Source organism: Nostoc sp., from assembly GCF_036917235.1.
In the GTDB taxonomy this organism is placed as follows: domain Bacteria; phylum Cyanobacteriota; class Cyanobacteriia; order Cyanobacteriales; family Nostocaceae; genus Nostoc.
Genome location: NZ_JBALDU010000057.1, coordinates 1 through 43,306, shown reverse-complemented (window position 1 = coordinate 43,306; position 43,306 = coordinate 1). Strand labels below are relative to the sequence as shown.

Sequence of the window (43,306 nt, the reverse complement as noted above, 5' to 3'; positions counted from 1 at the left end):
CACAAGCCGCAGTTGTTCAATCAGAGAACTACCCATAATTTTCCTCCCCTCAACACTTGCAATTTTACCTGTTTTAGGGAATGAATCAGCCCTGCAATTTATCGGGGGATTTAGGGGGATCTGTTTTATACAAAGATGTGTGTACACCGTAGCCTAAAAAAGGGGGGAACCGGAATCAAAGTCCCCAATTTATCGGGGAATCTAGGGGGATCTAAAACGTTTTTTTACCGACTAAAGAACTTTTAAAACATCCTCTAAATAAACTAATAAATAAAATTAGAATTATAAACAAATTTCTCGGTATGTCTGTCTTGTTATTAGATATAGCTTTCATCTTCTTCATCTCCAAGATTTTTACGGAGATTTTTGGTAAAAACTATAGCACTAAGTGAAAACGGTAGAAGACGCCCAAATAACTAATATGCTGCGATCGCTTAACCCAATTGCGGCCAATGTGCCGGTGCTTCGATATAATCAGGTAGGCGAGTGGTGCGATCGCCAAGTGCCTCTCTAATCTGCTCTAACTCTAAGTTTTTTGCTCCTGTCAAAATAGTCCCTTCCAGTTTGACATCATTGAGGTTAGCTTGTGAAAAGTTAGCTCCCATGAGGTTTGCCTGAGTCAGGTTAGCTTGATAAAAGGTTGCCCTATAAAGGTTTGCTCCAATCAGATTAGCCTGATATAGGTCAGCTTCCGTTAAGCTAGCTTCTGAGAGATTGGCAAAATAGACTTCTGTTTGGTGGAGTTTGGCTGCATTCAAATTAGCCTCAGAAAGGTTAGCTCCATTTAAGTTCGCTCCACAGAGATTAGCACCAATTAAACCCGTTTGGTGCAGGTTGGCTTTACCCAATTTTGCTCCTTGCAAGTTAGCTAAAAACAACTTTGCTCCAGAGAGGTTAGCCATTTTTAAGGTCGCTTGTTGCAAGTTAGCTTTATAAAGGTTCGCCCCTTGTAAATTAGCTGCACGCAGACTTGCACCAGAGAGGTTGGCAGAACGCAGGTTTGCTCCAGAGAGGTTAGTACGATTCAGGTTAGCCCAACAAAGCTTGGCTCCACATAAACTAGCTTTTAGTAATTTGGTTTCATAAAGAATCGACCTAATAAGTTTAGCGCCACTAAGGTCACATCCACTCAGGTCAGCCCCACGTAGGTCAGCCCCACTCAAGTCAGCCCCACGCAGGTCTGCTTGTTGCAGGTTAGTTTTTAGTAGGTCTGCTTGTCTAATATCGGTGTTACGTAAATCAAGTTTTTGATCTTTTGGGTCTTCGAGTAAATTACGCCTACCAATAACAGTCAGGGCTGCTTGAATATCGGTGCGTATTTTGGGGAATTCTTCATGGAGATTTTGCTCCAACTGCGGTGTCGGACGCGACCCACCTCGACGCCGACTTGAGTAAATTGCTCCTTGATATTCCGGCTGTTGTTGCTCGCCTTTTACGTGCTGAATGGGTGCATTCTCTCGCACAAAGGCAGTGAGGATTTCCATAATTGTCCAGTGTTCTTGAGGAAAATCCTGAGCAACCCTTTCTAAAGCATAAATTGCGCCTGTCCGGGTTTCAACCTTTTCATGGCCTAGCTGGGCAATTGCGCCCATAAAGCGCTCTGCAATCAATCTGTCTTGATTGAGTTTGGCATTTTGCAAGCCAATTTCTAAGTTTTTCTCAGATGCGATCGCACTCTTCTGCATCGCTTGGGCACGTCTTGCTGCATAATAAGTATTAAACATTGCTGCCGATGCCAGAAAAACTATTGCAGTAGTTGTTAAAGCTTGGTTTCTATACTGGATTTTTTCTTTAATTGACAATTCTTTAATATTGGACAAGACAAAGAAAATTACAGTCAACGAGCAGCCAAATATAGCTGTTAAAGTTATCAACCAATTCAAAAGAGCGTCTGTCTTTTTAGAAGACATGGTAAAAATTTTCCTTACAACCTAGAATTATTACTTAGATGTTGAGGAAAAATAGTATAGCATTTAGCAGAAAATTATAATAGGTGTCCAAACACTCATTGAACTAAGCAATGATATCGAATATACTTTTACATCACGACACCAAGAAACGCTTGCGGTAAAAGAATTACGAATTACGCTGAGAATAGGGAGTAGGGAGTAGGAGTAGAGAAAAAATTTTCATCAAGCGGATATGATATTACTCAGAAAATTTGGTTTCTCTGAGGTTTGCCCCATCAAGTATGGTATCATTAATAATTACTCCATACAAGCTAGCTAGATATAAACTAGCACGATGCAGGTTAGCTCCAGAAAGGTTAGCTTTCTCTAGATTAGCTGCACTGAGGATTGCTCCTTCTAAGTTCGCTAGATACAAATTAGCTCCTTCTAAATTAGCTGCACTAAGTATTGCCCCCGCTAGATTAGCTTCTCTAAGATTAGCCCCAGCGAAATTAGCTTGATAGAGATTTGTCTGTTGTAGATTCGCCCCTTTCAAGTTTGCTCCTCTCATATCCGTGAAGCTCAAATCAAGTTGCTCATTTACTGGGTCTTTGTTTGCATCTCTTCTGGCAATAACAGTCAGCGCGGCTTGAATATCTACACGAATTTTTGTTGACAGGTTACTTGTTACTTCCTCTTGGGGCATATAAGGAGCATTCTTTCGTACAAAAGTAGTAAGAATATCTACGATCGTCCAGTGATACTGTGGATAAGTATAGGCAATTTGTTCTAAATCATTAATTACAGCTAAACTGATTTCTATATTGTTATTTCCTAGCTGTTCGCTTGCTCTTATTAAGCGTCGTTTTAGCGACTGATGCTGATTTTGTTTAACTTGTTCCTGGAAAACTGGTATCCGCAGGAATATTTTTGATAGCTGGATGGTAGTTTTTATTAAAATATTTTTCATGGCATTAATAATTGATTTAAATAAATTTAAATACGTACTTGTTATTGAATATTTTATTAGTATCTGCTATTGTTTCATCCATAGCCAATACTGGAATATTCTAATGTAACTAACAAAATGTAAATATAAATTTTGAGTAAGTAAACATAAGCATACATACTCTTGCCATTCCCAATCATTGTTTGTGTTCACTAGTCTTTAGTCTTCACTGACAATTAACTCTCATCATGATATTTTTGATTTACTTATAATCATTGATGAACTAAAGATGACTATTAAAACTCAGCAAAATATACAACCAATAGTTAAAAATCTGGTGTTAATTGGTGGCGGTCACAGCCATGCTATTCTTATAAAGATGTTCGGTATCAAACCGTTAACAGGAGTACGTTTGATACTGATTACCACAGCATCAGAGACAGCCTACTCTGGGATGTTACCAGGACATATTGCCGGATTTTACAGCCACAATGAATGCCATATTGACTTACGACCCTTGGCGAACTTTGCTCAAGTACAATTGTATATTGACACGGTAGTTGCCCTTGACTTAAAAAACAACAAAGTTCTTTGTGCTAACGGACTTGCGGTAGATTTTGATGTGCTGTCTATTGATATTGGCAGCACTCCAGCCATACTGTCTGTATCAGGTGCGTCAGAATATGCGATCGCAGCTAAACCAGTATCGCAGCTATTAGAGCATTGGCATCAACTAATTGAAGCTGTAGGTAACAACCCTCAAGAACCAATTAGGATTGCGATCGTAGGCGGTGGCGCGGGCGGTGTAGAATTAGCGCTATCGATGCAATCTCGTTTACATCGGATTTTGGATGAAACTCAACAACCTATTCAAAACCTAGAAATTCATTTATTCCAACGCGGACAAGAACTGATGCCCAATTATCATCAATCAGTGCGGCATCAACTTCAGCAAATTTTAACTGATCGAGGTATTAAGCTACATCTGGGAGAATCTGTGTGTAAAATTGCACCTAAAACCCAGAATGAAGCTAAAAAAGTATTTGAAATTAAATGTGAATCTGGTTTGACAGTAGAGTGCAACAAAATTTTTTGGGTAACACAAGCATCAGCACCCGAATGGTTAAAAAACGCTGGACTAGGAACTGATGAGCCAGGTTTTATTCTAGTAGAAGATACGTTGCAATCTCAAACGCATCCGCAGGTATTTGCATCTGGTGACATTGCCACAATGGTAAATCATCCACGTCCGAAAGCTGGGGTATTTGCTGTTAGGCAAGGTAAACCCTTGTTTGAGAATTTACAGCGAATTTTATTAGGCAAGCCGCTCAAACCTTATAAACCACAGAAACAATATTTGAGTTTAATTGGTACGGGAGATGGACGAGCTATTGCAACAAAAGGCATCTTCACTTTACCACCCGACAAACTCTTCTGGCATTACAAAGATTGGATTGACCGCCGCTTTATGAAACGGTTTTGCTTTGAATAATATCATATGTGGATAATTTAGTTGCGATTCCCAGAGTCATTGCACCGCACTCTTTAATCCCCTCCCCGCTTGCGGCTACAGTGTACACACAAGTCTTTGAGAGTTGCCTCACAGCGTTTAGATCCCCCCTAACCCCCCTTAAAAAAGGGGGAACCGGAGTCAAAGTCCCCCTTTTTAAGGGGGATTTAGGGGGATCTTCAAGGATTTTCGTTTTATACAAAGATGTGTGTACACCGTAGCCGCAAGCGGGGAGGGGAGACAAAGCACAGCTTTGGCGGGGTGGGGTTCTTCAAAGCTGTTCAATTAGCTCAATAATTTGTTGGTAATACTGGATATTCCCTTCTTGGTAATACAAGTCTGCGGATTTCTGAAAATCGGTAATTGCTCGTTGAGAGTCTCCTAGATTTCTGTAGACATCAGCTCGAAGGATGTAAGCAGAAGCCCAATTAGGCTGACGCTGTAAGGCTTGGTTTAAGTCTGCAAGTGCTCCTTGTAAGTCTCCCAACAGAGAACGACTACGCCCCCGATTGTACCAGTCTTCGGCAAAGCTGGGGTCGATCGCGATCGCTCGACTGTAATCTTCTATTGCACCTTGATAATCTTCTAGGGCATAGCGAGCATTGGCGCGATCGCTGTAAAATGCAGCAGATTGAGGATTAATTTGCAATGCTTGGGTGTAATCTGCGATCGCACTTTCATATTCTTCTAAAGCATAGTGGGTAGAACCTCGATTGTAATATGCTTCAATTAAATCAGGATTAATTTTTAATGCTTGATTATAATCTGTAAGCGCTCCCTGTTCATCTCCTAAAAGACGACGCGCATTTCCCCGATTGCAATAAGCTTGAGAAAAATCAGGAACAAGCTCTATGGCTTGAGTATTATCATCAATTGCCCCTTGTAAATCTTGCAGAGCTTCACGGGCAATACTCCGACCATAATAAGCTGCGGCTAAGTTATCATTAATTTGCAATGCTCGATCGTAATCTTTAATTGCACCTTTATGATCTCCTACAGAACGACGAGCCGCCGCGCGATCGCAATATCCTTCTGCTAAATTAGGATTGAGTTGTAAAAGGCGATTGCTATCTTCAATTGCACCTTGATAATCTCCCAATCGGCGAAGAGCATTAGCCCGAAACCCGTATACTAAAGCTAGAGTCGGATTTTCTTGTAACGCTTGGTCATAATCTGCGATCGCACCCTGATAGTCTTCAAGAGTACTACGAACCAGACCACGCTCACAATAGGCTTGTACATCATCAGGATTCAGCTTTAATGCTTCGTTAAAGTCTTTAATTGCTTCATGATAGTTTTTGAGGTGAGCAAGGACAAGACCCCGATTATAGTACGCTCCGGCAAAGCTGGGGTTGATTTTTAAGGCGTGGTTGTAATCTCTGATCGCACTTTGATAATCTGCTAAAGCGTAGTGAGCATTACCTCGGTTATGATAAGCCTCTGCCAAGTTAGGATCTAATTGTAATGCTTGGTTATGGTCAGCGATCGCTTCCTGATAATTACCTAAAATATGGTGAATATTGCCGCGATTGCTGTAAGCTGCGGCAAAATGGGGATGCCATTGTAAAGCTTGCTGAAAATCTGCGATCGCTCCTTGATGATCGCTCTTCTCAAAACGAGTTACGCCCCGATTATGATAAGCATTGGCAATATCAATATTGATGTTATCAGCTAATTGGGTACTCATTTCGATTGTTTGGATATAATCTGCGATCGCTTTGTCATAGTTTTCCGAAGCAAAGTACGCATTTCCTCGGCTGTGGTAAAATTGCGCTAAATTAGGATCTATTTGTAAAGCTTGGTTATGGTCTGCGATCGCTCCTTCATAATCGGCTAAAAAGTAACGAGCATTAGCCCGGTTGTAATAGGCTGTGGCAAAATTGGGATTGATTTCGATGGCGCGATTGAAGTTAGCGATCGCACTGCGATAATCTTTGAGTTGACCAGTTAAAATCAGTCCGCGATTATGGTAAGCTTCGGCATAGTCAGGGTTTAGCTTGATTGCTTGGGTGTAAGCTGCGATCGCTGCTTGATACTCTTTTTGCAAATTTTGGTTTAATCCTTGGTTAAAAAAATCTTCAGCATTCATATAATTTTTTTGCCTTTTGACATTCTCTAGCCTAAAGCATCGGGATTGTTAACGATATATTTTGAAAATTATTCCAATTAGGCAAAGAGTAATGCCCAAAACCCAGTTGTAGAGACGCGATTTATCGCGTCTTGAAAGACCAATCATCTACACTACACTGTGCAGTTATCACAAATCATTCAGGATTGCTATATAGTTGATAACGGAAGAGTAGGCATAGACACCATCTGGTTCGCTTTTTCAGACTTCGTTTGCATAATTTCAAACTTCCAGTCTGAAGAATAATCAGGCAACTCATAACCAACACTCTTAACATGAGCCAACATCACCTCATCTCGCTGATGCCAAACAGCAAATATTTTCTCCCTACCATCATATAGAGTTTCTAAATCAATTTGATAAACCTGATTCACTCGTTTTAGCTTCAAACCAAATAAATTTAGCAATCGACCAAGTATTTTTATTGCCGAAACCTGCTCTTTCTCTCCAACTAAGTTAATACCAAGCGCTCGTTTAATATGTTTACTATGCTGGAAAGCAATATTTTTCAGCAAGATCAAATCTGTGTCGTTCTCATTAAATTCGCGTTTTTCTTCAAGAAACTGAAGCATCCCTAAAGCTCTCATAGCTTCAACCTTGAGCGTATAAGTTTTTAAATCTGGGAGAAAAACTTTCCCTTCGCCCCAAGATAATTGCTGATGCCATTCTTGCTCATCTCTAACGTGAAAATACTCGCTTTCGTGAGTTAAATAGTAGTGAATTAACAGTTGACGATAATATCCTTGTTCATCCTGTAATTTTAGCCAAGGAGTAATTTCTACACCATATCTTTGTCTAAGAACATATTTATTAATTTGGTTGCGTTCTCTATCTGTTATGGAATGCTTAACTAATAACTGCTCATACTCCACATAATCGATATCTTTGGAATTGGCTACAGCAGATGCTACCGATAGTTGATTTTGCTGCTTAATATCTTTAATTTTACGTTTAATTTCTTTAGCTTTTTGACGACTTTGTGCCCAATCTTTTTGAACTTTAACAATTTCTAAAATTAACCTTTTGCGGGTAGTTAAATCATCGGCATCAGTTGCCAAAAATGCCAGACGTAAATCTCGAATAATATTATTGTGAACCGCATTACTCCGTACCTGAATTTGATGCCCATCAGCAATCAAACCATCTTGCATCGATTGTCGGTAAAGGCGAATAGAAGCATTCACCCTTGCAGATAATTTTGCCCAAGTTCGCAAATGAATTGGGTCATAAACTAAGGGTAAATCCACATCTATTTTATGTAAGGGACTCAGCAAAGCTAAATTTTCTTTTTGATTTTTCTGATACCAATCAGATAACAAGCGATAATTTGTACTCCCACTACCAATTAAACCAATACCTCGTTTCGCGCACCAGACAACACGCGGTACATCATCCCTGACTCTTGCTAACGCTTGTCTTGCTTCCGAGTCAGGAATTACCCCTTGAAAAATGCCATAAACCCGATCGAAATGTTGGACATCAATACTAATTCCTGTACCAAGACTAGGGGTAACAAAAACGCCGTCATATTCAGATATTTTTTGATTAATCGCTGCAATAAAATCAACTGCTGCGTGACCAGGTGTATTTGTAGTATGACTACTAACTACCAGAGTTTTAGGAAATTGTCGTCGTAATTTTTGTAGCCGTTCTTTCAGATAACGTTCAATTGTTTCACAACTATAACGCCCAGCCCGACTATCGGTAGTAACATAACATTTACGTCCCGCAAGCAAATCCAATTCCAGTTGGTGAATTAGCGGTGTTGGATTCGGTGAATCATAAAAAGTTACGTCCCAACCATGCTGAGGTTTCCACTGGTTAAGAACTACCCAAGGTGTTAATTTAATTCCTGCCAATCCCTGTAAATATTCAAGTGAAACATCTGATAAATCAGCATCTTGAGCAATTACTAACCCCCCACTTGTTAAAACTGTTGCAATGAGTTGCTGGAATAACTTTAATATTTTTACCCGCTTGTGCTTACAAGTATTACTATTTAACAGATGCCATAAAGATTGCTCCACTTCATCTAAAATTACTATTGCTCCCCGCCAATTTTCTGGGTTAAGTTTCCAAATTGAATCAACACACAAGCCGAGGGATTGCTGAGGAAAGAGAGAGCGCAGTATGGGAGGAGCGGGGGTAAGTGTTTTATTAATCCTTTTCTCCCCATCTTCTTTATGTGTTCCCCATTGAATACCAATTTTTTCACACAAGAATCGTCCAAGTAGAATTCTGTGAGTAATTAACAAAACTGGTTGATTTCGACTTTTTGCTTGTTGAACAACGCCTTGCAATGCCGTAGTTTTTCCCGTTCCTTTCGCTGATTTGACTCCTACTAATCCAGAGTTGGGAAAAGGTATTTCACCTATATAAGGACGGTTAAAGGTGAGTGCAGCAGGAATACTTAACTCGGTGTGGGGTTTAGTTTGAGCAAGATAAATTTCTAAATCAACACTTTGGCGATAAACTTTATCGAAACTACTTGCACCTTTAGCAACAATAAACTCATCAACCCCTTTTTCTATTCCTGGAAGTTCGATGACTTTCACAGGACAATTTTTTTGCTGAAATAAACAGCCAAGTTGAGAAATAGCATTATTTACAGCAGCAATTGTCTTGGGTTGAGTTTCAAAATCAAAGCAAATGTAAAAGCTGCGCTTTGTAATCGCAAACGCTGCTAAATCGGGAATTAGCTGACGACGGGTAACTTTGCCAAATTCATCTTTCACAACCCGATAACCACTGGTAATTCCGGGAATGGCAATGGCTACATATCCTTGCGTCAACAACGTAGCTGCTTTCTTTACACCCTCGCAGATGATGAGGGGAATGTTCTGTTGCATCACCCATTGCCAAAAGCCTCCAGCTTCGCCATCAGGAGTAACGGTGATATTTTCAGGCATGACCAGATTGTAACGCCCAGCGACTTGCTGCCACACTTGCAACGTTACCCGCAAACAAAACACTCGCGTTGGTGTACTGGGGGGATGCTCGTACTTGATGGACTTGCCATTGTGGTTTTGTCGGGGTTGGTTTGGCTTAAAGCATCCCCATTCCATCATTTGCCAATTATTCAGAGGGTCTAGTCCCGAACACCACCAACCACCTTCTGTGATGTGAGCGTAACGCTGCAACCAACTACTTTTCACCATTCCGGTATTGGTGCGGGGGAGTAGCTCAGAAATCAACAGGTACTCATAAGCTGTTACACCTTGAAGCGACCTAAAATTGAGATGCACTAAGTGTAAGTCTATACCACTACTCTTGACTAATTCTTCAAGGTGTTGGGGGTGTAAATAGTGCAGAGGCATAGGGAAAGGCGCGAAGGGAAGACAATGAGATTAAAACAGTAACACGCATCTGCTTTTTTTTAATACGCGAGATTGCGAGGCTTTTATGATGCTTTTTTTACTTCGTTGCCGGAGACACATCGGTTAAAGCTGTAGTAGGTTATTCTGCCTATTAGATCCCCGAAGTAATAATTTTGTATTGTGATATTTGTTAGCTTTTAATTTTTATTTATCAGTAAATTTCTGCGTTAAGGAATGCGATCGCTACATAACATCGCTATAAGGTAATATCTTCATATACTCCAGCAAAGGCTTTACACTGGGCATCCACTCTGTAGTACTCCTGTAACCTATATGAATGAATAAAGACAAAAACGCTCACTGCTCCAAAGGTTTGAGATAGCCTTGAGTGTTAATTTTTGTTTGCGATCCCAGCTAATACAGATAACTTGACGTAAAACTTTTACCCCAGTAGCACGGTAACTTCTCAAGCTAATTGGAGGTAAAATAAACAACAACTTTTAAAATAAGTTCAATCTGCTTTATAAACCCTTTGCTTTTAGTTGCGAATGTAGGAAATATGGCTTTGTACTTTTTAATTTTTCCGTGTGTTTGTTTCATCACTGGCTATTTTTTATTCAAAAATAGCCAGTGATGAAATCTCACATTTAGTGACTGTATTTGCAGCTATCAGCCTAATTTTGGGTTTAATGTTAGCTCCTTGGCAGATTTTACTTCTACTATTAATTCTTATACTTATCAGTACAAGCTACGAGTATTATACAAGCAAAGTAGTTAACAGAGAAACACAATATACACAACAACCAGTTCCCAAATCGGAACCAGATTATCACTTAATCTACCGTGGGGCTTGCTATCGTCACGATCTCAATAGCAAATTAGATGAGGAAACCACACCATCAGTAACCCATAAGTTGAGCTTTCGCGGATGTACTTATTTTGTTGGCGTCGATCCTAATACCCAATCGGCTGGAATCATTACACCACAAGCAACTCATAAGTTGAGCTTTCGGGGAAGCACCTATTCTATAAATAGAACTACACACAGAGATATTAAAGAGCAAGGCAGTTAGAAACTTGGTACAAGTCTCTGAAAGTTTACATTTTATTGGCTCATACCTTCCAAATCCAAGAGGCGATGTCTACAATAGACTATGAGGTACTAGTGCTATTTATGCCAAATTCTGCTGTAGCACCTGCAATTTAATGTAATTATAGACTTGATGCCCAGCAATATGCGATACCAGTGGAGAGCCTGGCAGCGATCGCACATCCTCGACTATTGCCTACTGAACTCAATGCTGCTTGATTATGCGATCGCTATAAATCATAACCATTTTAAGAAATACCTAATATATCTACTTTGAGAAATGGTATTAATATATGGCTTTGTCAAGATTCCTAAACGGACAAATAATGTTAAAAAAGAAGAACATATTCTGGAAAATACTGTTGACAAAGTTTATTTTTTATATGAGTAGAGTGGAACTTCCTTGCTAAAAGAGATATCTAGTTAGTTTGATTCTTAACTATTCACTCCTTGGGGAGGCGGTTAGTTTCCAGAAATAGACAACATATTTTTAACCTGTAAAATTATGTGGAAATCAAAGTTAATATTTAGATTTATACTGTCGGCTGCGGCGATCGCCACTAGCGTACAGCTAAATTCAGCGAGTGACTATGCTATTGCTGAAAGTGCATCTTCCAATCCACCTGTTGAATCTGGGCAACAAAATCAAGCTTTAGAAGATGGCAAGGTTGCGATGGCAGGAGTTGGCATAGGAGCGATCGCAGGCTTACTCATTTCTGGTTTATGGTATCAGAAACGTCGTTACCACAAAATCCAGTCACGTGCCAAAATAAACCGCTTTCGTGAAGAGTTTCTCTGCGGCTCTTTAGCAGATTATTACTTATCTAATTCTAAAGCAAATTCTTCACCTACAAATTCTCGGAAAACTTTACCAACACCCACAAAAGAAGAATCTCCTACTTCTGAGGAAACTTTCGTAACGCCAACTAAAGAAGAAATATCCGATCCCTCTACTTCTGAAGCAAATAATCTAGCAGCAGAACCTACGCCAGCCGTACTATCTGATTTCTTATCTGACTGCTACCACAAGTTAATCGAGGAAATTGTTAATATCGCCCTCAAAGGTCAAATCAGTTCTAAAGACTATATATATCGTCAATTAGTAGAAAATGTGAGCAGTGATAATGGTGAAATCTTTGAACGCTGTTTGAGCGATCGCTTGCATTCTACCCAATCTGAACTACATAAAGTAATAAATTCTCCGACTTTATTCCAAAAAGAGACTCCTGAGTTAAAGAAAGTCCGTTTAAATTGCACCTTGAAGACATTACAAAGTATTCAAGGAGAATGGGAAAAAATCCGTAAGTTGAAATAATGCTTTAAAGTGAGGAGCATTTTTGACTCCTCACTTTAAAGCAATATAAACTAAATCCCTAACCTACGCGCCTACAGCTTCCTTCGCAGCATATAACACCTCAGCGTTGATTTGCTTGAAACCGCGATCGCAGGCAAATTTCTTGATGCTTCAATAGATTTATATTCTGTTAACTGAAGTTATTACTGAATCCTTACGTAAAACCTATAATTCACATTTTACAAATAGTTGCGATTATTTCCAACCTAGACAAAGACTTTCTTGTACTTGCTATATCTGCATATAATGGGATTATTGAACATACGTAACTGGTGAATGAAATGGCTAAAACATTAACAATACAATTGTCAGATGACTTAGAAAGTAAATTAACTGCTCAGGCGCAAAAGCTGAATCTATCTTTAGAAGATTTAATTCTGCAATTGTTATCTCAATCAGATAAACAGGAAAATATCTCCGAATTTGACCCAATTTCACCTTTACTAGGTACATTGAAATTTGATAATTTTAATGTAGCAGAAAACCACGATAAATATCTCCAGCAAACTTTGCAGCAGTATTTGAAAATTGGCTAATAAAGTCTTAGTAGATATATCGGGATAGACTAATTTATTTATTCCAGTGTTAACCGAAGATTTTCTGAGGTAATTCGTCGCTCTAAAACATACGATCTAAGTGTGAGTTTAGAGGGTGTTGCAATGCAAGGCAGAATTGATGGAATTAGTTCTAATTATCTGAGTGGCGGTTATGGTGATGATTTATCAGAGCTTATAGATAATTCATATTATGATCCCTCACCTTCTGATGGACTTGATTTTATAGATGAAGATGAATGTGATGAATCAATAAATGTAGTTAATAAAAAAGAGGTTGATAAATTTTCACAACAAGAGAGTCCGTGTCAGCAAAATACTGCTATTAAAACATTTGTTAATTACTTTAACTTAGGTGTTGACCGTCGTCAACGAGGAGATATGCAAGGAGCAATTACCGCTTGGAATGAAGCATTAAGTCTTAATCCTAATAATGCCCATACTTATTACTATAGAGGAATAACTAAAGCTGAAATAGGCAATTATGATGGTGCCGTTGAAGACTTAAAACAGGCTATCTATATAACTCCTAAGTATTTAAATGCTAAACGCCAGCTAGAAAAAATCCGTCAAGATTTATTAGGAAGCGATAGTACAGTATTACAACTGAAATCCAATAACCCTACTCAGCATTATCAGCGTGGAAAAATTCGTTTACACTTTGGAGAGTATCAAGAAGCAATTAATGAATTTAATCAAGCATTACAAATTAATCCTAACTTAGTCGCAGCATACTACAGTCGAGGAAAGAGTTACTATAAATTAAAAAAAAAGGAAGAAGCTATTAAAGATTTTCAAACATCTGCAAAACTTTTTTGTGAAAATAACCAACCTGACAAACTGGCTAAATGGACTCCATTTGAGTTAGGTGAATCAAATCGAGAAGAAGCAATTTCCTATCTTATTCCATATCTTTCTAAAAAAAGCTCCTATGACGAGAAAAGATTAGCTGCTTCAGCTATACACAAACTTGCCAAGAGTTACAAAAATATATGCGCTTTAGTTATTCGTCTTTTATTAGATAATCTAACTTACCCTGCACCACAGGTTAGGCAATACGCTTTAAAGGCTCTTTCTCTAATCAACCTGCCTAAATATTCATTTCCAATAATTCAAGAAATTGCTAATAGCGATCCAAAAAGTTATAACAGAAATTTAGCAAAAGCTATATTAGAAAATATTAACTCTGTTCATAATCGAGAATTTAAAAATTTTGATAAATCTAAACCTGATAATCAGTATTTCTCAGAAATAAACTTTTTTAATACTGAGGAAAATGATAATTCTTATAACCAAGGCTATTTTCCTGAAGAAGCTTATGATACATCTATGGATTACGGCTATGTGGATGATCTCAACAATCCAGAGGATTATCTTTATAATTATTGATAATAATAAGGGCGTTCAGTATAAGTAATAAGAAAAGGCATAGAGTAAAATATGCCCTTTCTTATTAAGAATCCCTAACCTGCTAAACTAAGCCCCGACCGCTTCCTTGGCGGCGTACAATACCTCAGCGTTGATTTCTTTGAAACCGCGATCGCGGGCAAATTTCTCAGTATTACGCTTCACTTTGCCGCGAACAAATCCAGGAATCTTATTCAATTCTGCTTGACCATCTTTTGTCCAATTCAAATCAGAATCAGCAGAAATTCCTCTAGTAATAACTTCTTTGGTATCATGACCACCGAAGATTTCTAATAGGTGATCTTCCATTCCCAAAGTGAAGGAATTGTAGATCAAATCTGTAATCTGATTTGTACCTTCGTAACCCATAAATGGTTTGTAACCAATGGGGAAGTTTTGGACGTGAATTGGTGCTGCAATTACGCCGCAAGGAATATCTAAACGCTTACCAACGTGGCGTTCCATTTGCGTACCGAAAATGGCAGAGGGTTCGACACGAGCGATCGCATCCCCAATTTCACCATGATCTTCGGAAATTAGGACTTCATCGCAATACTCGCTTACCTGTTCGCGGAACCAATCTGCATCATATTTACAGTAGGTTCCAGCCCAAACAACGTGAATCCCCATTTCTCGTGCCAAAATCTTGGTAATGGCGGCAGCGTGGGTGTTGTCACCAAAAACCACAGCTTTTTTACCAGTCAAGTTTTGACAGTCAATCGAACGGGAGAACCAAGCAGCCTGAGATACATGGAGGGTTTGCTCATTGATGAAGTTTTCGTAGTCAACTTCTGCACCTTGAGCGTTAATAACCTGCTGAATCTTACGAATACAACGGGCAGTTTCCACTACACCCATTGGAGTAATGTCTATATAAGGTGTGCCAAATTGTTCTTCCAGGTAACGGGCTGTGGTCAAACCGAGTTCGCGGTAAGGCACTAGGTTAAACCAGGCTTGGGACATCTTTTTCAAGTCATTTACCGAAGCACCTTCAGGAATTAAGGTATTTACCTCAATTCCCAAGTCAGCCATCAGCCGTTTAAGTTCGGTGCAATCGTGATTGTTGTGGAAACCAAGGGTGGTAGTACCGATAATGTTAACTGAGGGCTTTGCTGTTTTGCCCTCAGCCAATTCGCCCCGCTTCCGCGCTTTTTCAATGTAGTATTGGACAATTTGATCCAAAGTGCGATCGGCGGCTTGCAGTTCGTTGTAGCGGTAGTGGTTCACATCCGCCAGCATTACGTCTCCTTTTGCTTCCAACTGCGCCCGTTCGACAAAGTTGTGCAAATCCTCTTGCAAAATGCTAGAGGTGCAGGTGGGAGTTAACACAATCAAATCTGGGTGTTCCTCGGCATCCTTGCGGACGATGTTATCTACTACCTTCTCTTGGGAGCCGCGTGCCAAAACGTTGCGATCGACGACACTGGTTGTCACCGGAGTAAAATCCCTCTCCCGCGATAGCATGGAGCGCATGACGTTAAAGTAGTCATCGCCAATGGGAGCGTGCATAATCGCATGAACATTTTTAAAAGAACTAGCGATTCGCAGAGTGCCGATGTGGGCTGGTCCAGCATACATCCAGTAAGCCAATTTCATGTTTGTGTCTCCCTTTTAAACTCAAATAACTAAGTAACTGGGCGTAAAAAATATAAGATAGAGCTTACCACCAACCCCTTCGGTGCGTAGTTTACCCCCGTAGGCATCGCCCAGTGTGTCGTTGCTAGAGAAGGGGAGAGGTTTGGAGAGAGGTATTATCTTTAATTCAGCCCATTTACTCATAAGTGCTTGATTATTAAATCGTTTCTGATTTTCTCAAACCTGCTGGCTGAAAAAAAATAAGGTTTGTTGCGGGTTTTAGGGGAGGCGATATGCCTGAAACCTTTTTACTGCTTGGGATACAGCTATCAATTTCGACAACATTGCTGGTGATTTTGTAAAAAAATCTTAATGTTCAAACAGAATTCAGGAGTCAGGAGTCAGAATTCAGAATGAATCCTGTACTCTCCCCGCTATCAGTGGCGAGTCTGAATCCCCACAAAGAGTGATTCTGATTCCTGTTAGCGGATAGCTAAGGTTTAGCCCATTCTGACTTCTGAATTCTTCTTCAATAATCTCTCATTCCCTAGTCGGTTGCGTTTTTACCTAATTCGCTAAGATGTACACAAGCTCATTTTCACAAAAATTATGGTGAAAACACCCTCCCAGCCTTGGACAATTCCTCCTTTGGAAAATGGCGACAAACTCACCCGCTACGAATTTGAGCGTCGCTATAATGCCACCCCTAACCTGAAAAAAGCTGAGTTAACCGAAGGAATTGTCTATATTATGCCTGCTGCTCTACGTTTCCGAAGTCACGGTCAACCGCATGGTTGGATTTTGACATGGCTTGGTACTTACGAAGCTGCAACTCCTGGTATAGCATTGGGAGTTGAACCTACCGTCCGCTTGGACTTAGATAACGAACCTCAACCCGATGCTGTTCTGTTGATTGAACCGGAAGCAGGTGGTCAAACACGGCTGAGTGAAGATGATTATATTGAAGGTGCGCCAGAGTTAGTTGTGGAAATTGCTGCTAGTAGTGCGGCTATCGATCTTCATGGCAAAAAACAGGCTTATCGTCGCAACAGTGTCAAAGAATATATTGTTTGGCAAGTTTTAGACCAAAAATTGACTTGGTTTTCTCTGGAACAGGGTGAATATCTGGAATTAGTACCTGACAATGAAGGCATTTTCCGAAGTCGGGTATTTGCAGGGTTGTGGTTAGCGGCGACGGAGTTATTAGCAGGTAATATGCAGGGTGTGTTGAAGGTTTTACAAGCAGGTTTGCAGTCTGCTGAACATGGGGATTTTATCCAGAAATTGGGTAGTGATTAACCCTTTCTAAATAGAGAAAATATCTTAACTAATTATGTTTGCAGACCAAATTTTTCTACTTTAGTATGTATAGTTAATTCAGCAGATATTTTAGGATTTTTGGCAGACGTCATAATAATTCATGGCTTTCGTTGTTATATCTACACTACGGCGGAAATAAACCAACTATTTCAAATCAACGAAACCCTTATACTGTATTCATTTTGGTTTTTCAGTACTTGTTATGTCAAATTAATAAATAAAATGCCAACTTAGTAAGCATCTGATGCTTTATGACTCTAATCTCTGAAAGTAAGTTTAAATCTTTATCAAAGTTGTCTGTTAAAAGTTGCAGCTTTTATTTGAACGTAGAAAAGTTCACAAAATTGATTTGAATTTACAGAATATTTCTTTATAAGACTCTACCATATAGCACTACTAAAGTAATAGCACTTGTTCATCTATTCAAACTCTTTACCGACACTATTTTATCAGCTTCATCTACTGTTATTTGCGCCAGCCCAAACTGTTCAATAACTGCTGCATTTGTCGTCAAATGCCTACTCACCTCAGCCACTCGATACTGACTTTCTTGTGAAGCTAAAGCGGCTGGCAATAATAACTGATCTGCTAAATGTTCATCCACTGGTGCGCCTGTGTAATGAAACTCAAGCAGTTGCTGACAAGCAATCTCTGCAACTGTTTCCGCCGACAACCGCAAACGCCCAAATCCACCAAATCCAGTTAAGCTGTTTTCATACTCAGCAGTGAGGAAAATACCCGCCCCAGGTGCCACACCTTTTTCTCGCAAGGTCTGTACAGTAACTTTTAAATGGGCTGATCGTAACAAATTCTCCGCACGATTTGCCATCCGTTGCGGAATATGGGAAGGCAATTCCGTCACCACTGCTAATCCCCGCACCTGTTGTAAGTCGCCCCGTTCCAACAAGTCGATCCCACCGAGTTTACCACCACCATCTACCTGTAACTCTACCTCTCCCCCACCTTGTGGATACCACCCCCAAGCGCCTAACTTGACTTGGGCTTCTACACCCATGCGTTGTAGTATGGGCAGATAAACTTGCTCAATGTACGTCGCTGTCGGGCTAAAGTTCACATGAGTTCCACCCTTTAGTGTCACCAGGGAATTGCCAGATGCTAATGCCAAAGGTAAGAGAATTGTCTGCAAAACTAGAGCGATCGCACCCGCAGAACCACCTTGTTGTGCTTTACTAACATCAAAGGTATAAACTCCCGCTTGCACAGCACTACCTGGGATGAATTCCAGCAGCATTGAACCCAAAGCATCACCCCGTAGTTGGGCATTACAAATTCTCGCCGCCGCCCGAACTGCTGTTAAGTGTTGTGCTGCTAATCCTGGCTTTTTGCGTCCAGCGCGAATGCCTGTAATTCGTATAGGTTCGCCGGTGATGGCGGCTAGACTTAAGGAAGTGCGAAGAACTTGTCCGCCTCCCTCTCCGTAGGAACCGTCAATTTCAATCATGGGCGATTATTGGAATGTTGGATTTTGGGTTATCCCCACGGCTGTTAAAATCAAACCACAAATTATAAACGCCCAGCAACTAGCTTTTTGAAGGTAGGTTACACAAATATACAGAGAAATTTCTGATATGTGTTTCTGTAGTTTGCTAATTTTGAATTTGGAATTGAAGAACCTTGCTTTTACCGGGGTTCATCAACCCATAAGGATCGACTATTTCTTTAAATTTTAACTGCTCAGGATTGATAACATTTCTGCCGTCGTCTTCAATAATATATGTATGAGGATTGGCAATACTCACACCCTGTTCTTCGTGATAGCGGATAATTTCATTGAGGCGTTCTTCTGTGGTGTAGCGCACAAGTTGCAATGCACCAGGAACTACGACACCATTCACCCGAAAAAATTCTAAATGCATCATTACCTCATCGCCGAAGTAATGATACATTTGCTCTACTAGTTGCAAACTGCAATCATTAGGAAAGAGACTTTGTAAGTATGTAATGCCAGTATCTACACTCCGGGCAAGTAAGGTAGTGTGGTTCCAGCTAAATTCTGCTAAATGTGTACCTTTGGCTGCTTCCTCGGCTGTTTTTTTATATGTAATCTGACCGTCGTATTGCTGCACCAAAGCCGGTAAGAATTCCAAACTCGGTTCAGAAATTATCAAGAATACTGAGTGAGTTCCTTCAGGAATATACTCTTGTACTGCGTGAAAATATTGAGAAATTGGGGATGCAAAGACAGAAATCAACTTCTTAATCATGCCATCAGCATTGCCAATTGCCTGACCAAACCTTGCTGCTGTCATAAAGTCGTCAAAGGTAACAATGACTTCTGCCCAAGGATAAGCTGGCCCTAAAGGAATTTCGACTTCAGTGATGATGCCATTAATTCCCCAAGCATGATTTACCTTTTGGACATCATCGCCGCGTAATGCGATCGCACGGGGTTCATCTTCTACAGTTATCACTCGCAATGCTAAGATATTACCGCGATCGCCTAGTAATCCATATTGGATCGAGCCAATACCGCCACTTCCCCCAGCAATAAATCCGCCAATTGTCGCTGTGCGATACGTAGAAGGTGCCATACGGATTTCCCAGCCGATTTCTCGTGTTTTTTTATCCAAAGCTGCCAACTTCACCCCAGCTTCTACCCGCGCCACTCCCGGTTTTACCCAAAGAATCTCTTGCAACCGCGTCATATCTAAAATTACGCCACCGTGCAACGGTACACATTGCCCATAATTCCCAGTTCCTGCACCTCGCACAGTTACAGGTATACGATGTTTTGCACAGGCAGCTGCAACTTTTAAAACCTCTGCTTCACTAGCGGGACGCACTACGATATCCCCAACTTTTCCCTCTAGTTTCGACACTAACACGGGGCTAAAAGTGTGATAATCCTGGGATAATCTTGCGACTTGGGTAGAGTCGGTAATAGTTTCTATGCCTTCTAGAGAATTAATTAGAGCATCTAATTTTGTCGTCATAATATATCCTTTTTTTTAACGCAAAGGAACGCAAAGGTTTACGCAAAGGAACGCAGAGGAGTTAATTCTCTGCGAACCTTTGCGCTTCCCTCTGCGCCCCTCTGCGTTTTAAAATTTTAACTCTCATTGTTTCATAGAATCTTTTATGCCACTTGTATCAATTATGTATGAAGATGCGCCAAAATATAAGCTGGTGAATCTCCGCATCTCCCAAAGTTCTGAGCGCTATCTTGCAACGCATCCTGTGGGAAGCCGCAGAATCTCTTAAGATTATGTGAGACTAAAACTAAAAACTAAAAGTACTACGCAGAATGCCGATAGTAACTGAGTCACTATCTGGTGTGTTACCAGGCTGGATAAGATGAATTATCCCTGGTGTAATACTGATATTATCTGTTAGCTGAAAACGATAAAATGCCTCAATTTGAGTGGTCGTACCTGGTTGTCCACCTGCACGTCCTAAACCTGTATTGATAAAATCAGGGACATTATTTCCTATAGGTAAGTCACTACTAGTGATTTTAGGAGGTTGACCGACATAAATTCCTCCTAGATTTCCTTTAGCAAATAAATCAGGGAAATTTAGAAACACCATATAATTTGTCGTTTCTACACTTCCTGATTGCCCAGGAATATAAGATTTAGTATAACCACCCCACGCACCTGCACTAATACGGGGAGAAATTTGCCAAGTGAGAGTTGCACCCACAGCGTTAGTTTGTAGCGGTGCTGATTTTCCGGTAGTCGTATTAACTGTAGTTAAGCATTCATCACCAACAAAGGTTAGCAAACAACCATCTGAAGCGTAATTATTAACGTAATACAAACTTAAATCTAGAGTATCGGTTGGTGTCAGTAGTAATTGCACGCCTGTAGTAGTGGTTCCATCAAATAAACCGCTACTTTTACCAGGATTTCCTGGTTGATAACTAGTATAAATTGCTTGTAAACTAGCGCGTTTAGCAAATTGCCAATCAATAGCTATACCGCCATGACCATATCCCATATTTAAAATTGGGTTTCTTTGGGCAAAATAAGATAATGGCCCTGTTGCAGCACTTTCTACCCGATTGGGGCCTCGGAAAGCAGATGGCATACTTACGCCTTCTGTTCCTACCATTACTGCTAATTTATCTGTCACCAGCCAATGAAAATTTAGGTCACTTATAATCAAGGTATCTGTAGGAAATTCGTAGCCAAGTAAAACATCATTTCGAGAAACACTATTAGTAAATCTAGGTGAAGTTGTTCCGTTCCCATCTAAAAGACCTGTAAACAAGTAACTACTGGGAGTGATTTGACTAGTTAAATACAGCTGTGCCAGAGACATAAGATTAATATTTGTCCCGGCATCATCTGTATCTTTTTGTCCATCTCTAGGATTAACATCACCACGATTGTTAGTTCGTCCTTGAATGCCAACTATCAGTAGTCCACTGAGTTTAGTTGTTGTTGAGAATTGGTTGGCTTCAATTTCAGCAGTTTTGGCTTCTAAATTATCGACACGACCCCGCAAAGTTGCTAATTCAGGAGCAAATTCTGACTGTAATTTTTGTAATATTGCTAAATCTTCGCGAGTGACTAAATCACTGGTGGCTGTAGCGATTAATTCGTTGACTCTATCTAAACAAGCGTTTACACCCGCAGCAAATTCATACCGAGTTAAGGCGCGATTACCGCGATAGTTGCTATCTGGATAGCCGGCTATACAACCATAACGTTCTACCAAAGACTGCAAGGCTTGGAATGCCCAATCGTTGGGTTGTACATCCTTGAGTTGAGATACCGATGTAACTTGGTTCATCGGTTCTTCTGGGGAGAGGGAGGAAGATAAGGGCATAATATTATCGCCCTTAATTCCTATCTCCTGAGTAGTTTCTGTATTGATGTACTCTTGTGCTAATGCTTTTTGTGCAACTCCATTTATTCCCGCAATTAGTAACCATGCGAGCATCCAGGTTTTGCGATGACTGCGGCTAATAAATCTACCTTTCAATTTTTTACACTCTGCTCACATACTTAAGTGAAGAGTGTATTCCCGATTGTCTAGGGTTCACATGGGGACATTTACGGATTTTGTCCCAAATTAGACTTAATGCTTCTGGGCAACTTTTGCAAGGGCGAGTATAACAGGGTATTGGGGAATGGGGACTGGGGACTAGGAAAGAGTTTCTCAATCCCTAATCCTCAATTCTCTAATCTCGAATCTATGGCAAATCGTTCACGCAAGCTGAAGCCAAAAGCCTCTAAACCAAATCAACCTCGTGCTGGTGCGATGAAACGCGTCGTTAAAAAACCTCAGAAAAAGCTAAAACGAGGAAGTTGGTTGTCGTCAATGCTAGCGATGCCTACGGCGGCAAGCTACGCAATTATCTTAAGTAGTGCTAGTCTAGTTATGGCTTTTGCCTGGATTAGTGTTCTCTTCATCTTCAATCCAGACGAGGTAAGCTGGCTAAATAAAATTTTACCTACATGGGCACAAATCCCCCTTGGTAAGCACGAACGCCCCCAAACTCTCAAACAAATTCAACTCGATTTGAGTAAAAAAAACCAAATATTTGGGGAAACTCTACCTTTACATCAGGATGTGAAAACCTCATTTTTACTACCAGTTTTTCAACAACGTGCTAATTGTCAATCTGATTGTGAAGAACTGGTAGAACTCAGGGTTTACGAGCTATCAGTTGAGTTAGAGTTTAAATCTCAGTCAGAAAATTACTACTATCTAGCGACTCAATTATCTATAACTGGCCCAGATGAATCCTTTGTGATTTCTTCTTTGATTGATGGAACATTAGAACCCCAAGATATCAGTATTCCCCTACCTTTAACTGAAGTGCAACGCTTTGAAGGTAAGACACCATCATCAGGGGTTTGGTTTGACTTGCGCGGTAAACGCCAACAAGCAGCTAGTTCCATCCGCTACGGTTACATCGTATACTACAATCCAGAACGCACGAATTTACTACAAATGTTGTCTTGGACTAGTCCTAATGGGCAATTGCCCAAATGGCAGCAGGTAACTGGTGATGGTACAAAAGAGTTAGTTGTTGAGCAAACAGTAGGTTTAGAACCGCACTTACAGGTTTACCAAGTCAAACCTCTGAAGTTATTCCTCAGACCAATTCAATTGGAGGCGATTACCCTCAAATCATCGACCTTCAAGGATTCTGGATACCAAAAGGCCCTGTCAATTGCCCGTAGTGGATTGTGGACACCAGCTTTTGAATGGTTAAAATTCATTAAGAAACAGCGCAAAGGAGTTTTACCAGAAGTAGCACAAGCGCAAATGGATTTGATTCGCTTGCATTCTCAACTTACTAAAGCTCAAGCCCAGAAAATTTGGGCAAGTCCTAGTCAAGAAGTGCTAGCAGATTTGATTGATGGTCGCTGGGAGAAAGCTTTACAGGTGTTTGAAGCGTCACCACATAATGCCCAAGAAGTTGCTACTCTACTCAAAGCTGATGAAAAACGGTTGTGGAATCGCACAGCAACGGCGTTGCAGGTGAACCCAAATAGACGAGAGGTGCAAGCTTGGTTCGCCTTGATTTTAGCAGTGCAGCGGGGAGAAGGACATGCTAATTCTTGGTTAAAGGCGCAACCAAAAATTACAAAAGAGAATCTTGACTATATTCAAAGTTTGTTGGCAAGACTCAATGGTGAGGGTACATCGCAAATATCCTCTATTCACCCTAGTCAGATTGTTGGTACGGTGCAACCAGTTACTCAAGTTACCAACACCGAATGGCTGCAACCAAATTCCCCAGCAGATTTGAAACTTACGGATAACCAAGTTTGGTATCAGGTGGAGGTGAGTGCATTTAATGACGGGAAACGCTGGCTAAATTTCCCCTTTGAGAATTTCAACCCACCGAAAACTGATACCGCCAAATTTTTCTGGAAAACTTTGGGAATCACTTCTGACCCGGAAATCCAAATTATAGTGTGGTTGCCAAATGGAGAACAAAAAATTACTATCGCCGCTATCAAAGCGGTGCAACTACGGGGTAAAGTTTTGCGCTTATTAGCTGCTGGCCCAAAAATTCCAGATAATCAAAACGATGTTCTCCAACCCAAGCCTTTAGCTTTGACAAATGCAGCACTGGAATGGGTGCAACCATCTCCTATTACTCTACGAGAACTGCATCAACAAAATCCCCAAGGGGTGAAGGTAATGCTATCGAGTCTGTGGCAATCTTTACAAAAATCCGGTGAACTTCCGACTGGTAATATTCCTAGCTTTGAACAGATGCAGGAAAAATTGGGTGATTGGCCCGTTCAAGTGATTGATTTAACAAATAACGCTCAATCAGAAATAATACTGACTATCTCACCAGAAGCCATAGCATCCTTGAATCAGCCGACACCTGAAATTCCGGGAGAAAAACCAGAGCAACGCCGCGACCGGACTATAATTTTGTCTGATGTAAATAAAGTCATTTACACGGATTTTACAGGAAATTACTTACAAAGACTCTCTGCGATCGCCAAGCTTTCAGGGGTGCAATCCTTAGCTTTACTGGTAGAAAATGCTCATAACTACAGTTTGAGGCGCTGGTCAGAGAAAAATCAGCGCTTTGAATAAGCACCCCTGACTCAAATTTCCCCTTTACTCAAATTTAAATTAGATAGGGGAAAAGCGTAGGCGTAGCCCGTCGTAGACATCGCTATCTACAAGGCTGACTTATTCTTCTTTTTGGTTGGTTTCGGCTAAACGTTGGTGCTTCAAGTTTTCCAATTGCTGTAACAGAGAGTCTACCTCTGCTTGTAAATGCATCAATTTAGCTTGCTGATCGTCTTGATAATAAGACTTGGTTAACTTACTGACCCAGGCAGTCTGGGACTCGCAATCGGAAACACTAGATAAATAAGTAGGCATCGCTAATTAAATCCACTATTTAACTCACACCATTAGAAATATTATAATAATGCTCTTTTAAGCTTTATTAAATAATTGTATATTTTCAATCAATTACTCTAATGGATTTTGGGTTCAATCATAAAAGACGGTGATTAGAATGCCTGTGTTCCAAAAAAACACTGACCCAAGTGTGTAAAGCATCTTTCTACTGGAAGGTACTTAGGAATAGTTAATTTACACTCTGTCAATTATGGTTGTACAAATAATTATCGCCGTTTTTGAGGAATTTACGCAAGAAATTTATGTAGACTATATCAAGAATGACGCTAAATGATGAAAAAACGTAGGCTGAAGTACTTGCACTTGGTGCAGTCTATCGTAGAAAGGGAGGTAGAGGCTACCATGAAAAAGAGACAGTCTCTCAAGAATTTTCCGATCTTCACTTAAGCAAATAGGGTGGGAAAATACATAGATATACTTGGCTAAACGAACGCACTAAAAGCAGCTTGAACCACGGATAAATAAGAATTTCAGAGAGTGATGAGGTAAGTCTGTGAATTAGGAGACCTCTTGCAAAAGTTCCTAACATCCCTCCCCGCTCTTCGAGAGAGGAGACAAAGGGTAGCTTTGGCGGGGTGGAGTTCTTTCTTATTTTTGATTTATGCAAGAGGTCTAGGGAATAAGGAACAGGGAATAGAAAATAAGGATAGATACGTACTGAGTCTTGTTCAAAAGTCAAATAACAATTCTATAGATTTGCAGATGACTTTTCACCTCGTCAGTATCCTCTAAGCTAATTTGTTGAAGCGAAGGTCGCCGTAGCAGTTTATGATAAATTAACGTTCTAAATAAAATAGCAAGTGAAACGCCTGCACCACAAAAAATAATATTCTTAACAAGATTCTTTTCGATTAGGGAACTCTGAACGGGCAACTGGTAACGAAAAATCTACTTTCTTCCTCTTTCCATTTTGCGCTTTCCGATCCCCCCTTTCTAAAATATCCAATCCTTACATTAAGAAATTTTAAATCCCGTGACTTTGAGCCTGTCTATTGCTACATCTCATCGCCAACCCTGGCCCGGACTGATAGAAGCCTATCGCGAATACTTGCCTGTCAGCGAAGAAACACCGATTGTCACTCTATTGGAGGGCAACACACCTCTAATACCAGCGCCAGCGATCGCAGAGCGCATTGGCAGACAAGTACGGGTTTTTGTAAAATACGACGGTCTAAATCCTACCGGCAGCTTCAAAGACCGGGGGATGACTATGGCAATTTCCAAGGCCAAGGAAGCAGGAGCAAAAGCAGTCATTTGTGCCAGCACGGGGAACACCTCAGCCGCCGCCGCCGCTTATGCTAGACGCGGAGGCATGAATGCCTTTGTATTGATTCCCGACGGTTATGTGGCGCTGGGCAAGTTAGCTCAAGCATTACTATACGGCGCAGAAGTATTGGCAATTAAGGGTAATTTTGACCAAGCCCTAGAGATTGTCCGCGAGATGGCCGAAAGCTATCCGATCACTTTGGTGAATTCAGTCAATCCCTACCGCTTAGAAGGACAGAAAACAGGAGCCTTTGAAATTGTTGATGCATTGGGTGATGCACCAGACTGGTTATGTATTCCCGTGGGCAATGCGGGAAATATCACAGCATATTGGATGGGATTTTGTCAATATCATCAAGCCAGAAAGTGCGATCGCTTACCCAAGATGATGGGATTCCAAGCCGCAGGAGCAGCCCCCTTAGTACATGGTCAGCCAGTGGCGCATCCCGAAACCCTGGCGACAGCAATTCGTATTGGCAACCCTGCAAGTTGGGATTTAGCGATCGCAGCCCAAACCGCCAGTCAGGGAAGTTTCCACGCCGTTACCGATGCCGAAATTCTCGACGCTTATCGACTTTTGGCAGCATCAGAAGGTATCTTCTGCGAACCTGCTAGCGCCGCTTCTGTAGCCGGGTTGTTGCAGGTAAAAGACCAAGTTCCCACAGGGGCGACAGTCGTTTGTGTCCTCACAGGCAATGGTCTAAAAGACCCAGATACAGCCATCAAACACAATCACAGTCAATTTCAACAAGGTATCGCGGCAGAACTGGGCGCAGTAGCCAAGGCAATGGGATTTTAGGGTGTTGGGCATGGAAAGAGGCAGAGGGGCAGAGGGGCAGAGGAGAAGAACTTACTGCAACCTCTCCCCTGCTCCCCTGCTCCCTGCCCCTGCTCGTTCATGTGTCAAGCTATCAATAGCATCACCCAAGGCAGTAGTCAAGCTATTGCGGCTTTGGGCATGATTATCCTGCTCAGTTTTCAAAGCTTGCAAGAGGCGATCGCGTTCTTTAATCGCGGCGATAAGTTTAGCTTGCAAGTCTTCCACAGATTTTAGCTGTTCTATTTCTTGTTGAATCGCTACTGGTGTCCCAGCAGCCAGTGTGTCTACTTCAAGACCTTGGAGTTTATGCAGTTCTGCCTTGAGGGAGGCGATCGTCTGTTGGGAGAGTTGGGCATCTGTGCGGCGTTGTTCTGCTTCTGTGTTATAAAGCTGACGCCATTTTTGGGCACTTTCCCAAGCCGTATCGCGCTCGTGTTGCAACTGTGCCATCTGCTCTTTGATTACCTGGATTTCTGTCAACCACTGTTGTGTTAAATCTTGATTCATAGATTAATGGTCATTAGTTAGGAACTTTCCACTCGGTATTCTTGCGGTAGCAAGATAGATGCGATCGCTACGCAAAATTTAGCACAGTAGTTAATAAACCCAACCAGTTTTAACTCTAAATTATGCCAAAGCCTCGTTTTTTTCGCTTCTTTCGCCACCTCAATTGGCGCACGATTAAAAAAACTTTTTCCAGGACAATCGAAAGGCGACTTTTGGGACTCGCCTCGGAAATTGCCTTCAATGCCATGCTATCGCTGTTTCCAGCAATTCTTGCTATCATCACAGCTATTGGCTTATTGGCAGAATCTTTACAAAACACCTTTAAACAACTGGCGGTGCAACTGAGTCAAGTCCTACCTGAACAAGCCCTGGAGCTGATTCGTGATTTTGCTACCACAGAAATTACTAACTCCAAAAACAGTGGTTTATTTTCTCTAAGCTTTGTATTAGCAATTTGGACTGCTTCGGGGGCGGTGAGTACGGCAATGACAGCCCTCGATCAAATCCATCAAATTCCTTCAGAAAACATCCGCCCCTTTTGGAAAGCCAAACTTGTCTCTCTGGGATTAACAGTCGGTACTATGTTGCTTTTAGTATTGGCTTCTTTCTCAGTGTTTACTAGCGACTGGCTTTTGGGAATAGTAGTCCGCGAAAATAGTTCTTTGATCTTTTTGTTGCATCTTTGGCTACTGTTACGCTGGCCTTTATCTTTAAGCATTGTTGCTGTCGCCTTTGGCTTTGTCTATCGCTATGGCCCAAGCAAATGGAACTCAGGCACACCAATGATGCCGGGAGCAATTTTAGCAGCTGTTTTTTGGGCAATGTTGTCTGCCTTATTTCGGCTGTATGTGGCGAATTTTGGCAATTATAATAAAGTATATGGTGCTGTAGGAGCTGTGATAGTTTTAATGCTCTGGCTGTCAATGAGCGCTGCTGTTCTGTTAATCGGCGATCAGTTAAACGTGACTATCGGCGAAGATATGCGCTTAAAAGCCCAGTCGCAATCGCAAGTCAAATATTAATTCGTAAATCCCTGAGAAAATGATTGCAAAAGCTCAGTAGGGGAGTAAAATATCTAACGATTCAATACTAAAGTTAGCGATCGCCTCTATGCCTGATTCTCCTCCTCGATTTTCGATGATTGAACCTGATGCCAAAGCACCCACTTTGAAGCGCCTACGTCAGTTAAGTCGGCTGCTAGACAATGTTATTACTATTCCTGGCACAAAGATTGGTTTTGGTTTAGATCCAATTTTAGGACTCATACCGATTGGTGGTGATTTTTTGGGAATAATGTTTTCTAGCTACATTATTCTAGAAGCAGCACGGCTAGGTGTATCTAGAGCCACTCTAGGTAAAATGGTTTTGAACGTAATCATTGATGGCTTGGTAGGCGCTGTCCCAGTTTTGGGAGACTTTTTTGATTTTGCCTGGAGAGCTAACACTAATAATATCAAGCTCTTAGAAGAATACTTAAAGTTTCCTAGCGAGCAAAAGAGTGCAGACAGATGGTTTATCTTTGCCGTTTTGGTTGGATTGTTGCTAATCTCCATTGCCTTAGTAGCATTGCCCGTGATCCTAATTAGAATCCTGTGGAGCGCCTTTACAGGCGGTTAAATTGTTTATTGATAAAAGAATGAAAGATTGGTGGCAAGCTACTTTTCCTAAAGGGCGGCAAAGTCTAGTTATTACTGATGCTAAAGGTTATCCTGTACAAATTGCTTATGGTGAAAAAGGTAAAGGTAAACCGCTAATTTTATTACATGGTATGGGGAGTTGGAGCTACAATTGGCGCCACAGTGTAGTAGCATTATCTAAACATTACCGAGTAATTTGTTTTGATGCCAAAGGCTTTGGTTTTTCTGAAAAACCATTGTCTCGTAAAGAACACAACGGTCATCAAGTTATTGAGTTTCAAAGAATTATTCAGGCATTATGTGACGAACCCGCAGTGATTGTAGCAGAATCTTTGGGGGGATTAGTTGCCCTTGCTCTTGCTCAAGAAAGCCCACAGTTAATCGGACGGCTTGTAGTAGTAAATGTACCTGTTTTTGCCGAACAGCTACCCCATTGGTCTATGTGGTTGCTTGCCCAAACGCCCTTAGAAGTAATGCAAACAATTGACTCCTTACGTCTGGCATATTTGTTTGCACCTCTATTTAGAGAAGTTATGGCAATAGAAAGACGTGGGGTATTATTCGATCCCTCAGTTTTGACGCAGGAAGATATTTATTGGATAACTTACCCATTTACTGAATTGCCTGGTACGATCGCAAAAGTTGCCGAAGAGTTACAAATAGCCGCGCGAGAAATTGAGAATTGGCAAGCAAATAAACCAAATATGCTCACCAAAATTCAAAATAACCTGAGTGCAATTAATTGTCCCACACTAGTTTTATGGGGTGAGCAAGATAGTTGGTTTCCTGCTAGTCATGGTAAAAAATTACATCAACATATCCCTAATTCCAAATTACAGATTTTATCTAACTGTTGTCATGATGCCTCAACTGGTGCTTCTGAGGTATTGAATAAAACGATTCTTGAGTTTTTACAAGATACTAACTTTTAAAGAAGAACTCAGAATTCAGTAATATTTTAGTAGGGGTTTTAAATCCGGTGATTCAGACGCTCTCTACTTTCGCACAGCGTGTCGCAGACAGACGATGCGCATAGCTTGCTTCTATGCAGGAGTGCTACTGTTGCGCTATATACCAGTTGCACAAAATTCATTCTGACTCCTGTTAGCGCAGCGGGGCGTAGCCCATTCTGACTCCTGAATTCTGTTTCCATAAAAAGAGAGTGGGAGGAAGCATATCAGTTAGCTTTCAGACTCCCACTCTACCATTTGCTGCTGAAGTGAACAGGAATGTATACAGACGTTACCCGTTACTTGGGGGCTAATGCGTAGTTTAACAACAACGCCTGTACGCATTGAATATTCCTGTTGCAGCAAATGCCAAACCTGATTATTGAATTTATTTACTGAGATAAATACTCTGCAAATAATTGTTAGAGATAGCTTTTTGTTTTTGTAAATCACTTAGTAAATAGCGTTTTACAAAAGGAATTTGCTGAGGTAGTAGTCCCTGATAATCAAACCCTTGAAGTCGTTTATCTTCATACAATTTAACTTGAATAATCAAAAGCTGGTTGCCATTTTGGCAAGTTTTTAAATTTTCTAATTGCTCATATCTAACTTTTTAAAAGCAGTTAAACCGTTATATAGCAAATAAATTATTCGTACATAACAAGATTCCCGACTTCTTAGAGAAAGTCGGGAATCTAAGCCAAACTAATTGGCAAAAAGTGTTAATTTAACGGGGTTTTACTTTACCGTAGTATTAATACTGGCGTAAAATAGCAGACAATGAACTATTTTTACGAAGATCCATCAAGTCTGCTAAGGGTTCTGTGCGCGTATCCAGGTGGTGCTTGTGTTCTGCTGGGAGAACAGTTACCAGATGCTTTGTTTTAGGTTGCATCTGCATAAGGGGCATTAGTTGTGGCTGTTGCACAAAAATTGGCTGACTCTTGGGAAGATTTGGTTCCAATTTTTGGTAATGCTTTTGTGCCAAGCGTACCTGATGGCGATTAACCTGTTTTTGAACTTTTTGTGGTTGCTTGGTGCGGTTAAGCACTCGGAAAATCAGCAAGGAACCACCACCACAGCTGAGAACGATCGCAGCAATCATCCATAAAGGTGTAGGATTGCTATTCTCAGAGGGCGGACTGATTGGTTCTTCAACTATAACTGGGATTTTTTCTGGTTCTTCTTGTGGCACGGGGCCAGCATTACCCAAGCTATATAAAGCAAAGGTGCCACCTCCCAGAAACATGGCTAAACACCCAGTCAACAATAGCCAAGGATGATGTGCAACCAGATATATCAGAACATTCGAGCTGTTTCTTAGTCTCGATTTCCTGTTTGTCAGCTCTGGAGTAGCCCTTTTTAATTGGGTTCGCTCGCGCTGTACACTCTGACTTTTTTTCATGATTACTTTCAGATTTGTACCCCTCTAGTCAATAAATTGTACTGGAGGAGTCAAGCATCAGGTATCCGTAACAAAGTTCAGATTTTAGTAGCTTTTTTGTAAAACATAAGCTACAAAATCTGGCTAAATTTTGCCAAAGTTCTGTATTTATTGTGACTTTTTGCCGTAATAATCCGAAATCAGTTTGCTTATTTATTCTGTCAGCTCGGAGAATGCCTTTCAAGAGCAAGTTGAATTAACCGATCGACTAATTCTGGAAAGGAGACTCCACTATGGGCCCAGAGTTGGGGATACATACTTGTCGCAGTAAAGCCCGGTAACGTATTGATTTCGTTAATAAATACTTCTTGTGTTGCTTCCACATAGAAAAAATCTACCCTTGCTAAACCAGCAGCGTCAACAGCGGCAAAAGCTTGCAAAGCCATGTCCTGAATTTGACGAGCGATCGCATCTGGAAGCTGTGCAGGGATCAGTAAATCTGCCCGACCCTCAGTATATTTAGTTTCATAGTCATAAAAATCGCTGTCATAAGTAATCTCTCCAATGACAGAGGCTTGGGGTTGATCGTTACCTAAAACGGCACACTCAACTTCTCTAGCGACTACTCCAGCTTCTACAACTAGTCGGCGATCGTAACTGGCAGCACTATCTAAAGCGGCTTCTAATTCTGGGCGCGATCGCACTTTGGCAATACCCACTGATGAACCTAAATTAGCTGGCTTGACAAAAGCTGGATAACCTAATGTTGCCTCAATTTCATCACACAGTTTCGGAAATACGCAAGGATTAGACCAAACTTGCGATCTAGTTATCGCTTTATATTTTACCTGTGGTAATCCCGCTTGCTCAAAGGCAATTTTCATGGCAATTTTATCCATTCCCATTGCCGAACCTAACACCCCAGAACCGACAAAAGGGACTTGCATCAAAGTCAGTAACCCTTGAATTGTTCCATCTTCACCATTGGGACCGTGGAGAATGGGAAACCAAACATCTACTTGGGCAACTTGAGAGGGAGATTGCCACTTGCTCAGGGTTTGGGCTTGAGGGTTAGATGTCAGATTTCCAACAGATGTTGATTCTGCCGATTCCAGCAGCGGACTACCGCTTGCTAAAACCTTTTCGGGTGCTTCTCCTGCCAGCCAGCGGCCATCTTTTTGGATGTAAAAAGGCAGTATTTCGTACTTACTAGCATTTTCCTCTGCACTCAGGGCTTTAGCGATCGCCCCTGCTGATTTGATCGAAACTTCATGTTCTCCCGAACGACCGCCAAACAGTAACCCCACCCGCAGCTTAGTCATTTTCGGTTCCTCCACACTTCTCAAGCAGATAGCGTATCACAACCTACAAAAATTGCCATATTTTTCTAGATTATTTTATTGCCTGTTGAAACCCTGCTCCCCCATTTCTCATAAGCTTGAGGGGCGGAGGGAAAAACTTACTGCAATCTTCTCCCCTGCTCCCCTGCTCCTCTCCCCGCTCCCTGCCTCCAATTAAAACAATCGTGTTGTCAGCTACAGTAATATTCCAGGCAAGTGGGCAACAATATTGATAACTAACTAGAAATGCAGCTTTACCTGTAAAAGATGCTGCCGTTTCATGAAACCCAGAATTATTGTTTGTGGCTTAGGACGTACCGGATATAAAACCTTTCGTCTGCTGAGACATCAGGGAGCCTTCGTTGTTGGCATTCATCACCAATCTATCCCTGGCGAAACAGCAGGAGATGTAATTGTTGGAGATTTACAAGCAGCTTCTACCCTGACAGCAGCAGGCATTCAACAGGCGCACACTTTAGTCATCGCTGGATCTAAAGATGCTCTGAATTTGTCTATTATGATGCAAGCGCGGGTGCTGAATCCCCAGATTCGAATTATTAACCGTTTTTATAATACAAATTTAGGAGAGCGCCTAGATCAAAGTTTGCCAGACCATTTGAGTATGAGTGTTGTCGGATTAGCAGCACCCGTATTCACCTTTGCAGCACTGGGAAACCGAGCGATCGGACAAATCAAATTATTTCAGCAAACTTGGCCAATTCACGAAGAATACATCGATGAAAACCACTTCTGGAGAGGTTTAAAGCTGAGTGAATTGTGGGAAGATCGATCGCGGATGCTAATCTATTACTTACCAGTCAAAGGCGAGATGGATTTGGTATCAGCTGTCATAGCTGGCCAAGAAATCCAAGTAGGCGATCGCTTAATTGTTGGCACCCAACCCCGCATCCGTTCTCCCCGGAGATCGTTGATTAGAAAACTGCTGAAAGTTATGACTAATTTTAGGCAGTTTCAGGAACACGGGCGATCGGTAGTGCTGGGTGCTATTGCACTATTAACAGTTATTGCGATCGCTACATTCACCTATATGTCGGCTGAGTTGAGTTTGTCTCCTGTCGATGCTTTATATTTTTCTGTAGGCATGATTACCGGAGCCGGTGGTAATGACAAAGTAGTAGAAAATGCTCCTAACAGTATTAAGTTATTTACTGTTGTGATGATGCTGGTTGGAGCAGTGGTAATTGGTATTTGGTATGCCATGCTTACCGATTTTGTCTTAGGAAGCCGCTTTAAGCAATTTTGGGATGCAGCCCGAATTCCTCAGCGATCGCACTACATTGTCTGTGGCTTGAGTGGTATTGGGGTGAGAATTGTCCAGCAACTCCACGCCAGCGGACATGAAGTTGTAGTCGTTGAACCCGACTCCAACAATAAATATATCAACACCGCCCGCGAACTCGGTATCCCCGTCATTCAGGGCGATGCTAGCTTCCGTACAATTCTCAAAGCTAGCAATATAAACTCTGCCGCCGCAGTGATGACTGTTACTAGCAATGATGCTACCAATTTAGAAATTGCCCTCAAAGCCAAAGGTTTGGCACCCAGTATTCCGGTGATTGTTCATTATGCCGATCCTGATTTTGCTGGCATAGCGCAACAGCTATTTGGCTTTGAGGCAGTACTTAGTCCGGCTGAACTAGCAGCCCCAGCTTTTGCCGCCGCTGCACTAGGGGGACGTATCCTTGGCAATGGCATCACAGCCGATAGTCTTTGGGTAGCTTTTGCCACTGTAATTACAGCTTCACACGTCTTTTGCGGTCAGTGGGTGAAAGATGTAGCAATGTCTGCTGACTGTGTACCTTTGTACGTAGAAACAAATCACCAAACTCTTCATGGTTGGGATTTACTAGAAACTAATCTCAGTGATGGCGACGTTTTATATATGACTATGCCAGCAACACGGCTATATCAGTTGTGGCGGGGCGAGCAAGTTTGCGAATCACACGCTTAAATAATAATTCGTAATTAATATACTACTTCCCACTCCCCATTCTCAATACTGTTCGGTTAAGGCAAAAGACACGATAAATCGCCGTCTTTGTGATGATTTATCGTATCTTTAGCGATCTAAAATTTTTATCAAAAAACCTTAACCGAACCGTATTGTCCCCACTCCCATTTATTTGTTAACTACTCGTTGTTGATATTCTTGCTCGGTAATCATATCAAGAGTGTTCTCTAGGCGATCGACAAATACGATACCGTTAAGATGATCGTACTCGTGTTGAAAAATGCGAGCGATAAAATCGGTTAATTCTTGTTTTTGTAAGTTGCCTTGAGAGTCAGTGTATTCCACCTCAATAGATTTATACCGAGGAACTAACCCCCTAATTCCTGGAACACTTAAACAACCTTCCCAATCTTTGACAACTTCAGTTGAATGAGCAATGATTTGGGGATTAATCATAGCAGTAGGTTCCATTTCCGGGGCGTTGGGATACCTAGCATTGGGACGGGAAGCCACAATAAATAAACGATAGGATTGTGCTACTTGAGGCGCAGCGATTCCCACGCCGTTAGCCTTAGCAACAGTGGCGATTAAGTCCTCAATTAATTTTTGGATCTGCTCATCTTGGATATTCTCAACCCAAGCAGCTTTTTGGCGCAATGTTGGATTGCCTAATTGAATTATCGGCGCTAATTCAGTCATGATAAAGCTCCTTTAAGTAATGGGGAATGGGAAATGGGGAATTTTAATATAACTCCTGCCTTCTGCCTTCTCCCAAGGGGAGACGCTAAAAGCGATCTGCCTTCTGCCTCCTGCCTTCTTCTAGATCATCCTTCACGTCTAACAGGCAAAGGAGCAGGTTGAACTCCCACTTGGACAATTTGCCCATTGCGTTCCACTTCTATGGGTAATTTAGTACCGATTTTGCTCTTTTCTACTAGCTTTTGTACTTCTTCAATTTTAGTAACAGGCTGGCTGTTAATGCTTTTAATCACATCACCGACTCGTAGTCCAGCAACAGATGCAGGCGATCGCGGCACAATCTCAACCAGCAAAACGCCCTCATCTGCTGTAAGATTTAAGCGATCGCCTGCTACTTTTTTGATTCTTTCTTTATTTTCTGGTGTCAATGTCACCATCTGCACACCCAAATAAGGATGATCCACCTTGCCTTTAGCGATTAATTCTTGGGCAATCCTTTGCACGGTGTTAATGGGTATAGCAAATCCCAAGCCTTGAGCGCCTCGAATAATCGCTGTATTCATTGCAATTACTTGACCACGAGCATTAAGCAATGGGCCACCAGAATTACCAGGGTTAATTGCAGCATCCGTTTGGATGTAATCAACCCGCTTGTCACTAGCACCGATATCGCTACTAGAACGCCCTGTAGCACTAATAATTCCAGATGTGACAGTATTATTCAAGCCTAAGGGATTACCAATGGCAATTACAGCCTCTCCTGGTTGCAAGGCATCGGAGTTACCCACAGCGAGAGTGGGCAGATTATTCGCATTAATTTTAATCGTTGCCACATCTGTTACCGGGTCTTCACCCAAAACTTTCCCATCAAAAGTCCGGCCATCTTTGAGTATAACAGTCACTCTATCAGCACCATCTACCACATGGGCGTTGGTAACGATTTGACCCGAAGAATTAATAATAAATCCAGAGCCACTACCGCGCTCTACCCGTTGTCTCGTCTGTGGCGCTCCCTCTCCAAAAAACCGCCGGAAAAATGGATCGTTGTTAAATTCGTCTGGTACGCGAGAAGTGATTGTTCGGGAAGAATCAATACGAACTACCGCAGGCCCTACCTGTTGCACTACTTTCACTACAAAATTAGGATCTCCAGACGAAGAAAAAATCGGCGCGGGGACAATTACCGGATTAGGTACTGTTGTGTTCTCGGCTTGAGTATCGTTTTGTTGAGCCTCAAAATTCTTAGTAGGTAAAAGAGAGCAGCTCCCCAGGAACATCACTGCTACCCCGTATGAGAGCATCCGCAACCTCTGGGGTAAACCCCTGGTTTCAATCTTTTTGGGCGCTGAGTGATGGTTTATTATCTTCATGTGTCGTTGCTTCTCCCTTGTCAGTCAGTGGATGTTAGGATCTTGCCTACTGGGTATGTCCCAAAATGGTTACAACTTAAAAGCTTATTTTAGGTCTAGCGTGTCTCAATGCTAAATTAGTGCTTTCTCTTCTATTGTGACGATTAGCAGCAAAGGTGGTGGATAATGGAAATTCCCATAGAAAGTCTGTGGACTCAGGTACTAGAGCGCTTAAAGCTTGAACTATCCCGACCTACCTTTGAAACTTGGATAAAAACTGCTAGTGCAGAGCGATTAGAAAATAATTGTTTGGTTATCCGTACTCCTAACCCATTTGCTCGTAATTGGTTACAGAAGTATTACATCAATACCATTGCTCATGTAGTCCAAGATATTCTCGGTCATCCCGTGGGGATTTACATTACCGTTGCTCAAGGTGATGAAGTTTCTCATTTTAGTGAACCAGAGGTTGCTTGGGAATCACCAAATTCCAGCAGTATTTCTAAAGTTGTTGCTAATCACAATCATAAAACTACTGACTTAAACTCTAAATATGTCTTTTCGCGATTTGTAGTTGGTGCTAACAATCGCATGGCTCATGCTGCTTCTTTGGCAGTTGCAGAATCTCCGGGTAAAGAGTTTAATCCTTTGTTTTTATGCGGTGGTGTCGGCTTGGGTAAAACTCATCTCATGCAAGCTATTGGTCATTATCGCTATGCAATTTCTCCTAATTGTAAAATATTTTATGTTTCTACTGAGCAGTTTACTAATGATTTAATTACAGCCATCCGTAAGGATAGTATGCAAAGTTTTCGAGAGCATTACCGAGCTGCCGATCTTTTATTAGTGGATGATATTCAGTTTCTGGAAGGGAAGGAATATACTCAAGAGGAATTTTTCTATACTTTTAATACTCTACATGAAGCTGGTAAACAAGTTGTCATTGCTTCCGACCGTCCGCCTAACCAAATTCCTAGCTTGCAAGAACGTCTTTGTTCTCGGTTTTCTATGGGCTTAATTGCCGATATCCAAAAGCCGGATTTAGAAACGAGAATGGCAATCTTACAGAAAAAAGCTGAGGATGAAAATATTAGTCTTCCCCGCGACGTGATTGAGTATATTGCTTCTAACTACACTTCTAATATTCGAGAATTAGAAGGAGCTTTAATTCGGGCGGTGGCTTATATTTCTATTTGGGGTTTACCGATGACGGTGGAAAATATTACACCAGTTTTAGAACCGCCTAACGAAAAAATGGCAGCTACCCCAGAAGCAATTTTAAAGGTTGTGGCGGATAACTTTGATGTTTCGATAGATGACCTCAAAAGTAACTCACGGCGAAGAGAGATTAGCTGGGCGCGTCAACTAGGGATGTATCTCATGCGCCAACACACAGCTTTGAGTTTGCCGAGAATTGGGGAGGAGTTTGGTGGTAAAGACCATACAACGGTAATCTATAGTTGCGATAAAATTACCCAACTTCAGGAGAGCGATCGCACTTTAGCACAAACAATCCGCCAACTGAGCGATCGCATCAATATGACTAGCCGTTCTCAAAAACCATCGTGAAGATGCATTTTAAGTTTTCCACAAGCAGCGGTCTCAATTATGAGTTTTGACGGTTGAAGAATTAGTCAAGAATATTAAGTAACGTCTAAAAATTGATTAAATTTAACTTAGATTGTGCAAAAAACTGGGGAAAACTTGATATTCTCCAGTCAAAACTTAATTAAGTATAATTACCTTGTGGAAAAACTCAAGTACTTTTCCACAAGTTTTCCACAAGGTAAACTTGCCTAACTATAATTGCAATAGAAGTGAAATTTTCTAGTAGTCAGTTAAGTTTTCTCAGTTTGTAGTGAGCGCTTTAACCTTCAAATCAAGGACTAAAGTCCTTACTACAAACTTATTCAGCCATCAAATAATAAATGGGATGAGCCGAATAACTGTTCGGCTTCGCAGCCTACCAAGCTATCCGACCCGGTTTTATATTCGGAGATTGTTACCAACCTCACTGGAGTAGGTCTGGACTCTTCTTGGGTACGCCCGATAAATTCCTATTCATCAGTTCTGACAGCAGAAGAGTGCAGACTATCATTGCGGACTCGAATTCGGTCTGGCAAGATGTGAAAACCGACAAAATTAGCCCCGTGTTCTGTTTCAAATAATTGGCTTTTTACAGGATGTATTTTGACTCTTAAACCAGCAAGATATTGCTCTATTTCAACTCTGGCATTTTCTAAAAAAGCTTTATCATCTGAAAATAAAGCAAAATCATCAACGTAACGAATATATTTAGCAGCCTTGATTTGTTCTTTTACAAAATGGTCAAAGCTGTTGAGATATACATTGGCAAAAAATTGACTGGTTAGATTGCCAATTGGTAAGCTATGCCGTCTTTCTAGAGGCATGAATAAATCATCCCCAGGAAAGTAATTCATTACTGCTTCTTGGGGATTACTGCTATCAATAAGGGTGTTAATTAACCAGAGCGTATCAGGACATTTTATTTTATGATTTATAAATGACTTTAAAATTTCATGGTCAATGCTAGGAAAATATTTCTGAATATCAGCTTGCAAAACATAGCGACTCGAACGGGCAAATTCAGTGAAGCGACGCAAGGCACGATGAGAACCAAAACCAATTCGGTTAGCGTAGGAATCACTAATAAATGTGCGTTCAAATATGGGAACAATTACATTGCAGAGAGCATGATGCACAACTCTGTCACGATAGGGAGCCGCAGAAATCATTCGCGGCTTGGGTTCAAAAATTTGAAATGTCTTGTATTCTCCTGGAAGATATGTTTTTGACTGTAATTCTGCTTGTAGGTGAAATAATTCTTGTTCTAAATTGTAATTTAATTCTAAAACATTTTCTCGAAAACGCTTACCCCGTTGTGCTTGCTGGGCGGCTTTTAGTAAGTTACTAAATGCAATAACTTCATTCCAAAGATTTCCATATCGTTTCATTTAAATTAACCCGCGTCGGCGGGTTTTGTTTGTGTAGTCGCGATTTCTAATCGCCTAGTTTAAATTTTTGCTGTTTAATCCAGCCGCCTAAATCTATGCCAATGTCATTTAACAATTTTTGTGCATATTCATAACGCTCTGTTTTAATTAAATTAAACTCTAAAAGTAACCGAGTTTGATAACGTAATAATATCTAACTTGGTATTTAACTTTTCTAACTGAGCTAATTTTTGCTTTGCATACCGTGCTACAATCAAACAATCTAATAAATCATATAATTCTGTAATTATCCGATTTCCCAATAAAAATTTATGATCTCTAGGCAGACGATTTAAAATTGGCACGTACCACTTGATTAAATCATAAGTTTTCTGTATTATCGGTAAATCACTCATTCAAAATTTAGCTAAAAAAATTTTATCGCGCAGAGCGCGAGAGAAATGAAGAAGGGAAAAGAAAAAAGCGAAGAGTGCAAAAGGGCGAGAGTGTAAAGGGATACTAAGTCCTGAGGGGAGCCGCAACCACAACTCGAAAACCCACGTAGCTGACCCAATAGACACGCGCGCTCCCGATGCGATTGGACGAGCGGCAGTACCTCGGAGCGTAGTTCCACGAACCACCACGTAGCAGCCGGAGATTACTTTCACTCATCCAAGGGCTACCGTCTGCTGGCGCTCCATTATAATTTTCGTGCCAAGCATCCTGACACCATTCCCATATATTACCATGCATATCAAATAAACCAAAGGTATTTGGTAGGAATTTATCGACATCTGTAGTTTTCTGACGATATTCACCCTTTGACCCAGCACCATAAGTATAGTTACCGTCATAATTTGCTAAATCAGTCGTAATCGTCTCACCAAAATAAAATGGGGTAGTTGTTCCCGAACGACAGGCATATTCCCACTCTGCCTCACTGGGCAAACGATAGGTTTTCCCAGTCTTGTTAGACAATCTGGCACAAAATTCAATTGCATTATCCCAAGACACTTGTTCAACAGGTCGATTAGCACCTTTGAAATTCGATAGTTCAGGATCTAAATCAATATTTACCTTTTTCAGCGTAGCTACAATAGCCCATTGGCTTTGCGTAACTGGATATTTGCCCATGAAAAAGGGTTGAACGGTGACGGTGTGCTGTGGACTTTCAGAATCTTCTCTTTTTGGTTCATTCTCTGGCGAACCCATCAAGAATTTTCCACCAGGAATTGCAACCATTTCCAGAACCACACCATTACCCAAATTTTCTGAGAAAAACTCGGCTCGTTGCTGACTGCGGTTGATTGGTTCTCCCTTAGCATTTACCGTCACTACCTCAAACTCAAACTGATTAGCTGAATATTGCTCTGGGGCTACAGGCGTTTGTTCTACAGTTACAGTCGGTTTTACTTGACCAATAATCCGTTCTTCAATAGGCGCTACATCTTCATCCCTCAACCCTAAATATTGCTGATAATCTCTCAAGTCATTTAGTGTAATTTCACTTAATGTTGCTTCATCTTCCATTTCCTCAATCAGCACTTCTTCATAGTCTTTTAATTTTCGCTGATACTCTTGATACGGTTGTTGAACTTCAGCTTCAATAGAATCTGCAACATCAGTGGTAAGTTTCAACTTAAGGCGCAATGAATCTAGCAAACGACGGGCAGCACGGCTAAATCTCCCACTCTTGAAGCGGTTTTCCACTTCTTTGCGATATTTGAGTTTGGGGTCATCTTTAGGCGACTTTGCCAGCAAAATCTTACTCCCTTCTTCAACTGGGTAGAACTTGGGAGTCATTGCAGGCGCAGCTTCTTGCACTTTTGTACTGGCATAATCATGCAGTTCATCAATAGAAATCCAGCCATCGGTATCTTTATCGGCTGCCCCTGTTTCAATACCTTCAACCAAATAGCGGGTGTAAATAGATAGTTCTGAGCCTTCTTGCTCAAAGGAATATTGGGCAGAAGTCGAAGAAGTGAGAATTGCTCTGCCTTTACCACCTAGTTGCTCTTGCACATTTACAGTACCATCACTTTTGACTGTCATCCCTTGGGTAATTGCCCCACTAAAGCAACAGTCTAGAATTAAAACTTGTTTTAGAGAACGGCTATCATTGATGTTTTCATGTAAAACACTAGCTGGTACTGCGGAGGGCGTTACTAGCTTGCTATTTTGTTTTTTAGTTTCACGAGTTGATAAGTATAGTTGCCCTCTTTCATCTTTAATCCCATGACCAGAAAAATAAAACAGCAGCAAGTCATTCTTTTGGCGATTGAAGAAAAGGTGAAAAATAGCTTCTCTCACAGCTTGCGGTGCAGGATTTTTCAGCACTGTAATATCTGATGCAGCAAAGCCACCCATTTCTGGGTTGACTAACACTCGCTGCATCGCCTCAACATCTTTGACAGCAGCTGGTAGCGGTTTTAAATCTTTATCCTGATAATCGTACTCACTAACTCCTATCAGCAGTGCAAACTTAGGCATTATTACTATTTTGTATCTTTTGTCTTGTTCACAAAATCTTCTGCTAGCTGCCTAGCAAATTCTAAATCTTCCCGACTACTGGCTTCTAGGTTTAGTTCTCTGCCGTCTGTTGCTTTGATTCCTACTTTAATTGTTTTGTTGCCCAATACTCTACCCAAAAATCCAAACAAAGGTTTTATGAGGGCTGGATTGACTACAGCTTTTAATGCCCCCAACTCAAAACCCCCGAAAGACTTTGAACCTTGGGGGGCTTCTGTGACTGGCACTAAATCTGCATCTTCTACTCCATCAACTTCTTTAATCTGTGGCAGCAAATTCTGTGCTTCTGCTTGCAACTCCTCTTCGTCTAAACCCAGTTCAGTCAGCAAAATAGTCACCTGAAGATTAGATGTGGTTGCCATTATGAAGCGTCTCAGTGGTTTTAACAGTGTCTCTGATAGATTGTAATATTTTTTGAGTTATAGATATTACATCGGGCGAATTTAATTTCGCGACTACACAGACAAAACCCGCCTATCGCGCTTGTGCTGCGCTCGGCGCGATCATTCCGGTCGATCAAACCCTTTGTCGGCAATGGGTGCAAATGCGTGTGGAGCAACAAAGTGCAGGACGATCGATTTCACCTCAAGATCCTTTGATTGCAGCCACGGCTCTATGCCATGACTTACCCCTAGTTACTCACAACATCAAAGATTTTCTAGGAATTTCCAATCTCCGGCTCGTTACTCCTTGAACGGGAGATTTACAATATTGTTACTCTCCCGTTGGGTAGGTATTGTTTACCTATTAGATTTTAGCTAACTTACATTCGCAGCCCAATACTTCTCGGATAGGGGTTGAGTCGTCCTAAATTCAGATCCCCCCGCCTACGGCGACCCCCTTAAAAAGCAGGGCTGATTCATTCCCTAAAACAGGTAAAATTGCAAGTGTTGAGGGGAGGAAAATTATGGGTAGTTCTCTGATTGAACAA

General features: G+C 41.2%; 32 protein-coding genes and 1 pseudogene. 15 read left to right on the top strand and 18 right to left on the bottom strand.

Annotated features, from left to right (window positions below; genetic code table 11):
* Positions 1 to 434 precede the first annotated feature (434 nt).
* Together V7K44_RS17410 and V7K44_RS17405 are read right to left on the bottom strand one after the other, a co-directional pair.
* Positions 435 to 1,910, bottom strand: a complete 1,476-nt coding sequence (locus tag V7K44_RS17410) for a pentapeptide repeat-containing protein (RefSeq protein WP_334933184.1) — start codon at positions 1,908 to 1,910, stop codon at positions 435 to 437.
* Positions 1,911 to 2,148: 238 nt separating this feature from the next.
* Positions 2,149 to 2,859 carry a pentapeptide repeat-containing protein gene (locus tag V7K44_RS17405; RefSeq protein WP_334933183.1) on the bottom strand — a complete coding sequence of 237 codons (711 nt, stop codon included), beginning with the start codon at positions 2,857 to 2,859 and terminating at the stop codon, positions 2,149 to 2,151.
* A gap of 268 nt (positions 2,860 to 3,127) precedes the next feature.
* Between V7K44_RS17405 and V7K44_RS17400 the strand changes: the two genes are divergently transcribed.
* The gene (locus V7K44_RS17400) at positions 3,128 to 4,330 is read left to right on the top strand and encodes an FAD-dependent oxidoreductase (protein WP_334933182.1); all 1,203 of its coding nucleotides are present in this window, start codon (positions 3,128 to 3,130) and stop codon (positions 4,328 to 4,330) included.
* A 289-nt stretch (positions 4,331 to 4,619) separates the two neighbouring features.
* Here the strand turns inward: V7K44_RS17400 and V7K44_RS17395 are convergent, their stop codons facing one another.
* Positions 4,620 to 6,437, bottom strand: coding sequence for a tetratricopeptide repeat protein (locus tag V7K44_RS17395; protein WP_334933181.1), 1,818 nt, complete (start codon positions 6,435 to 6,437; stop codon positions 4,620 to 4,622).
* A gap of 188 nt (positions 6,438 to 6,625) precedes the next feature.
* On the bottom strand, positions 6,626 to 9,793 hold the full coding sequence (locus V7K44_RS17390) for a plasmid replication protein, CyRepA1 family (protein ID WP_334933180.1): 3,168 nt from the start codon (positions 9,791 to 9,793) through the stop codon (positions 6,626 to 6,628).
* A 650-nt stretch (positions 9,794 to 10,443) separates the two neighbouring features.
* Here V7K44_RS17390 and V7K44_RS17385 point away from each other — a divergent pair.
* From V7K44_RS17385 to V7K44_RS17370, 4 genes are all read left to right on the top strand, one after another.
* Positions 10,444 to 10,866, top strand: a complete 423-nt coding sequence (locus V7K44_RS17385; protein ID WP_334933179.1) for a hypothetical protein — start codon at positions 10,444 to 10,446, stop codon at positions 10,864 to 10,866.
* Between the two features lie 522 nt (positions 10,867 to 11,388).
* Positions 11,389 to 12,198, top strand: coding sequence for a hypothetical protein (locus tag V7K44_RS17380; protein WP_334933178.1), 810 nt, complete (start codon positions 11,389 to 11,391; stop codon positions 12,196 to 12,198).
* A 320-nt stretch (positions 12,199 to 12,518) separates the two neighbouring features.
* On the top strand, positions 12,519 to 12,773 hold the full coding sequence (locus tag V7K44_RS17375; RefSeq protein ID WP_334933177.1) for a hypothetical protein: 255 nt from the start codon (positions 12,519 to 12,521) through the stop codon (positions 12,771 to 12,773).
* 102 nt (positions 12,774 to 12,875) lie between these two features.
* Complete coding sequence (locus V7K44_RS17370; RefSeq protein ID WP_334933176.1) at positions 12,876 to 14,180, top strand: tetratricopeptide repeat protein; 1,305 nt, start codon at positions 12,876 to 12,878, stop codon at positions 14,178 to 14,180.
* 87 nt (positions 14,181 to 14,267) lie between these two features.
* On the opposite strand, the gene bchB is transcribed toward V7K44_RS17370, so the two are convergent.
* The gene (gene bchB, locus V7K44_RS17365; protein WP_179073504.1) at positions 14,268 to 15,794 is read right to left on the bottom strand and encodes a ferredoxin:protochlorophyllide reductase (ATP-dependent) subunit B; all 1,527 of its coding nucleotides are present in this window, start codon (positions 15,792 to 15,794) and stop codon (positions 14,268 to 14,270) included.
* A gap of 588 nt (positions 15,795 to 16,382) precedes the next feature.
* On the opposite strand from bchB, the gene V7K44_RS17360 reads away from it, so the two are divergent.
* Positions 16,383 to 17,072, top strand: coding sequence for a Uma2 family endonuclease (locus tag V7K44_RS17360; protein ID WP_334933175.1), 690 nt, complete (start codon positions 16,383 to 16,385; stop codon positions 17,070 to 17,072).
* Between the two features lie 436 nt (positions 17,073 to 17,508).
* On the opposite strand, the gene rtcA is transcribed toward V7K44_RS17360, so the two are convergent.
* Together rtcA and V7K44_RS17350 are read right to left on the bottom strand one after the other, a co-directional pair.
* Positions 17,509 to 18,555 (bottom strand): RNA 3'-terminal phosphate cyclase, encoded by a 1,047-nt coding sequence (gene rtcA, locus V7K44_RS17355; protein ID WP_334933174.1) that lies wholly within the window; start codon positions 18,553 to 18,555, stop codon positions 17,509 to 17,511.
* A 145-nt stretch (positions 18,556 to 18,700) separates the two neighbouring features.
* On the bottom strand, positions 18,701 to 20,047 hold the full coding sequence (locus V7K44_RS17350; protein ID WP_334933173.1) for an FAD-binding oxidoreductase: 1,347 nt from the start codon (positions 20,045 to 20,047) through the stop codon (positions 18,701 to 18,703).
* Between the two features lie 145 nt (positions 20,048 to 20,192).
* Between V7K44_RS17350 and V7K44_RS17345 the strand changes: the two genes are divergently transcribed.
* Positions 20,193 to 20,315, top strand: coding sequence for a hypothetical protein (locus V7K44_RS17345; protein WP_334933172.1), 123 nt, complete (start codon positions 20,193 to 20,195; stop codon positions 20,313 to 20,315).
* Positions 20,316 to 20,333: 18 nt separating this feature from the next.
* Here the strand turns inward: V7K44_RS17345 and V7K44_RS17340 are convergent, their stop codons facing one another.
* Positions 20,334 to 22,001 (bottom strand): iron uptake porin, encoded by a 1,668-nt coding sequence (locus tag V7K44_RS17340; RefSeq protein ID WP_334933185.1) that lies wholly within the window; start codon positions 21,999 to 22,001, stop codon positions 20,334 to 20,336.
* A gap of 255 nt (positions 22,002 to 22,256) precedes the next feature.
* On the opposite strand from V7K44_RS17340, the gene V7K44_RS17335 reads away from it, so the two are divergent.
* Positions 22,257 to 24,632 (top strand): hypothetical protein, encoded by a 2,376-nt coding sequence (locus V7K44_RS17335; RefSeq protein WP_334933171.1) that lies wholly within the window; start codon positions 22,257 to 22,259, stop codon positions 24,630 to 24,632.
* A gap of 99 nt (positions 24,633 to 24,731) precedes the next feature.
* Here the strand turns inward: V7K44_RS17335 and V7K44_RS17330 are convergent, their stop codons facing one another.
* Positions 24,732 to 24,926, bottom strand: coding sequence for a hypothetical protein (locus V7K44_RS17330; RefSeq protein WP_094350358.1), 195 nt, complete (start codon positions 24,924 to 24,926; stop codon positions 24,732 to 24,734).
* 1,015 nt (positions 24,927 to 25,941) lie between these two features.
* On the opposite strand from V7K44_RS17330, the gene thrC reads away from it, so the two are divergent.
* Entirely contained in the window at positions 25,942 to 27,033 is a 1,092-nt protein-coding gene (gene thrC / locus V7K44_RS17325; protein WP_334933170.1) for a threonine synthase, read from the top strand.
* A 51-nt stretch (positions 27,034 to 27,084) separates the two neighbouring features.
* Here thrC and V7K44_RS17320 read toward each other — a convergent pair whose 3' ends face one another.
* Positions 27,085 to 27,561 (bottom strand): hypothetical protein, encoded by a 477-nt coding sequence (locus tag V7K44_RS17320; protein WP_334933169.1) that lies wholly within the window; start codon positions 27,559 to 27,561, stop codon positions 27,085 to 27,087.
* Positions 27,562 to 27,683: 122 nt separating this feature from the next.
* Here V7K44_RS17320 and V7K44_RS17315 point away from each other — a divergent pair, with 122 nt between their 5' ends.
* The 3 genes from V7K44_RS17315 (at position 27,684) to V7K44_RS17305 (ending at position 30,130) form a co-directional block, all read left to right on the top strand.
* Positions 27,684 to 28,583 carry a YihY/virulence factor BrkB family protein gene (locus tag V7K44_RS17315; protein WP_334933168.1) on the top strand — a complete coding sequence of 300 codons (900 nt, stop codon included), beginning with the start codon at positions 27,684 to 27,686 and terminating at the stop codon, positions 28,581 to 28,583.
* A gap of 88 nt (positions 28,584 to 28,671) precedes the next feature.
* Entirely contained in the window at positions 28,672 to 29,178 is a 507-nt protein-coding gene (locus V7K44_RS17310) for a DUF4112 domain-containing protein (RefSeq protein ID WP_334933167.1), read from the top strand.
* 19 nt (positions 29,179 to 29,197) lie between these two features.
* Positions 29,198 to 30,130: an alpha/beta fold hydrolase gene (locus V7K44_RS17305; protein ID WP_334933166.1), complete on the top strand. Its 933-nt coding sequence runs from the start codon at positions 29,198 to 29,200 to the stop codon at positions 30,128 to 30,130.
* Between the two features lie 772 nt (positions 30,131 to 30,902).
* Here V7K44_RS17305 and V7K44_RS17300 read toward each other — a convergent pair.
* Positions 30,903 to 31,415, bottom strand: coding sequence for a hypothetical protein (locus tag V7K44_RS17300; RefSeq protein ID WP_334933165.1), 513 nt, complete (start codon positions 31,413 to 31,415; stop codon positions 30,903 to 30,905).
* A gap of 338 nt (positions 31,416 to 31,753) precedes the next feature.
* Entirely contained in the window at positions 31,754 to 32,854 is a 1,101-nt protein-coding gene (locus V7K44_RS17295; RefSeq protein WP_334933164.1) for a D-alanine--D-alanine ligase family protein, read from the bottom strand.
* Positions 32,855 to 33,152: 298 nt separating this feature from the next.
* Between V7K44_RS17295 and V7K44_RS17290 the strand changes: the two genes are divergently transcribed.
* On the top strand, positions 33,153 to 34,844 hold the full coding sequence (locus V7K44_RS17290; RefSeq protein ID WP_334933163.1) for an NAD-binding protein: 1,692 nt from the start codon (positions 33,153 to 33,155) through the stop codon (positions 34,842 to 34,844).
* A 168-nt stretch (positions 34,845 to 35,012) separates the two neighbouring features.
* On the opposite strand, the gene def is transcribed toward V7K44_RS17290, so the two are convergent.
* Both def and V7K44_RS17280 read right to left on the bottom strand, forming a co-directional pair.
* Positions 35,013 to 35,543: a peptide deformylase gene (gene def, locus V7K44_RS17285; protein ID WP_334933162.1), complete on the bottom strand. Its 531-nt coding sequence runs from the start codon at positions 35,541 to 35,543 to the stop codon at positions 35,013 to 35,015.
* Positions 35,544 to 35,668: 125 nt separating this feature from the next.
* Positions 35,669 to 36,913 (bottom strand): HhoA/HhoB/HtrA family serine endopeptidase, encoded by a 1,245-nt coding sequence (locus V7K44_RS17280; protein WP_334933161.1) that lies wholly within the window; start codon positions 36,911 to 36,913, stop codon positions 35,669 to 35,671.
* Between the two features lie 165 nt (positions 36,914 to 37,078).
* On the opposite strand from V7K44_RS17280, the gene dnaA reads away from it, so the two are divergent.
* On the top strand, positions 37,079 to 38,461 hold the full coding sequence (gene dnaA, locus V7K44_RS17275) for a chromosomal replication initiator protein DnaA (RefSeq protein WP_334933160.1): 1,383 nt from the start codon (positions 37,079 to 37,081) through the stop codon (positions 38,459 to 38,461).
* A 488-nt stretch (positions 38,462 to 38,949) separates the two neighbouring features.
* On the opposite strand, the gene V7K44_RS17270 is transcribed toward dnaA, so the two are convergent.
* From V7K44_RS17270 to V7K44_RS17255, 4 genes and pseudogenes are all read right to left on the bottom strand, one after another.
* Positions 38,950 to 39,867: an RNA-directed DNA polymerase gene (locus V7K44_RS17270; RefSeq protein WP_334933159.1), complete on the bottom strand. Its 918-nt coding sequence runs from the start codon at positions 39,865 to 39,867 to the stop codon at positions 38,950 to 38,952.
* 46 nt (positions 39,868 to 39,913) lie between these two features.
* Positions 39,914 to 40,262, bottom strand: a pseudogene (gene avd / locus V7K44_RS17265) (diversity-generating retroelement protein Avd).
* A 103-nt stretch (positions 40,263 to 40,365) separates the two neighbouring features.
* Positions 40,366 to 42,336, bottom strand: coding sequence for a caspase, EACC1-associated type (locus tag V7K44_RS17260; RefSeq protein ID WP_334933158.1), 1,971 nt, complete (start codon positions 42,334 to 42,336; stop codon positions 40,366 to 40,368).
* A gap of 5 nt (positions 42,337 to 42,341) precedes the next feature.
* Positions 42,342 to 42,737 (bottom strand): sugar ABC transporter permease, encoded by a 396-nt coding sequence (locus V7K44_RS17255; RefSeq protein WP_334933157.1) that lies wholly within the window; start codon positions 42,735 to 42,737, stop codon positions 42,342 to 42,344.
* Between the two features lie 182 nt (positions 42,738 to 42,919).
* On the opposite strand from V7K44_RS17255, the gene V7K44_RS17250 reads away from it, so the two are divergent.
* Positions 42,920 to 43,069, top strand: coding sequence for a hypothetical protein (locus V7K44_RS17250; RefSeq protein ID WP_334933156.1), 150 nt, complete (start codon positions 42,920 to 42,922; stop codon positions 43,067 to 43,069).
* Positions 43,070 to 43,306: the final 237 nt, after the last annotated feature.

What these genes read in the sequence shown, in the direction of transcription:
- V7K44_RS17305 (WP_334933166.1), top strand. Translation starts at nt 29,198, where the DNA reads ATGAAAGATTGGTGGCAAGCTACTTTTCCTAAAGGGCGGCAAAGTCTA.
- dnaA (WP_334933160.1), top strand. Translation starts at nt 37,079, where the DNA reads ATGGAAATTCCCATAGAAAGTCTGTGGACTCAGGTACTAGAGCGCTTA.
- V7K44_RS17390 (WP_334933180.1), bottom strand. Translation starts at nt 9,793, where the DNA reads ATGCCTCTGCACTATTTACACCCCCAACACCTTGAAGAATTAGTCAAG.
- bchB (WP_179073504.1), bottom strand. Translation starts at nt 15,794, where the DNA reads ATGAAATTGGCTTACTGGATGTATGCTGGACCAGCCCACATCGGCACT.
- V7K44_RS17290 (WP_334933163.1), top strand. Translation starts at nt 33,153, where the DNA reads ATGAAACCCAGAATTATTGTTTGTGGCTTAGGACGTACCGGATATAAA.
- V7K44_RS17350 (WP_334933173.1), bottom strand. Translation starts at nt 20,047, where the DNA reads ATGACGACAAAATTAGATGCTCTAATTAATTCTCTAGAAGGCATAGAA.
- V7K44_RS17380 (WP_334933178.1), top strand. Translation starts at nt 11,389, where the DNA reads ATGTGGAAATCAAAGTTAATATTTAGATTTATACTGTCGGCTGCGGCG.
- V7K44_RS17335 (WP_334933171.1), top strand. Translation starts at nt 22,257, where the DNA reads ATGGCAAATCGTTCACGCAAGCTGAAGCCAAAAGCCTCTAAACCAAAT.
- V7K44_RS17270 (WP_334933159.1), bottom strand. Translation starts at nt 39,867, where the DNA reads ATGAAACGATATGGAAATCTTTGGAATGAAGTTATTGCATTTAGTAAC.
- V7K44_RS17410 (WP_334933184.1), bottom strand. Translation starts at nt 1,910, where the DNA reads ATGTCTTCTAAAAAGACAGACGCTCTTTTGAATTGGTTGATAACTTTA.
- V7K44_RS17320 (WP_334933169.1), bottom strand. Translation starts at nt 27,561, where the DNA reads ATGAATCAAGATTTAACACAACAGTGGTTGACAGAAATCCAGGTAATC.
- def (WP_334933162.1), bottom strand. Translation starts at nt 35,543, where the DNA reads ATGACTGAATTAGCGCCGATAATTCAATTAGGCAATCCAACATTGCGC.
- V7K44_RS17295 (WP_334933164.1), bottom strand. Translation starts at nt 32,854, where the DNA reads ATGACTAAGCTGCGGGTGGGGTTACTGTTTGGCGGTCGTTCGGGAGAA.
- V7K44_RS17280 (WP_334933161.1), bottom strand. Translation starts at nt 36,913, where the DNA reads ATGAAGATAATAAACCATCACTCAGCGCCCAAAAAGATTGAAACCAGG.
- V7K44_RS17395 (WP_334933181.1), bottom strand. Translation starts at nt 6,437, where the DNA reads ATGAATGCTGAAGATTTTTTTAACCAAGGATTAAACCAAAATTTGCAA.
- V7K44_RS17315 (WP_334933168.1), top strand. Translation starts at nt 27,684, where the DNA reads ATGCCAAAGCCTCGTTTTTTTCGCTTCTTTCGCCACCTCAATTGGCGC.
- V7K44_RS17340 (WP_334933185.1), bottom strand. Translation starts at nt 22,001, where the DNA reads ATGCTCGCATGGTTACTAATTGCGGGAATAAATGGAGTTGCACAAAAA.
- V7K44_RS17255 (WP_334933157.1), bottom strand. Translation starts at nt 42,737, where the DNA reads ATGGCAACCACATCTAATCTTCAGGTGACTATTTTGCTGACTGAACTG.
- V7K44_RS17260 (WP_334933158.1), bottom strand. Translation starts at nt 42,336, where the DNA reads ATGCCTAAGTTTGCACTGCTGATAGGAGTTAGTGAGTACGATTATCAG.
- V7K44_RS17400 (WP_334933182.1), top strand. Translation starts at nt 3,128, where the DNA reads ATGACTATTAAAACTCAGCAAAATATACAACCAATAGTTAAAAATCTG.
- V7K44_RS17360 (WP_334933175.1), top strand. Translation starts at nt 16,383, where the DNA reads ATGGTGAAAACACCCTCCCAGCCTTGGACAATTCCTCCTTTGGAAAAT.
- rtcA (WP_334933174.1), bottom strand. Translation starts at nt 18,555, where the DNA reads ATGATTGAAATTGACGGTTCCTACGGAGAGGGAGGCGGACAAGTTCTT.
- V7K44_RS17405 (WP_334933183.1), bottom strand. Translation starts at nt 2,859, where the DNA reads ATGAAAAATATTTTAATAAAAACTACCATCCAGCTATCAAAAATATTC.
- V7K44_RS17310 (WP_334933167.1), top strand. Translation starts at nt 28,672, where the DNA reads ATGCCTGATTCTCCTCCTCGATTTTCGATGATTGAACCTGATGCCAAA.
- V7K44_RS17345 (WP_334933172.1), top strand. Translation starts at nt 20,193, where the DNA reads ATGCCACTTGTATCAATTATGTATGAAGATGCGCCAAAATATAAGCTG.
- V7K44_RS17330 (WP_094350358.1), bottom strand. Translation starts at nt 24,926, where the DNA reads ATGCCTACTTATTTATCTAGTGTTTCCGATTGCGAGTCCCAGACTGCC.
- V7K44_RS17250 (WP_334933156.1), top strand. Translation starts at nt 42,920, where the DNA reads ATGCGTGTGGAGCAACAAAGTGCAGGACGATCGATTTCACCTCAAGAT.
- V7K44_RS17375 (WP_334933177.1), top strand. Translation starts at nt 12,519, where the DNA reads ATGGCTAAAACATTAACAATACAATTGTCAGATGACTTAGAAAGTAAA.